The sequence below is a fragment of the Streptomyces sp. NPDC059861 genome, assembly GCF_042731435.1.
GTDB lineage: Bacteria > Actinomycetota > Actinomycetes > Streptomycetales > Streptomycetaceae > Streptomyces.
On sequence record NZ_JBHWJQ010000006.1, the window covers coordinates 168638 to 223614 of the forward strand.

General features: G+C 70.5%; 61 protein-coding genes, 2 pseudogenes and 1 riboswitch (2 of these 64 running past the window's edge). Of the genes and pseudogenes, 40 read left to right on the top strand and 23 right to left on the bottom strand.

The features are described 5' to 3' along the window. Positions 1-1930, top strand: partial view of an ATP-dependent zinc metalloprotease FtsH gene (gene ftsH, locus ACFV6X_RS07685; protein WP_385379106.1) — the 3' portion only. The gene continues 11 nt to the left of window position 1, outside the view; the window shows 1930 of its 1941 coding nt (coding positions 12-1941); its start codon lies beyond the left edge, outside the window; its stop codon occupies positions 1928-1930. 46 nt (positions 1931-1976) lie between these two features. On the opposite strand, the gene ACFV6X_RS07690 is transcribed toward ftsH, so the two are convergent. Next, positions 1977-2861: an SAM-dependent methyltransferase gene (locus ACFV6X_RS07690; RefSeq protein WP_385379109.1), complete on the bottom strand. Its 885-nt coding sequence runs from the start codon at positions 2859-2861 to the stop codon at positions 1977-1979. Positions 2862-3529: 668 nt separating this feature from the next. Here ACFV6X_RS07690 and ACFV6X_RS07695 point away from each other — a divergent pair. The 17 genes from ACFV6X_RS07695 (at position 3530) to ACFV6X_RS07775 (ending at position 16512) form a co-directional block, all read left to right on the top strand. After that, the gene (locus ACFV6X_RS07695; protein ID WP_385379112.1) at positions 3530-4126 is read left to right on the top strand and encodes a hypothetical protein; all 597 of its coding nucleotides are present in this window, start codon (positions 3530-3532) and stop codon (positions 4124-4126) included. A gap of 278 nt (positions 4127-4404) precedes the next feature. Beyond that, entirely contained in the window at positions 4405-4830 is a 426-nt protein-coding gene (gene rpsP / locus ACFV6X_RS07700; protein ID WP_385379115.1) for a 30S ribosomal protein S16, read from the top strand. Positions 4831-4832: 2 nt separating this feature from the next. Then, positions 4833-5072 carry an RNA-binding protein gene (locus ACFV6X_RS07705; protein ID WP_005479813.1) on the top strand — a complete coding sequence of 80 codons (240 nt, stop codon included), beginning with the start codon at positions 4833-4835 and terminating at the stop codon, positions 5070-5072. A gap of 86 nt (positions 5073-5158) precedes the next feature. Then, a complete protein-coding gene (gene rimM / locus ACFV6X_RS07710; RefSeq protein ID WP_385379118.1) occupies positions 5159-5701 on the top strand; it encodes a ribosome maturation factor RimM in 543 nt (180 codons plus the stop codon). Then, positions 5701-6534, top strand: coding sequence for a tRNA (guanosine(37)-N1)-methyltransferase TrmD (gene trmD, locus ACFV6X_RS07715; protein ID WP_365458052.1), 834 nt, complete (start codon positions 5701-5703; stop codon positions 6532-6534). The genes rimM and trmD overlap by 1 nt, the downstream gene beginning before the upstream one ends. A 135-nt stretch (positions 6535-6669) precedes the next feature. Further along, positions 6670-7020, top strand: coding sequence for a 50S ribosomal protein L19 (gene rplS, locus ACFV6X_RS07720; RefSeq protein ID WP_365458049.1), 351 nt, complete (start codon positions 6670-6672; stop codon positions 7018-7020). Between the two features lie 45 nt (positions 7021-7065). Next, the gene (gene lepB / locus ACFV6X_RS07725) at positions 7066-7782 is read left to right on the top strand and encodes a signal peptidase I (protein ID WP_385379122.1); all 717 of its coding nucleotides are present in this window, start codon (positions 7066-7068) and stop codon (positions 7780-7782) included. Beyond that, positions 7775-8869 carry a signal peptidase I gene (lepB, locus tag ACFV6X_RS07730; protein ID WP_385379125.1) on the top strand — a complete coding sequence of 365 codons (1095 nt, stop codon included), beginning with the start codon at positions 7775-7777 and terminating at the stop codon, positions 8867-8869. The genes lepB (ACFV6X_RS07725) and lepB (ACFV6X_RS07730) overlap by 8 nt, the downstream gene beginning before the upstream one ends. Further along, positions 8757-9728, top strand: a complete 972-nt coding sequence (gene lepB / locus ACFV6X_RS07735; RefSeq protein WP_385379128.1) for a signal peptidase I — start codon at positions 8757-8759, stop codon at positions 9726-9728. Before lepB (ACFV6X_RS07730) ends, lepB (ACFV6X_RS07735) begins: the two co-directional genes overlap by 113 nt. A 104-nt stretch (positions 9729-9832) precedes the next feature. Then, positions 9833-10597: a signal peptidase I gene (gene lepB, locus ACFV6X_RS07740; RefSeq protein WP_385379131.1), complete on the top strand. Its 765-nt coding sequence runs from the start codon at positions 9833-9835 to the stop codon at positions 10595-10597. Beyond that, positions 10587-11108, top strand: a complete 522-nt coding sequence (locus ACFV6X_RS07745) for an NUDIX hydrolase (RefSeq protein ID WP_385379133.1) — start codon at positions 10587-10589, stop codon at positions 11106-11108. The genes lepB (ACFV6X_RS07740) and ACFV6X_RS07745 overlap by 11 nt, the downstream gene beginning before the upstream one ends. Before the next feature lie 56 nt (positions 11109-11164). Beyond that, positions 11165-11473, top strand: a complete 309-nt coding sequence (locus ACFV6X_RS07750; RefSeq protein ID WP_003965949.1) for a DUF2469 domain-containing protein — start codon at positions 11165-11167, stop codon at positions 11471-11473. Between the two features lie 130 nt (positions 11474-11603). Beyond that, on the top strand, positions 11604-11966 hold the full coding sequence (locus ACFV6X_RS07755; protein ID WP_385379136.1) for a YraN family protein: 363 nt from the start codon (positions 11604-11606) through the stop codon (positions 11964-11966). Position 11967: 1 nt separating this feature from the next. Continuing rightward, positions 11968-13593, top strand: a complete 1626-nt coding sequence (locus ACFV6X_RS07760; protein ID WP_385379139.1) for a YifB family Mg chelatase-like AAA ATPase — start codon at positions 11968-11970, stop codon at positions 13591-13593. Beyond that, on the top strand, positions 13590-14750 hold the full coding sequence (gene dprA / locus ACFV6X_RS07765; RefSeq protein ID WP_385379142.1) for a DNA-processing protein DprA: 1161 nt from the start codon (positions 13590-13592) through the stop codon (positions 14748-14750). Before ACFV6X_RS07760 ends, dprA begins: the two co-directional genes overlap by 4 nt. Positions 14751-15021: 271 nt before the next feature. Then, entirely contained in the window at positions 15022-15864 is an 843-nt protein-coding gene (gene whiG, locus ACFV6X_RS07770; RefSeq protein ID WP_385379145.1) for an RNA polymerase sigma factor WhiG, read from the top strand. Between the two features lie 93 nt (positions 15865-15957). After that, the gene (locus tag ACFV6X_RS07775; RefSeq protein WP_385379305.1) at positions 15958-16512 is read left to right on the top strand and encodes a TetR/AcrR family transcriptional regulator; all 555 of its coding nucleotides are present in this window, start codon (positions 15958-15960) and stop codon (positions 16510-16512) included. 93 nt (positions 16513-16605) lie between these two features. On the opposite strand, the gene ACFV6X_RS07780 is transcribed toward ACFV6X_RS07775, so the two are convergent. Continuing rightward, positions 16606-17292, bottom strand: coding sequence for a M23 family metallopeptidase (locus tag ACFV6X_RS07780; RefSeq protein WP_385379148.1), 687 nt, complete (start codon positions 17290-17292; stop codon positions 16606-16608). Positions 17293-17564: 272 nt separating this feature from the next. Between ACFV6X_RS07780 and rpsB the strand changes: the two genes are divergently transcribed. The 11 genes from rpsB (at position 17565) to ACFV6X_RS07835 (ending at position 26500) form a co-directional block, all read left to right on the top strand. Next, positions 17565-18485, top strand: coding sequence for a 30S ribosomal protein S2 (gene rpsB, locus ACFV6X_RS07785; protein WP_385379150.1), 921 nt, complete (start codon positions 17565-17567; stop codon positions 18483-18485). A 166-nt stretch (positions 18486-18651) separates the two neighbouring features. Next, on the top strand, positions 18652-19488 hold the full coding sequence (tsf, locus tag ACFV6X_RS07790; RefSeq protein ID WP_385379153.1) for a translation elongation factor Ts: 837 nt from the start codon (positions 18652-18654) through the stop codon (positions 19486-19488). Positions 19489-19696: 208 nt separating this feature from the next. Continuing rightward, entirely contained in the window at positions 19697-20455 is a 759-nt protein-coding gene (gene pyrH, locus ACFV6X_RS07795) for a UMP kinase (protein WP_365446904.1), read from the top strand. A gap of 184 nt (positions 20456-20639) precedes the next feature. Then, positions 20640-21197, top strand: coding sequence for a ribosome recycling factor (gene frr, locus ACFV6X_RS07800; RefSeq protein WP_365446906.1), 558 nt, complete (start codon positions 20640-20642; stop codon positions 21195-21197). After that, the gene (locus tag ACFV6X_RS07805; protein WP_385379157.1) at positions 21197-22321 is read left to right on the top strand and encodes a phosphatidate cytidylyltransferase; all 1125 of its coding nucleotides are present in this window, start codon (positions 21197-21199) and stop codon (positions 22319-22321) included. The genes frr and ACFV6X_RS07805 overlap by 1 nt, the downstream gene beginning before the upstream one ends. Positions 22322-22543: 222 nt before the next feature. Then, the gene (locus tag ACFV6X_RS07810) at positions 22544-22882 is read left to right on the top strand and encodes a hypothetical protein (protein WP_385379160.1); all 339 of its coding nucleotides are present in this window, start codon (positions 22544-22546) and stop codon (positions 22880-22882) included. 163 nt (positions 22883-23045) lie between these two features. Further along, entirely contained in the window at positions 23046-24428 is a 1383-nt protein-coding gene (locus ACFV6X_RS07815) for a condensation domain-containing protein (RefSeq protein ID WP_385379163.1), read from the top strand. Between the two features lie 255 nt (positions 24429-24683). Next, positions 24684-24929, top strand: a complete 246-nt coding sequence (locus tag ACFV6X_RS07820) for a hypothetical protein (protein WP_385379166.1) — start codon at positions 24684-24686, stop codon at positions 24927-24929. A gap of 76 nt (positions 24930-25005) precedes the next feature. Then, positions 25006-25347, top strand: coding sequence for a hypothetical protein (locus tag ACFV6X_RS07825; RefSeq protein WP_385379169.1), 342 nt, complete (start codon positions 25006-25008; stop codon positions 25345-25347). Between the two features lie 168 nt (positions 25348-25515). Then, positions 25516-25830: a hypothetical protein gene (locus ACFV6X_RS07830; protein WP_385379172.1), complete on the top strand. Its 315-nt coding sequence runs from the start codon at positions 25516-25518 to the stop codon at positions 25828-25830. 313 nt (positions 25831-26143) lie between these two features. Further along, positions 26144-26500 carry a hypothetical protein gene (locus tag ACFV6X_RS07835; RefSeq protein ID WP_385379175.1) on the top strand — a complete coding sequence of 119 codons (357 nt, stop codon included), beginning with the start codon at positions 26144-26146 and terminating at the stop codon, positions 26498-26500. A 127-nt stretch (positions 26501-26627) separates the two neighbouring features. Here ACFV6X_RS07835 and ACFV6X_RS07840 read toward each other — a convergent pair whose 3' ends face one another. The 3 genes from ACFV6X_RS07840 to ACFV6X_RS07850 all read right to left on the bottom strand — a co-directional run bounded on the left by ACFV6X_RS07840 (position 26628) and on the right by ACFV6X_RS07850 (position 28104). Next, positions 26628-26924: a hypothetical protein gene (locus ACFV6X_RS07840; RefSeq protein WP_365446919.1), complete on the bottom strand. Its 297-nt coding sequence runs from the start codon at positions 26922-26924 to the stop codon at positions 26628-26630. Between the two features lie 205 nt (positions 26925-27129). Further along, positions 27130-27411 (bottom strand): hypothetical protein, encoded by a 282-nt coding sequence (locus ACFV6X_RS07845; protein WP_385379178.1) that lies wholly within the window; start codon positions 27409-27411, stop codon positions 27130-27132. 207 nt (positions 27412-27618) lie between these two features. Continuing rightward, the gene (locus tag ACFV6X_RS07850) at positions 27619-28104 is read right to left on the bottom strand and encodes a hypothetical protein (protein ID WP_385379180.1); all 486 of its coding nucleotides are present in this window, start codon (positions 28102-28104) and stop codon (positions 27619-27621) included. Positions 28105-28574: 470 nt separating this feature from the next. On the opposite strand from ACFV6X_RS07850, the gene ACFV6X_RS07855 reads away from it, so the two are divergent. Further along, a complete protein-coding gene (locus tag ACFV6X_RS07855; RefSeq protein WP_385379183.1) occupies positions 28575-29324 on the top strand; it encodes a hypothetical protein in 750 nt (249 codons plus the stop codon). Between the two features lie 73 nt (positions 29325-29397). After that, on the top strand, positions 29398-29670 hold the full coding sequence (locus tag ACFV6X_RS07860; RefSeq protein WP_385379185.1) for a hypothetical protein: 273 nt from the start codon (positions 29398-29400) through the stop codon (positions 29668-29670). 437 nt (positions 29671-30107) lie between these two features. Here the strand turns inward: ACFV6X_RS07860 and ACFV6X_RS07865 are convergent, their stop codons facing one another. The 4 genes from ACFV6X_RS07865 to ACFV6X_RS07880 all read right to left on the bottom strand — a co-directional run bounded on the left by ACFV6X_RS07865 (position 30108) and on the right by ACFV6X_RS07880 (position 32770). Then, positions 30108-30851, bottom strand: a complete 744-nt coding sequence (locus ACFV6X_RS07865) for a chaplin (RefSeq protein ID WP_385379188.1) — start codon at positions 30849-30851, stop codon at positions 30108-30110. A gap of 261 nt (positions 30852-31112) precedes the next feature. After that, positions 31113-31526 (bottom strand): arsenate reductase ArsC, encoded by a 414-nt coding sequence (locus ACFV6X_RS07870; protein WP_385379190.1) that lies wholly within the window; start codon positions 31524-31526, stop codon positions 31113-31115. Positions 31527-31553: 27 nt separating this feature from the next. Next, positions 31554-32393, bottom strand: coding sequence for an aquaporin (locus tag ACFV6X_RS07875; RefSeq protein ID WP_385379193.1), 840 nt, complete (start codon positions 32391-32393; stop codon positions 31554-31556). Continuing rightward, positions 32390-32770 (bottom strand): ArsR/SmtB family transcription factor, encoded by a 381-nt coding sequence (locus tag ACFV6X_RS07880; RefSeq protein ID WP_385379196.1) that lies wholly within the window; start codon positions 32768-32770, stop codon positions 32390-32392. The genes ACFV6X_RS07875 and ACFV6X_RS07880 overlap by 4 nt, the downstream gene beginning before the upstream one ends. 79 nt (positions 32771-32849) lie before the next feature. On the opposite strand from ACFV6X_RS07880, the gene ACFV6X_RS07885 reads away from it, so the two are divergent. Next, entirely contained in the window at positions 32850-33308 is a 459-nt protein-coding gene (locus ACFV6X_RS07885) for an ArsI/CadI family heavy metal resistance metalloenzyme (protein ID WP_385379199.1), read from the top strand. 37 nt (positions 33309-33345) lie between these two features. On the opposite strand, the gene ACFV6X_RS07890 is transcribed toward ACFV6X_RS07885, so the two are convergent. The 4 genes from ACFV6X_RS07890 to ACFV6X_RS07905 all read right to left on the bottom strand — a co-directional run bounded on the left by ACFV6X_RS07890 (position 33346) and on the right by ACFV6X_RS07905 (position 34983). Beyond that, complete coding sequence (locus ACFV6X_RS07890) at positions 33346-33570, bottom strand: hypothetical protein (RefSeq protein ID WP_385379201.1); 225 nt, start codon at positions 33568-33570, stop codon at positions 33346-33348. A 44-nt stretch (positions 33571-33614) separates the two neighbouring features. After that, entirely contained in the window at positions 33615-33848 is a 234-nt protein-coding gene (locus ACFV6X_RS07895) for a hypothetical protein (RefSeq protein WP_385379203.1), read from the bottom strand. A gap of 117 nt (positions 33849-33965) precedes the next feature. Next, on the bottom strand, positions 33966-34334 hold the full coding sequence (locus tag ACFV6X_RS07900; protein WP_385379206.1) for an amphi-Trp domain-containing protein: 369 nt from the start codon (positions 34332-34334) through the stop codon (positions 33966-33968). A gap of 208 nt (positions 34335-34542) precedes the next feature. Further along, the gene (locus tag ACFV6X_RS07905) at positions 34543-34983 is read right to left on the bottom strand and encodes a VOC family protein (RefSeq protein WP_385379209.1); all 441 of its coding nucleotides are present in this window, start codon (positions 34981-34983) and stop codon (positions 34543-34545) included. A 315-nt stretch (positions 34984-35298) separates the two neighbouring features. Between ACFV6X_RS07905 and rlmN the strand changes: the two genes are divergently transcribed. The 5 genes and pseudogenes from rlmN to ACFV6X_RS07930 form a co-directional block, all read left to right on the top strand. Beyond that, a complete protein-coding gene (gene rlmN / locus ACFV6X_RS07910) occupies positions 35299-36405 on the top strand; it encodes a 23S rRNA (adenine(2503)-C(2))-methyltransferase RlmN (protein ID WP_385379212.1) in 1107 nt (368 codons plus the stop codon). 21 nt (positions 36406-36426) lie between these two features. After that, positions 36427-36532, top strand: a riboswitch (TPP riboswitch). Positions 36533-36610: 78 nt separating this feature from the next. Next, complete coding sequence (locus ACFV6X_RS07915) at positions 36611-37690, top strand: thiamine ABC transporter substrate binding subunit (protein ID WP_385379215.1); 1080 nt, start codon at positions 36611-36613, stop codon at positions 37688-37690. Beyond that, positions 37666-39354, top strand: a complete 1689-nt coding sequence (locus ACFV6X_RS07920; protein ID WP_385379218.1) for an ABC transporter permease — start codon at positions 37666-37668, stop codon at positions 39352-39354. Before ACFV6X_RS07915 ends, ACFV6X_RS07920 begins: the two co-directional genes overlap by 25 nt. Further along, on the top strand, positions 39354-40391 hold the full coding sequence (locus ACFV6X_RS07925; RefSeq protein ID WP_385379221.1) for an ABC transporter ATP-binding protein: 1038 nt from the start codon (positions 39354-39356) through the stop codon (positions 40389-40391). The genes ACFV6X_RS07920 and ACFV6X_RS07925 overlap by 1 nt, the downstream gene beginning before the upstream one ends. Before the next feature lie 34 nt (positions 40392-40425). Then, positions 40426-41152 (top strand): annotated as a pseudogene (locus tag ACFV6X_RS07930) (maleylpyruvate isomerase N-terminal domain-containing protein); the annotation flags it as partial. A gap of 127 nt (positions 41153-41279) precedes the next feature. On the opposite strand, the gene ACFV6X_RS07935 reads toward ACFV6X_RS07930, so the two are convergent. The 7 genes from ACFV6X_RS07935 to ACFV6X_RS07965 form a co-directional block, all read right to left on the bottom strand. Beyond that, a complete protein-coding gene (locus ACFV6X_RS07935; protein WP_385379223.1) occupies positions 41280-41975 on the bottom strand; it encodes an LAETG motif-containing sortase-dependent surface protein in 696 nt (231 codons plus the stop codon). 161 nt (positions 41976-42136) lie between these two features. Continuing rightward, positions 42137-43267, bottom strand: coding sequence for an LOG family protein (locus ACFV6X_RS07940; RefSeq protein ID WP_385379226.1), 1131 nt, complete (start codon positions 43265-43267; stop codon positions 42137-42139). 26 nt (positions 43268-43293) lie between these two features. Next, positions 43294-43701 carry a VOC family protein gene (locus tag ACFV6X_RS07945; RefSeq protein ID WP_385379229.1) on the bottom strand — a complete coding sequence of 136 codons (408 nt, stop codon included), beginning with the start codon at positions 43699-43701 and terminating at the stop codon, positions 43294-43296. 98 nt (positions 43702-43799) lie between these two features. After that, complete coding sequence (locus ACFV6X_RS07950) at positions 43800-45236, bottom strand: hypothetical protein (RefSeq protein WP_385379232.1); 1437 nt, start codon at positions 45234-45236, stop codon at positions 43800-43802. Beyond that, positions 45218-45958: an ABC transporter ATP-binding protein gene (locus ACFV6X_RS07955; protein ID WP_385379235.1), complete on the bottom strand. Its 741-nt coding sequence runs from the start codon at positions 45956-45958 to the stop codon at positions 45218-45220. Before ACFV6X_RS07955 ends, ACFV6X_RS07950 begins: the two co-directional genes overlap by 19 nt. A gap of 208 nt (positions 45959-46166) precedes the next feature. Further along, entirely contained in the window at positions 46167-47549 is a 1383-nt protein-coding gene (locus ACFV6X_RS07960; protein WP_385379238.1) for an aspartate aminotransferase family protein, read from the bottom strand. Beyond that, on the bottom strand, positions 47534-48082 hold the full coding sequence (locus ACFV6X_RS07965; RefSeq protein WP_385379241.1) for an Lrp/AsnC family transcriptional regulator: 549 nt from the start codon (positions 48080-48082) through the stop codon (positions 47534-47536). Before ACFV6X_RS07965 ends, ACFV6X_RS07960 begins: the two co-directional genes overlap by 16 nt. A 166-nt stretch (positions 48083-48248) precedes the next feature. Between ACFV6X_RS07965 and ACFV6X_RS07970 the strand changes: the two genes are divergently transcribed. After that, positions 48249-49688 carry a gamma-aminobutyraldehyde dehydrogenase gene (locus ACFV6X_RS07970; RefSeq protein ID WP_385379244.1) on the top strand — a complete coding sequence of 480 codons (1440 nt, stop codon included), beginning with the start codon at positions 48249-48251 and terminating at the stop codon, positions 49686-49688. A gap of 218 nt (positions 49689-49906) precedes the next feature. Then, complete coding sequence (locus tag ACFV6X_RS07975) at positions 49907-51097, top strand: spermidine/putrescine ABC transporter substrate-binding protein (RefSeq protein WP_385379247.1); 1191 nt, start codon at positions 49907-49909, stop codon at positions 51095-51097. A gap of 308 nt (positions 51098-51405) precedes the next feature. Here the strand turns inward: ACFV6X_RS07975 and ACFV6X_RS07980 are convergent, their stop codons facing one another. Further along, positions 51406-52116 carry a glycerophosphodiester phosphodiesterase gene (locus ACFV6X_RS07980; protein WP_385379250.1) on the bottom strand — a complete coding sequence of 237 codons (711 nt, stop codon included), beginning with the start codon at positions 52114-52116 and terminating at the stop codon, positions 51406-51408. 20 nt (positions 52117-52136) lie between these two features. Continuing rightward, positions 52137-53309 (bottom strand): annotated as a pseudogene (locus tag ACFV6X_RS07985) (adenosine deaminase); the annotation flags it as partial. A gap of 111 nt (positions 53310-53420) precedes the next feature. Here ACFV6X_RS07985 and ACFV6X_RS07990 point away from each other — a divergent pair. Next, positions 53421-54416, top strand: coding sequence for a DUF4190 domain-containing protein (locus ACFV6X_RS07990; RefSeq protein WP_385379252.1), 996 nt, complete (start codon positions 53421-53423; stop codon positions 54414-54416). A gap of 202 nt (positions 54417-54618) precedes the next feature. On the opposite strand, the gene ACFV6X_RS07995 is transcribed toward ACFV6X_RS07990, so the two are convergent. Continuing rightward, positions 54619-54977, bottom strand: partial view of an NADAR family protein gene (locus tag ACFV6X_RS07995; RefSeq protein ID WP_385379255.1) — the 3' portion only. 214 nt of this gene lie beyond the right edge of the window; the window shows 359 of its 573 coding nt (coding positions 215-573); its start codon lies beyond the right edge, outside the window — the gene reads right to left on this strand; it ends in the stop codon at positions 54619-54621.

The following is a 54977-nucleotide window of genomic DNA, read 5'->3' on the forward strand; positions in this document are numbered from 1 at the left end:
CGCGCCGTCGCGAAAGTCGCCGGACCAGCCTTGGCGCACCGAGGGCACGCCCGAGGACTCGTCGAGGCCGCCGTCCGGCTGGCGGAAGATGCCCGGCGGCTGGTGGGGACTCGCCGTCACCGCGCTCGTCGTGTTCCTGATCGCCAACCTCGTGCTGTCGTTCCTCGACGAGGAGGAACCCACGATCTCCTACACGGCGTTCAGCGAGCAGGTCGACGCCGGCAACGTCAGCAAGATCTACTCCAAGGGTGACGCGATCCAGGGCGAGCTGAAGAAGGCCCAGGACGACCCCGGGGGCGACGGCACCTACACCCGGTTCAAGACGCAGCGGCCGGCCTTCGCGGACGATCAGCTCTGGGAGGACCTGACCAGGCACGACGTCACGGTCACCGCGGAGCCGGTCGTCCAGCAGCGCGGCGTCGTGGCCAATCTGCTGCTCTCGCTGGCGCCGATCCTGCTGCTCGTCCTGCTGTGGGTCTTCATCGCGCGGCGGGCGAGAGCGGGGCTCGGCGGGGCGGGCGGCATGTTCGGGCGCAAGCCGCCGCCCAGGCCGGTCGAGCTGGAGCCGGGGGAGAGGCGCACGACGTTCGCGGACGTGGCGGGCATCGACGAGGTGGAGGGCGAGCTCAACGACGTCGTCGACTTCCTGAAGCACCCGGGCGCCTATCGGCGGATGGGCGCCAAGCTGCCCCGCGGTGTGCTGCTCGCGGGCCCGCCCGGCACCGGCAAGACGCTGCTCGCGCGGGCGGTGGCGGGGGAGGCGGGGGTGCCGTTCTTCTCGGCCTCCGCGTCCGAGTTCATCGAGATGATCGTCGGCGTGGGCGCGTCCCGGGTGCGGGAGCTGTTCGCGGAGGCGCGCAAGGTGGCGCCGTCGATCATCTTCATCGACGAGATCGACACCATCGGCCGGGCGCGTGGCGGCGGAGCGGCCGTGGGCGGGCACGACGAGCGTGAGCAGACCCTGAACCAGATCCTGACCGAGATGGACGGCTTCTCCGGGTCGGAGGGCGTGATCGTGATCGCTGCGACCAACCGGGCCGACGTCCTGGACCCCGCCCTGACCCGCCCCGGCCGCTTCGACCGGATCGTCAACGTCGCGCCGCCGGACCGGGGCGGCCGCGAGGCCATCCTGAGGATCCACACCCGGGAGATCCCGCTCGCCCCGGACGTCGACCTCGCCCGGGTCGCCCGTACGACCCCGGGCATGACCGGCGCCGAACTGTCCAACCTGGCCAACGAGGCCGCGCTGCTCGCCGTCAAGCGGGGCCAGGACCAGGTGACGCACTCCGACCTCTCGGAAGCCCTTGAGAAGGTCCAGCTGGGCGCCGAACGCGCGCTGGTGATGCCCGAGGACGAACGCCGGCGCACCGCCTACCACGAGAGCGGGCACGCCCTGCTGGGCATGCTCCAGCCGGGCGCCGACCCGGTCCGCAAGATCACCATCGTGCCGCGCGGGAGGGCGCTCGGGGTGACGCTGTCGACGCCGGAATCGGACAAATACGCGTACACCGAGGACTATCTGCGAGGCCGGATCATCGGTGCGCTCGGCGGGATGGCGGCGGAGCACGTCGTCTACGGGGTCATCACGACCGGCTCGGAGAGCGACCTGGAGCAGGTCACCAACATCGCGCGCGGGATGGTCGCCCGCTGGGGCATGAGCCGGCAGGTGGGCCGGTTGTCGGCGCTGCCCAACGACGCCCAGCAGGCGTACGGGCTGTCGGCGGCGCCGCAGACGCTGGACGTGATCGACGGCGAGATGCGGCGGGTCGTCGACGAGTGCTACGAAGAGGCCTGCCGCAAGCTGCGCGACCACCGCGACCAGCTGGACGCGCTGGCGGCGGCGCTGCTGGAGCGGGAGACGCTGGAGGAGGCGGACGCGTACCGGATCGCCGGGATCTCCCGCCTGGCCAAGACGAACGGGGAGGGGTAGCCCGGGGCCCGGCCCCGGAACTGCCGCCCCTCCTCGCCCCCGCCGCTCAGGGCGTCCGGGCGATCAGGTAGCGGAACACGTTCGGCATCCACACAGTGCCGTCCGGCCGGCGGTGCTGGTGCAGCGCCTCGGCCAGTTCCTTGTCGACCTGCTCCTGGTCGGTCGCCGCGATCGCCGCGTCGAACAGCCCCGTCGACAGCAGACCGCGCGCCGCGCTGTCCACGTCGGCGTACCCGAACGGGCAGGCGACCCGGCCCGAACCGTCCGGCCTGAGCCCGGCCCCCTGTGCCACCTCCTCCAGGTCGTCGCGGAGCGCCGGCCGCCAGCTGCCGCCGCCGCGCAGCGGATCCGCCAGCTTGGTCGCCACCCGCAGCACCGAGGAGGTGGCGCAACGCTCCGGCGGCCCCCAGCCGGCCAGCACCACCGGCGCGCCCCGGCCGGCGAGCGGGGTCGCCGCGGCGAGCAGCTCACCGAGGCCCTCCGCGTCCCCCGCGAGACACCCGATGGGCTCGAATGCGGTGACGACGTCGTACGCCGGTGTCTGCGCGTCGGCCGCCTCCTCGGGCCCGGCGTCCTCGGGCGAGCCCTCGACGAGCCGCGCTCCCGCGGCACGCGCACGCGTGCGGGGTGCCTCCCCGGCCCCCGGCAGCAGGCGCTCGCGCGCGAGGGCCAGTCTCTCGGGCGAGGCGGACTCGACACCGGTGACGGCTGCGCCCCGGGAAGCCGCCATCAGCAGGGCGAGCCCCGAACCGCAGCCGAGCCCCAGCAGCCGCGTGCCGGGTCCCACGGCCAGTCGCTCGTAGACGGCCTCGTAGAGCGGTACGAGCATCCGCTCCTGGATCTCCGACCAGTCACGCGCGCGTGCACACAGGTCCACGCGGGGTGCGGGTCCCGCGTGAGGCAGGTGCTGCCGCACGAGCGTAGGTGTCATCGAATGCGCCCCAATCCGCAGCGAGTTGCCGCTGTACCCGTTTTCGTCGCCCCCCGTCGCGTACGCCCATCCTTCCCCCGTATGCCAGGTAACTCCGAGCCCGCGACCGCGTCCAGGGGTCTCGGCGACCCGCTTGTGAGGTGCCCCCGTGAGTGGCGAGAATTCACATTCCGGCAATGCCGCTGTCCCTCCTCACGACGGAACTGCTCCGTCCGGGGGACCGAGGAGTGGCGCGATCGTGCCGTAGGCGATGACGCTCGGTCGCGGTGCGGGGCGGTGGCCTGGTTCCGGCCAAGGTCGAGAGGGCCGGTCGCCGCCAGGTCGCGGCCCGGTCGCGGTGCCTTCGCGGAAGGACGGGGCGGTGGCGGACCCCGGTGGCGGACCCGATAGGGTCACGCTCGTACCGCGCGCATGCCGGGCGAGGGCGCGAGGTGGCCGAAACGCCTCTTGCGCACCCGTGGACCCGTCCTCCCCGCCGCGCGGACGCGCTCTACGCGCCGGGTCGTACGTCAGGCTACGTACCACCTTGTTGTGAGCTGTGCGGCTTCTCCGCAGATCAGCGCACCCGCCCTCCTGCGGACGCATCAGCGGCAACTGACTGGTACGTGCAAATTATTTGGGATGCCCCGGAATAGGAACACAGCGGGATCCAGGCTCGTTGTCATTACGTGAGCACGACACCACCTGTTCTCGCCGCAGAGCTGGCACAGGCGTGGGCCGACATTCAGCGGTACCACCCCGAGCTGCCGGACCTTGCCGCGCCCGAGTCCCTGATCGGGGAGTCGTCGTCCGCCTGCGGACACGAACTCTCCTTCGAGCGGCTGCTTCACGAGGCAGTCCACGGCATCGCTGCCGCGCGCGGAATCCGCGACACCTCCCGCGCCGGCCGGTACCACAACCGCAGATTCCTCGCGATCGCCGAGGAGCTGGGCCTGGACCACCCGGAGGAGCCGCATCCAAGCAGCGGCTTCTCGCTGGTCACGCTCAACCCCGAGGCGAAGCGGCGATACCGCCCGACGATCGAGCGCCTGCAGCGCGCCCTCAAGGCCCATACCGCCGCCACCAGCACCGACACCAGCCGCAGCTTCCGCGGCCCGGCCGCCCGCCACGGTTCCTCCGGCGGCGGCGTCCGGGTCAAGGCGGTGTGCGACTGCGGCCGCAACGTACGGGTCGTCCCGTCCGTTCTGGCCCAGGCGCCGATCATGTGCGGCGGCTGCGGCAAGCCGTTCCGCATCCCCGAGGTGGTGGGCGCGGGAGCGAGGTGAGCGCACGGCTGCTCGTGGCAGCCGTGCGGCACCCGTAGTGCCGCGGGTCAGGCAGCCGGCGTCCGTCGCGGGGACGCCGGGTGCCGCTGCGGTGTGCCTGGGCGCACCCGTGGTCCGAAGCGGCTCGTGGGCTGTGGCACAATGGACAGCTGTACTCGACAGCCGCACAGGACCCCTCTCTCCTCCGGCTGACGCGTCCATCGGGCACTCGGGTACCGCAACCCCACGCGGCCTTCTCGCCGTGCCCAACCACGTCAAATCCAGGAGAACCCACTCCCGTGGCAGTCAAGATCAAGCTGAAGCGTCTGGGCAAGATCCGTTCGCCTCACTACCGCATCGTCGTCGCCGACTCCCGCACCCGCCGTGACGGCCGTGCGATCGAGGAGATCGGCAAGTACCACCCGACGTACCACCCGTCGGTGATCGAGGTCGACGCCGAGCGTGTGGCGTACTGGCTCGGTGTCGGCGCCCAGCCGACCGAGCCCGTGCTCGCCATTCTGAAGAAGACCGGCGACTGGCAGAAGTTCAAGGGCGAGCCCGCCCCGGCGCCGCTGCTCGTCGCGGAGCCGAAGGCCGCGCGTCCGTCCTTCGAGGCTCTCGGCGGTGACGACGAGGGCAAGGGTGAGGCCATCACCCAGAAGAAGAAGGCCGACAAGAAGGACGAGGCCCCGGCCGAGTCCGCGGCTGAGTCCACCGAGGCCTGAGCATGCTCGAGGAGGCTCTCGAGCACCTCGTGAAGGGCATCGTCGACAACCCTGACGATGTGCAGGTCGCCTCGCGCGACCTGCGTCGCGGGCGTGTGCTGGAGGTCCGGGTACACCCCGACGACCTCGGTAAGGTGATCGGCCGCAACGGCCGCACCGCGCGCGCCCTGCGCACCGTCGTGGGCGCCATCGGCGGCCGCGGTGTCCGTGTCGACCTCGTCGACGTGGACCACGTCCGCTGACACAAGGCAGCGCAGCACCGGCTCGGGCCGGGGAGGGCCAGTGGGCCGTCCCCGGCCCGTAGTCGTACGACAGGAGAACAACCACAGTGCAGCTGGTAGTCGCACGGATCGGCCGTGCCCACGGCATCAAGGGCGAGGTCAACGTCGAGGTACGTACCGACGAGCCGGAACTCAGGCTCGCGCCCGGCGCCGTACTCGCCACCGACCCGGCCTCCACCGGGCCGCTGACGATCGAGACGGGCCGTGTGCACAGTGGCCGTCTGCTGCTGCGCTTCGAGGGCGTGCGCGACCGCACCGGCGCCGAGGCCCTGCGCAACACCCTCCTGATCGCCGAGATCGACCCGGAGGAACTGCCCGAGGGCGAGGACGAGTACTACGACCACCAGTTGATGGACCTCGACGTCGTCACCACGGACGGGGTGGAGGTCGGCCGGATCACCGAGGTCTCGCACCTGCCCTCGCAGGACCTGTTCATCGTGGAGCGCCCGGACGGCAGCGAGGTCATGATCCCGTTCGTCTCGGAGATCGTCACCGAGATCGACCTGGAGGAGCAGCGGGCCGTCGTCGACCCGCCGCCCGGCCTGATCGACGACCGCGCGGACATCGCCTCGTCCAGGGACGAGTCCTGATGCGGCTCGACGTCGTCACGATCTTCCCCGAGTACCTCGACCCGCTGAACGTCTCCCTGGTCGGCAAGGCACGCGCGCGTGGCCAGTTGCAGGTGCACGTGCATGACCTGCGCTCCTGGACCTACGACCGCCACAACACGGTCGACGACACGCCCTACGGCGGCGGCCCCGGCATGGTCATGAAGACCGACCCCTGGGGCGACGCCCTCGACTCCGTCCTCGCCGACGGCTACGAGACGGGCTCGCACGGTCCGGCCCTGATCGTCCCCACGCCCAGTGGCCGTCCCTTCACCCAGGAACTCGCCGTCGAGCTCTCCGAGCGCCCCTGGCTGATCTTCACCCCGGCCCGCTACGAGGGCATCGACCGGCGGGTCGTCGACGAGTACGCCACCCGGATGCCGGTGTACGAGGTGTCCATCGGCGACTACGTCCTCGCCGGCGGTGAGGCGGCCGTTCTGGTCGTCACCGAGGCCGTGGCGCGGCTGCTGCCCGGCGTCCTCGGCAACGCCGAGTCGCACCGGGACGACTCGTTCGCGCCCGGCGCCATGGCGAGCCTCCTGGAGGGGCCCGTCTACACCAAGCCGCCCGAGTGGCGGGACCGCGGGATCCCGGAGGTACTGCTCAGCGGGCACCACGGCAAGATCGCCCGCTGGCGGCGCGACGAGGCGCTGCGGCGTACGACGGCCAACCGGCCTGACCTGATCGAGCGTTGTGACCCCAAGGCCTTCGACAAGAAGGACCGCGAGATGCTCTCCATCCTGGGCTGGGCGCCGGACCCCGAGGGTGAGCCGTTCGGCCGATTTTGGCGCAGGACCGAGGGCGTGGAAGAATAGGCCGCTGTTGTGCGCCTGTCCGGCGTGCGCCCCTGCCACAGGGGGACACGACGCCCGCCCCGACCCGCACGGCTCTCTCACCAGAAACCTAGTTTCCGTTGATGACCTGTGGCATCAGCGAGGAAAGCAGAAGAAATGGCTCACCTGCTCGACACCGTCGACGCCTCGTCGCTGCGCAGCGACGTCCCGGCCTTCCGCCCGGGTGACACCGTCAACGTGCACGTCCGCGTCATCGAGGGCAACCGCTCCCGTGTGCAGCAGTTCAAGGGCGTGGTGATCCGCCGCCAGGGTTCCGGCGTGCGCGAGACCTTCACGGTCCGCAAGGTCTCCTTCTCCGTCGGCGTCGAGCGCACCTTCCCGGTGCACACCCCGATCGTGGAGAAGATCGAGCTCGTCACCAGGGGCGACGTCCGCCGCGCCAAGCTGTACTACCTGCGCGACCTGCGCGGCAAGGCGGCGAAGATCAAGGAGAAGCGCGAGAACTGAGCGCCTCCCGGGGTTCCGTCCGGGGCCGGATAGCATCTGGCCCCGATGGACACCGAAGCACAGCCAACGGAGCGCGACCGCTCCTCCCGCCCTTCCCGACCCGAGGAGACCTCGGACACAGGAGGGCCGGAGGACCGGTCGCGTTCCGCGTTGGTGGCGCGGGTCGCCGAGTGGGTCCCGGGCGGGCGGATCACCCTGTCCGTGCTGGCCTGCCTCGTGTTCGCGTTGCTGCTCAACACCTTCGTGGTGCAACCGTTCCGGATCCCCAGTGGATCGATGGAGCGGGAATTGAGGATCGGCGACCGCGTACTCGTAAATAAGTTGGCGTACCGTTTCGGTGCTCAGCCGCGACGTGGCGAGGTGGTCGTCTTCGACGGCACCGGGTACTTCGGGAACGCCGACTACGTCAAACGCGTCGTCGGTGTGGGTGGAGATCACGTGGTCTGTTGCGACAAGGAGGGGAGGCTCCAGGTGAACGGCCGGTCCGTCGACGAGTCGACGTTCCTGTACCCCGGCGACGGCGCGTCCACGGTGGCCTTCGACGTCGTCGTGCCCGGCGGCACCCTCTTCGTCCTCGGCGACCACCGCAGCGCCTCCAGCGACTCCCGTGACCACCTCGGCTCACCCGGCGGCGGCATGATCCCCGTCGACGGCGTGATCGGCCGGGCGGACTGGATCGTCTGGCCCGTCGGCCATGCCACCCACCTGGACCGGACCGGCGCCTACGCGCGCGTGCCCGCGGCGGACGGTGGACATGGGTAACCGTGGCAGGCCCCGCGGTGCGCCCGTCAGTGCCGCCGAGAACCTGCTGCCCACCGGCACCCGGAGGGCAGCCGCCGGGGCCGGAAGCGGGCGCACCCGCGCCGAGCGGCGCAAGCTCCAGCGGAAGGTCAAGCGGCGCCGGCGCCGGTCCGCCATAAAGGAGATACCGCTCCTGGTCGGCGTGGCCGTGCTGATAGCGCTCGTGCTGAAGACCTTCCTGGTCCAGGCGTTCGTGATCCCGTCCGGCTCCATGGAGCAGACGATCCAGATCGGCGACCGGGTACTGGTCGACAAGCTCACCCCGTGGTTCGGCACCAAGCCGGAGCGCGGGGACGTCGTGGTGTTCAAGGACCCCGGTGGCTGGCTCCAGGACGAGCAGCCCACGCAGAAGAAGGACGACCCCGTCGTCGTCAAGCAGGTCAAGGAGGGGCTCACCTTCATCGGCCTGCTGCCGTCCGAGGACGAGAAGGACCTGATCAAGCGGGTTGTCGGCGTCGGTGGTGACCGCGTGCAGTGCTGTGACACGCAGGGTCGGGTCACGGTCAACGGCGTTCCCCTGATCGAGGACTACCTGAACCCGGGCGACGAGCCGTCCGCGACCCCGTTCGACATCACCGTGCCGCAGGGCCGGCTGTGGGTGATGGGCGACCACCGCTCCAACTCCGCGGACTCCCGCTCGCACCAGGACACCGACTACGGCGGCACCGTCTCGGAGGACGAGGTCGTCGGCCGGGCCGTCGTGATCGCCTGGCCTCTGGGCCACTGGACCACGCTGAACGAACCGAATACCTACGCTTCCGTGTCCGACTCGGCATCCGGGTCGACCGCGGCCCCCCAGCCGTCGCATAGGGTTGCCCCCGACGATCCGAACGGAACGATCCACCTCCCGATCCCTGCGGAACTCCCGCTCGTTATGGGAGTGGTGGGCCTGCGTCTTGTGTGGCGCAGACGGCGGCACAGAGTGAGGAGTTGGCGTGGGGGATGTGGCGGTTGGCGCACGGTCCGGACACGACGGCGAGGAGCACCGCGGACGCCCCGTGGAAGCGGGCCCCCAGGCCGCGGCCCGCGCTGTGAACTCCGGGAATGATGGCCGAAGGGCCGAGGACGGCACGGTGACGGACGAACAGAGCCAGACCGGGGAGCACGGGCCGGAGGGGCCCGACCCCAGGCAGCCGAAGAAGCAGCGCTCCTTCTGGAAGGAGTTGCCGATCCTGATCGGCATCGCGCTGGTGCTGGCGCTGCTGATCAAGACGTTCCTGGTGCAGGCGTTCTCCATCCCCTCCGACTCGATGCAGAACACCCTGCAGGAGGGCGACCGCGTCCTCGTCGACAAGCTCACCCCGTGGTTCGGCTCCGAGCCCGACCGCGGCGAGGTCGTCGTCTTCCACGACCCCGACAACTGGCTCGCGGGTGAGCCCACGGCGGACCCGAACGCGCTGCAGACGTTCCTCAGCTGGATCGGCCTGATGCCGTCCGCCGAGGAGAAGGACCTCATCAAGCGCGTGATTGGCGTCGGCGGAGACACCGTCGAGTGCAACGGCACGGGCCCGTTGAAGGTCAACGGCAAGGCGCTGGACGAGCCGTACGTCTACCCCGGCAACACGCCGTGCAGCCAGGACGACCAGGGCGGCCAGTTCGAGGTGAAGGTCCCCGAGGGCTTCATCTGGGTCATGGGCGACCACCGGCAGAACTCCCGGGACTCGCGCTACAACCAGGGCGACGCCAACAAGGGCATGGTCCCGGTCGACAAGGTCGTCGGACGCGCCATCGTGAAGGCCTGGCCGATCAACCGCTGGGGCACCCTCCCCGTGCCGGACACCTTCGACCAGCCCGGCCTGAACGACCAGCCGTCGGCTGCCGCGGCCCTCACCGGCGCCCCGAACGCGCTGGCCCTCGCCGGGGTCGTGCCGGTGGCGCTGTGGCGCCGCCGTCGGACGGCCGTCTGATCCCGCTTCCGGCCTCCGGAGGGCGTGAAGTCCTCGTGGAGCTGCCGGGCCGGGCTGGATGAAGGGCTGACCGGGTCTGGTACCGCCGGGTAGGGTGCGGATCCATGGGTGGCGAGAACGCGACACGTACGGCACCGCACAGCGGTGGAACGAGCAGGGGCCCGGCGGGCGGCCGGACCGGACAGCGGTTGTCCGGGCTGGCGGTCGCGCTGGGCCTTGTGCTGTTCCTGGGCGGCTTCGGCTGGGCGGCGGTGACCTATCTGCCCTACACCGTGCCCACCCGCTCCATGACGCCGACCATCGACGCGGGTGACCGGGTGCTGGCGCAGCGCGTCGACGGCGGTGAGGTGCGCCGCGGTGACGTCGTCGTGTTCAAGGACGCGACCTGGGGTGACGCGCCGTTGATCAAGCGGGTGGTGGCCGTCGGCGGGGACCGGGTGTCCTGTTGCCAGAACGGCAGGCTGACCGTGAACGGCAAGGCGATCGAGGAACCGTACCTGGCCGAGGGACAGCCGGCCGGGGACATGAACTTCACGGTGAACGTGCCCGAGGGACGCCTGTTCCTGCTCGGTGACGAGCGGCAGGGCTCCCTGGACTCCACCGCCCACCTCACGGACGCCGCGAGCGGCACGGTGGCGCGCGACGACGTCTCCGCCCGGGTGGACGCCGTCGTCTTCCCCCTGGACGGCATGCTGGCCCGCCCCACCGGTTTTGAGGCCCTCGGCAGCCTCTCCTCGCCGGGCCCGCTGCGGACGATCGGCTTCGTGATCGTCGCAGGCGCGGTGCTGGTGCTCGGAGGCGGCGCGTACGGACCGGTCGCGAAGCTGCTGGGACCGCGGAAGCGGACGGAGCCCACCGGTGCCCGCTGAGGCGACGGCGGGGTACGAGATCGACGGCGGCCGCGCCCGCAAGGTGGCCAGGGTCGTGCTGCTCGATCCCGACGACCGGATCCTGCTGCTGCACGGCCACGAGCCGGACGATCCGGCGGACGACTGGTGGTTCACGCCGGGCGGCGGACTGGAGGGCACGGAGACCCGTGAGGAGGCCGCACTGCGGGAACTCGCGGAGGAGACCGGAATCACGGAGGTCCAGCTCGGTCCGGTGCTGTGGCGACGGCTGTGCTCCTTCCCGTTCGCCGGGCGGCGCTGGGACCAGGACGAGTGGTACTACCTGGCCCGCACCACCCAGACGGCGACGGAGGCGGTCGCGCTCACCGAGCTGGAGCGACGCAGTGTCGTGGGGGCCCGGTGGTGGACCTGTGAGGATCTGACCCGGGCTCATGAGACGGTGTATCCGACCAGACTCGCCGAGCTGCTGCGCAGGCTGCTCGACGAAGGTCCCCCCGCCAGGCCGGAGATCCTGGACACGGAAATCGTCTAGGGGCTCCCGGGACTGGCGCACAATGGTGGGATCGCACGGCTGAAGGGGAACATGCCATGAGCGCCGAGGACCTCGAAAAGTACGAGACCGAGATGGAGCTCAAGCTCTACCGGGAGTACCGCGATGTCGTCGGTCTGTTCAAATACGTGATCGAGACCGAGCGGCGTTTCTACCTGACCAACGACTACGAGATGCAGGTGCACTCGGTCCAGGGTGAGGTGTTCTTCGAGGTGTCCATGGCGGACGCCTGGGTCTGGGACATGTACCGGCCGGCTCGGTTCGTGAAGCAGGTGCGTGTCCTCACGTTCAAGGACGTGAACATCGAGGAGCTGAACAAGAGCGACCTCGAACTGCCGGGCGGGTGATGAATCCCCAGGACGGCCCGTCTGTGCCGCTCGTGTGGGCGACGAAGTTGTCCACAACCGCTGAGTAGCCCACCAAGATCCACTTCGTGGTGGTGGATGCGTGACCGTTGGCGCCCAAGGAGGTGCCGACATGAACGCACGAGACGCAATCGGCAGGTACGGCGAGGAACTGGCCGCCCGGCGGCTGGTGGCGGCCGGTATGACGGTCCTGGGGCGCAACTGGCGCTGTGGCAGGACCGGCGAGATCGACATCGTGGCGCGGGACGGGGACGTCCTGGTCGTCTGCGAGGTGAAGACACGCAGGGTCGGCCGCTTCCAGCATCCGATGGCCGCCGTCCCGCCGGACAAGGCCGAGCGACTGCGCGCCCTCGCCGAGCAGTGGATCCACACCCATGGCGGCGCCCCACCCGGAGGCGTCCGCATCGATCTGATCGGCGTCGTCCTGCCCGACCGCGGCGCGCCCGTCGTCGAACACGCGCGGGGGGTGTCCTGAAATGGGCTTCGCGCGTACGTGCTCCGTAGCCCTCGTCGGCGTCGAGGGCGTGGTGGTGGAGGTCCAGGCCGACCTGGAACCGGGCGTCGCCGCGTTCACGCTGGTGGGGCTGCCTGACAAGAGCCTGACCGAGAGCCGCGACCGGGTGCGGGCGGCCGTCGTGAATTCCGGCGCCCAGTGGCCGCAGAAGAAGCTCACGGTCGGGCTCAGCCCGGCGTCGGTGCCGAAGGCCGGCAGCGGGTTCGACCTGGCCGTCGCCTGTGCGGTGCTGGGGGCCGGTGAGCGCATCGACCCTCGGGTGCTCGCCGACATCGTGATGATCGGGGAGCTCGGCCTGGACGGACGGGTGCGGCCGGTGCGCGGCATCCTGCCGGCCGTGCTGGCCGCGGCGGACGCGGGCTACGAGCAGGTGGTCGTACCCGAGTGCGCGGCCGCCGAGGCGGTACTCGTCCCCGGGGTGTCCGTGCTGGGAGTCCGCAGTCTGCGTCAGCTGATCGCCGTCCTGGCGGACGAGCCCGTGCCGGAGGAGGAGCTCGCCGTACACGGCCGCCCCGATCAGCTGCTGGCCGGGCTGCGCGTGCCCGGCGCGCGTTCGGCCACGGGCATGCACAGCGTCGGAGCCGCCCAGCACGACCACGGGCACGACCTGGCCGACGTCGTGGGTCAGATCTCGGCGCGTACGGCGGTGGAGGTCGCCGCCGCCGGCGGGCACCACCTGTTCCTGGAGGGCCCGCCCGGCGCCGGCAAGACGATGCTCGCCGAGCGGCTGCCGGGGATTCTGCCCCGGCTCACCCGGGAGGAGTCCCTCGAGGTCACGGCGGTGCACTCGGTCGCCGGACTGCTGCCGCACGGCAAGCCGCTGATCGACATCGCCCCCTACTGCGCCCCGCACCACTCGGCCACCATGCAGGCGCTCGTCGGCGGCGGCGCCGGCGTCGCCCGGCCCGGCGCCGTGTCGCTGTCCCACCGGGGTGTGCTGTTCCTCGACGAGACACCGGAGTTCAGCAGCCAGGTCCTCGACGCCCTGCGACAGCCCCTGGAGGCGGGGCATGTCGTGATCGCCCGCAGTGCGGGGGTGGTCCGGTTCCCCGCCAGGTTCCTCATGGTGCTCGCCGCCAACCCGTGCCCGTGCGGGCGCTTCTCCCAGCGGGAGGACCTGTGCGAGTGCCCGCCCTCCGCGATCCGCCGCTACCAGGCCCGGCTCTCGGGGCCGCTGCTGGACCGGGTCGACCTCCGCGTCGAGGTCGACCGCGTCACGCGGGCCGAGCTCACCGATCGCGGGGCCCGCGGCGAGTCCTCCCTGGCCGTCGCGGAACGGGTGCGTGCCGCCCGGGAGCGGGCGGCCGCCCGCCTCGCGGGCACTCCGTGGCGGACGAACAGCGAGGTGCCCGGCAGAGAGCTGCGCAGCCGCTGGTACGCCGAGATCGGCGCGATGGACGAGGCCGAGCGCAATCTGGAGCGTGGCGTGCTCACGGCCCGCGGACTCGACCGGGTCCTGCGCGTCGCCTGGACCGTGGCGGACCTCGTGGGGCACGACCGGCCCGGCGCGACGGACGTGGCCCTGGCGCTGCAACTGCGCACCGGCGTGCCGCGCGGCGCCCCGATGGCCATCGGGGCGCTGACGTGACCGGCGCCGGCGATCCGGACGACGAGCTGCTCGGACGGATCTTCCTCACCCGGGTGCTGGAGCCCGGTGACGAGGTGGCCGGGCGGTGGGTGCGCGAGCTGGGGGTCGGTGAGTTGGTGCGGCGACTACGCGGTGAGGGGGCGCCCTTGGCGGGCGTGAGCGAGAAGCGGTGGGCCGGGCTGCGGGCGCGGGCCCGGCGGGCCGAACCGGAGCGCGACCTTGAGGCGGCCGGGGCGGCGGGGGTGCGGTTCGTGCGTCCGGGGACGGCGGAGTGGCCCGGGCAGCTCGACGACCTCGGGGACGGCCGACCACTGGGGCTCTGGGTGCGAGGACCGGCCGGCCTGCGGATGTGGGCGCTTCGGTCCGTCGCCGTCGTGGGTGCCCGCGCCTGCACCGAGTACGGCGCCCACATGGCCGTCACCCTCGCCGCCGGCCTTGCCGAGCGCGGCTGGGTGGTCGTCTCCGGCGGCGCCTACGGTGTCGACGGCGCCGCCCACCGGGGCGCCCTCGGCGCCGGCGGAGCCACGGTCGCCGTGCTGGCCTGCGGCGTCGACCGGCCCTACCCCCGCGGGCACACGCGGCTGATCGGCAGAATCGCCGAGCAGGGGCTGGTGGTGGGCGAGCTGCCGCCGGGGGACCATCCGACGCCCAGCCGGTTCATCGTGCGCAACCGCGTGATCGCCGCGCTGACCCGGGGGACCGTGGTCGTAGAGGCCGCGCTCCGCAGCGGTTCGCTGGTCACGGCGCGGGCGGCGCAGCGGCTGGGGCGGCACACCATGGGCGTGCCCGGGCCGGCCACCAGCGCGCAGTCGGCGGGGGTGCACGAGCTGCTGCGCGGAGAGGCGACGCTGGTCACCGACGCCGCCGAGGTGGTCGAGCTGGTCGGCGACATGGGTGAGCTGGCGCCCGCCCGGCGTGGGCCGGTGCTGCCGCGCGACCTGCTGCCGCCCGGTGTTCGGCCTGTCCTGGCCGCAGTGCCCGGGCACGGGGAGGCCACCGCCGCGGAGATCGCCAGGGGAGTGCCGACGACCGAGGACGACGCGATCGCGAGGCTGTACGAACTCCGGGCACTTGGTTACGTCGAACGACACGGCGATGGCTGGAAGTTGACACGCCAGGCGATGATCTCCGTTCGCGGTGGACGGGACGTATGTTGACGGAGCGTGTTCGGCCGTCCGGGGGAATGTCGATGTCCTTGCGAAATCCGGCAGTTGGGCTGGTCATGGCGGTCACGGAGAGCGACCGCCATGCCCCGGTGGAGCGCCCCGTGGAACGTTTCTGCGCACGGTGCCGCCCCCGTCCTTCGCACACCGCGACTCTTCAGTCACGCTACGCTCACATGGATCCAGACACAGTCCGGCAACTCGACACCAGAGCGACAGCTCACCCACGTACCACCCTTCACGGCAGAACGGCACAAGGCGACGAATGCCCCAGCACACCTCCGGGTCCGACCGGGCGGCGATCCCCCCAGCCGCCCGCGATGGTGGCAGCGATCGGCCGCCCGCTCCCTCGACGCTCGACGAGCTCTGGCGGTCGTACAAGGAGACGGGGGACGAGCGGCTGCGGGAGCAGCTGATTCTGCACTACTCGCCGCTGGTGAAATACGTGGCGGGACGGGTGAGCGTGGGGCTGCCGCCCAATGTCGAGCAGGCGGACTTCGTCTCGTCCGGAGTGTTCGGTCTGATCGACGCGATCGAGAAGTTCGACATCGACCGCGAGATCAAGTTCGAGACGTACGCGATCACGCGGATCCGGGGCGCGATGATCGACGAGCTGCGGGCGCTGGACTGGATCCCGCGCTCGGTGCGGCAGAAGGCGCGGAACGTGGAGCGGGCGTACGCGACGCTGGAGGCGCGGCTGAGACGGACGCCGAACGAGGGGGAGGTGGCCGCCGAGCTGGGCATCCCGGTGGATGAACTGCACGCGGTTTTCAGCCAGTTGTCACTCGCCAACGTCGTCGCGCTGGAGGAGCTGCTGCATGTCGGCGGCGAGGGCGGCGACCGGCTGAGCCTCATGGACACGCTGGAGGACACCGCCGCGGACAATCCGGTGGAGGTGGCCGAGGACAGAGAGCTGCGGCGGTTTCTGGCGCGGGCGATCAACACGCTGCCCGACCGGGAGAAGACCGTGGTCACGCTGTACTACTACGAGGGGCTCACGCTCGCCGAGATCGGCAACGTGCTCGGGGTGACCGAGAGCCGGGTGAGCCAGATCCACACCAAGTCCGTCCTCCAGCTGCGCGCGAAACTGGCGGGCTTCGGCCGCTGACCTGGTCTGATATCGGCGGGGTGGTGTGCTGCCTCCCGCCCGGGGTGGTGCGTCCGTAAAGTGGACGACGTGCCAAGGATTCGAGCGGCCTCCGTGGCCGAGCACCGGTCGATGCAGCGAGCCGCCTTGCTGGACGCGGCTCGTTCCCTGCTGTCCGAGGGCGGGACGGAGGCGCTGACCTTCCCGGCCCTCGCCGAGCGGACGGGCCTCGCGCGGTCCTCCGTGTACGAGTACTTCCGCTCCCGGGCCGCCGTGGTCGAGGAGCTGTGCGAGGTCGACTTCCCGGTCTGGGCGGCGGAGGTCGAGGCGGCGATGGCCGCGGTGGACGGCGCCGAGGCCAAGACCGAGGCGTATGTGCGGGCGCAGCTCGCGCTGGTGGGGGACCGGCGGCACCGGGCCGTCGTGGCGATCTCCGCGAGCGAGCTGGACGCCGGGGCCCGGGAGAAGATCCGTGCGGCGCACGGCGGGCTCGTGGCGATGATCGTGGACGCGTTGCGGGACATGGGGCACGTGGAGCCCCGCCTGGCGGCGATGCTGGTGCAAGGGGTCGTGGACTCGGCCGTGCGGCGGATCGAGCTGGATGTGGAGGAGCCGCCGGTGGTGGCCGAGGCCACGGTGTCGATGGTGCTTCGGGGCGTGCGCGGCTGAGGGTCGGCTGCGCTGCCGGCTGTGGGGGGCTGCAGGGGCTGTGGGGCTGCGGAGGCCGACTGGGCTGCGCCCGGTGCCGGTCAGCTGGTCCGGCTATGCCGGGAGTGGCAACCCCAGTACCGGCAACAGGCGTGACGGCTCTCTCCGCAGCAGCCACGGTGGCAGCAGCGACAGCGGGTCCAAGTAGGTCTCGCCTCTTCGCAGGCCCCAGTGGAGGCACGGCGTGGCGCAGTGGGCACCGGAGGCCTCCGCCGTGCCGATCACCTCTCCGGCGGCGACCTCCTCGCCCTTGCGTACCGAGGCGTGGACCGGCTGGTAGGTCGTTCGCAGGGGTGGGTCGCCGGTTCCTGCGAGTTCCAGTGAGACCACGCCCTTTCCGGCCACCCTGCCCGCGTAGGAGACCCGGCCCGGCGCGACGGCTCGAACCGGTGTTCCCGGCGGGGCCGGGAGATCCACCCCGCGGTGGCCGCTGCTGTAGCGGGTCGCCGGGGGTTCCCAGCCGCGGAGGATAGGCGGGCGGGCCCCCACCGGCCACGCGCGGCCGATCACCGGAACCGAGGCGTCCCGGCCCGGAACCGAGGTGTCCGGGCCAGAAGCCGGGGCGTCCGGGCCAGGAACCGAGGCGTCCTGGCCCGGAACCGAGGTGTCCGCTGTCGGGACCGGGGCCTGCGGACTGGCCGGGGCCGCCGCCGGCTGTGGGTCGGCCGCGTCGGCCGGGGCCGCTGCCGTCAGGGCCAGCAACAGGACGCACGTCGCTCGTGCGCTTCGCTTCGCTCGCATGGAACGAACCGTGCCGTATCGGCCACCGTCCGGGCCCCGGCCTGTGGAGTACCGCCGGGTTGTGGACAGCCGCGTCACCCGGGGGGTCGGCGGTCCCGTACACTTCTGGTGGCGATCCGGGTCACCGGGTCGACTTCGCACGCCCCGATATCAGGGCCGGAAACGGTCCGTATCAGCGCCCCTCGGTCCCTTGTGGCACGGCGCATGTGGGCGTCAGGCGCGGGAGCCGTCCGGCCCCCGCGGCACAACCGAGAAACACGAGGAGAACGGCCATGGCCGTCGTCACGATGCGGGAGCTGCTGGAAAGCGGCGTCCACTTCGGTCACCAGACCCGTCGTTGGAACCCGAAGATGAAGCGCTTCATCTTCACGGAGCGCAACGGCATCTACATCATCGACCTGCTCCAGTCGCTGTCGTACATCGACCGCGCCTACGAGTTCGTCAAGGAGACCGTCGCCCACGGCGGCACGGTCATGTTCGTCGGCACGAAGAAGCAGGCGCAGGAGGCCATCGCCGAGCAGGCCACCCGCGTCGGCATGCCCTACGTCAACCAGCGCTGGCTGGGCGGCATGCTCACCAACTTCTCGACCGTCTACAAGCGTCTGCAGCGCCTCAAGGAGCTCGAGCAGATCGACTTCGAGGACGTCGCCGCTTCCGGTCTGACCAAGAAGGAGCTTCTCGTGCTCTCGCGCGAGAAGGCCAAGCTGGAGAAGACCCTCGGTGGTATCCGCGAGATGCAGAAGGTGCCCAGCGCCGTCTGGATCGTGGACACCAAGAAGGAGCACATCGCGGTCGGCGAGGCCCGGAAGCTGAACATCCCGGTCGTCGCCATCCTCGACACCAACTGTGACCCGGACGAGGTCGACTACAAGATCCCGGGCAACGACGACGCGATCCGCTCCGTCACCCTGCTCACCCGCGTGATCGCCGACGCCGTCGCCGAGGGCCTGATCGCCCGCTCCGGTGGTGCCGGTGAGGGCAAGGGCGAGAAGGCCGCGGGCGAGCCGCTCGCCGAGTGGGAGCGCGACCTGCTCGAGGGTGAGAAGAAGGCCGACTCCGAGGAAGAGGCCCCGGCTGCCGAGGCCGCCCCCGAGGCGCCGGCCGCTGAGGCCGCCCCCGAGGCCGCGGCCCCCGAGGCTCCGGCCGCCGAGGCTGCCCCCGAGGCGCCGGCCGCGGACGCCGAGCAGGCCTGACCCGTCGGTGTGCGGCGGGAGCGGTGACACGCAGTCCGCTCCCGCCGTTCACCCGTAGGTCACGGGTACGTCCAGGGTCTGGATCTACATGTAGACCGTAGAACCCGCAGACGTTCGAACCCGTAGATCTTCGATCTTCCAGACTTCGAGAAAGATTCACAGACTCATGGCGAACTACACCGCCGCCGACGTCAAGAAGCTCCGCGAGCTCACCGGCGCCGGCATGATGGACTGCAAGAAGGCGCTGGACGAGGCCGACGGCAGCGTCGAGAAGGCTGTCGAGGCGCTGCGCATCAAGGGCCAGAAGGGCGTCGCCAAGCGTGAGGGCCGCTCCGCCGAGAACGGCGCCGTGGTCTCCATCATCGCCGACGACAACTCCTCCGGCGTCCTGGTCGAGCTGAAGTGCGAGACGGACTTCGTCGCCAAGGGCGACAAGTTCCAGGCCGCCGCCCGCGCCATCGCCGAGCACGTCGCCAAGACCTCCCCGGCCGACCTGGAGGCCCTGCTCGCCTCCGAGATCGAGGCCGGCAAGACCGTCCAGGCGTACGTGGACGAGGCCAACGCCAACCTCGGCGAGAAGATCGTTCTGGACCGCTTCGCGCAGTTCTCCGACGGCTTCGTGACCGCGTACATGCACCGCACGATGCCCGACCTGCCGCCGCAGATCGGTGTCCTCGTCGAGCTCGACAAGCCGAACGCAGAGGTCGCCAAGGGCGTCGCGCAGCACATCGCCGCCTTCGCGCCGAAGTACCTTTCCAAGGAGGACGTCCCGGCCGAGGTCGTCGAGACCGAGCGCCGGATCGCCGAGGAGACCACCCGCGCCGAGGGCAAGCCCGAGGCCGCGATCGCCAAGATCGTCGAGGGTCGTGTGAACGGCTTCTTCAAGGACGCCACGCTGCTCGGTCAGCCGTACGCGCTCGACAACAAGAAGTCGGTCCAGAAGATCCTGGACGAGGCCGGTGTCACCCTGAAGCGCTTCACGCGCATCAAGGTCGGCATCTGAGTCCGTACCGCGATCGACGCGCGGCCCGGGGCGGAATGCCGCTAGGGTCGACCGCAGTCGTCCACGTCGCTCGCGTGGGCCGGCGCGCCAGCGCCCGCGACGGACGACAGCAGATCTGACGAGGAGGCCATTGCGGTGTAGGGGAGAGAAACCCACCACCGGCAATGGCCTTCTTCGTATGTGCAACCGTAAAAGAGGCGAGAACCCCATGACCACCAAGGCCCAGAAGAGCGACGACGGCAAAGTACGCGGCCGGTTTCTGCTGAAGCTGTCCGGAGAGGCCTTCTCCGGCGGCGGGGGCCTGGGCGTCGACCCGGACGTGGTGCACGCCATGGCGCGCGAGATCGCGGCCGTGGTCCGTGACGGCGCGCAGATCGCGATCGTGATCGGCGGCGGCAACTTCTTCCGCGGCGCCGAACTCCAGCAGCGCGGCATGGACCGCGCCCGCTCGGACTACATGGGCATGCTCGGCACCGTGATGAACTGCCTCGCCCTCCAGGACTTCCTGGAGAAGGAGGGCATCCAGTGTCGGGTGCAGACCGCCATCACCATGGGGCAGGTCGCCGAGCCGTACATCCCGCTGCGGGCCGTACGGCACCTGGAGAAGGGCCGCGTGGTCATCTTCGGCGCCGGTATGGGCATGCCGTACTTCTCCACCGACACCACCGCCGCCCAGCGCGCCCTGGAGATCGACGCCGAGGCACTGCTGATGGGCAAGAACGGTGTGGACGGGGTCTACGACTCCGACCCGAAGACCAACCCGGACGCGGTCAAGTTCGACTCGCTCGGCTACGGCGAGGTCATCACCCGCGACCTCAAGGTGGCCGACGCCACCGCCATCACGCTGTGCCGCGACAACAAGCTGCCGATCGTGGTCTTCGAGCTGCTGACGGAGGGCAATATCGCCCGCGCCGTCAAGGGTGAGAAGATCGGCACGCTGGTGGGTGACCAGGGCAGCCGGGGCTGACCCGGTTTCAGCCACGCCGTCCGCCGGAACGCCACCTGTCCGGGGGACGGACGGGACGGACCCAGGCCGGGGGATGGACAATGTTCTACGGGTCGGGAACCGTGCAGGAAGAAGACGCGACGCAGCCGGCCGCCGCCGCCAAGGAACCGCAGCCGGGCCTACTCAAGACACGCAGGAGCAAGTGGTGATCGAAGAGAGCCTCCTCGAAGCCGAGGAGAAGATGGAGAAGGCCGTCGTGGTCGCCAAGGAGGACTTCGCCGCGATCCGCACCGGCCGTGCGCACCCGGCGATGTTCAACAAGATCGTGGCCGACTACTACGGCGCGCCGACGCCGATCAACCAGCTGGCTTCGTTCTCCGTGCCGGAGCCGAGGATGGCGGTCGTCACCCCGTTCGACAAGAGCGCGCTGCGCAACATCGAGCAGGCGATCCGGGACTCCGACCTGGGCGTCAACCCGAGCAACGACGGCAACATCATCCGGGTGGTGTTCCCCGAGCTGACCGAGGAGCGCCGGCGCGAGTACATCAAGGTCGCCAAGGGCAAGGGCGAGGACGCCAAGGTGTCCATCCGCTCCGTCCGCCGCAAGACCAAGGACGCCATCGACAAGCTCGTCAAGGACGGCGAGGTCGGCGAGGACGAGGGCCGTCGCGCCGAGAAGGAGCTCGACGACACCACGGCGAAGTACGTCGCCCAGGTGGACGAGCTGCTCAAGCACAAGGAAGCCGAGCTGCTCGAGGTCTGATGAACGACTCTCCCTGGGGGGCACCGCCCCACGCCGGGTACTGGGGGCCGTCCGACCGGGGGCCTGTCCAGGGGGCCGCCCCGGCGGGTCCCACATACGATGCGCTTGACGCGCAGCAGACTCGCCCCATGCCCATCGTGCCCGACGTATCCGCACATGGCGGAGACCAGGATGACGACCGGGGGGCCGCTCGGCTGGGCGGCCCCTTGTTCCGCGACGAGAGCCCGTCGGCGCCGCCCTACGGCACGGTGCCGCAGAATCCGGAGCCCATGCACGACGCCCCTCAGCCGGCACCCGCACCGCGGAAGAAGAGTGCGGGCCGTGACCTGGGTGCGGCGATAGGTGTCGGGGTCGGACTCGGTGCGGTGATCGTCGCCTCCCTGTTCATCGTCAAGGCGGTGTTCGTCGGGGTCGTCGCGGTGGCCGTGGTGGTGGGCCTGTGGGAGCTGACCAAGCGGCTGGACGAGCGCAAGGGCATCCACGCGCCGCTGGTGCCGCTCGCGGTCGGCGGTGCCGCAATGGTCGTCGCCGGGTACGTGCGGGGCGCCGAGGGCGCATGGGTGGCGATGGCGCTCACCGCACTCGCGGTACTGGTCTGGCGGATGACGGAACCGCCGGAGGGCTATCTCAAGGACGTCACGGCCGGGGTCTTCGCCGCCTTCTACGTGCCGTTCCTCGCGACATTCGTCGCGATGATGCTGACCGCGCACGACGGGCCGCAACGGGTCTTCATGTTCCTGCTGCTCACCGTGGTCAGCGACACCGGCGCCTACGCGGTGGGCTGGCGCTTCGGGCGGCACAAGCTCGCCCCGCGCATCAGCCCCGGCAAGACCCGTGAGGGCCTGATCGGCGCGGTCAGCTTCGCGATGGCCGCCGGTGCGCTGTGCATGCAGTTCCTGATCGACGACGGCACATGGTGGCAGGGCCTGCTCCTGGGCCTCGCGGTCGCCGCGAGCGCCACGCTGGGCGACCTCGGCGAGTCGATGATCAAGCGCGACCTCGGCATCAAGGACATGGGCACGCTGCTGCCGGGGCATGGCGGGATCATGGACCGGCTGGACTCGTTGCTGCCCACGGCACCGGTGGTGTGGCTGCTGCTGGTGCTGTTCGTGGGTTCCGGCTGAGCCGTCGTCCGCGTCGGAGAGCCCCTGCCCTGTGACGGGCGGGGGCTCTGGTCGTTCCCGCGGGCCCGCATCTCCCACACCGAGCCCTGAACTCTCCGACCTGCGGTGCGTGTTCAGTCCTTCGAGGCCGAAGTGACGGGAGGTGAGCGATGGACACCGACGTACTGACCGGTCCGGCATGCCAGGGAGGGCATCCAGGCCGATCCTGACGACCCCTATCCGATGCGCCTGTACGACGCACTCCGCGACCGGGGTCATGTCCTGCTGCTCTACGCGGACGCGGACGGACACGCGGGCACCTTCGCGGACCTGGCCGCCGAGGCGCGCACGGCGAGTCACGATCACGTGGAGGTGTACGCGGTGCTCGCCGCCGGGACGGATGCCGACGGGGCCGGGCTGCCCGTCCTGTGGGACAGCCGGGGCGAGTTCCGCCACGGCTACGAGGTGGGTGAGGGTCCAACGGCCCTGCTCATCCGCCCCGACGGCTACATCGGCGCTCGCGTCACCCCGCCGTCCGTGACGGCCCTGACCCATCACCTCACGCAGGTCTTCGCTCCCTGATCGACGACTGGAGCGCGAAGACCGGGCGACGACCAACGTCGAGGGCCCGCTTCAGCGTTCGAGACATCACACGTGCTGCTGAAAAGTCGACGACACAGCGATCACCGCGTACGGACAGCCCCCCCTTGATCAAGCTGGTGTCTTCTGCGAAGGAGACGCCACCGTGCGAATTTCTGACATTCAGCGCTGTGAGGTCCGGCCCGGACAGCTCGTCGAGTGGACGTTCAGCAAGGCGACCGTATCGGCCGCGGCAGCGCTGCCGTCGGATCCGCGGCCGCCGGCATACATCCAGGAGTCGCACATCAGGACCGCGCGATCGGTGCGCGAGGACGGACTGTTCGTACCGACATGGCTCGGCACGGCCTTCGACCTGCCGGGCCGCGCCGACCTCGACGCGCTGGAACGGGCGTTGCACGGCTGGACGCTGCGTCACGAGACGCTGCGCAGCGGCTTCCGATGGGCCGGCGACGACATGCAGCGGTTCACGCTCCCCGAGAACGAGGTGTCGCTGCGGCGCGAGGTCGTCGGCGACTTCGCCGACGCGGAGGCGCTGATCCACTACCTGCAGAACCGATTCGATGTGGCGGCGGACGCCCTCGGCTGGCCGAACTTCATCTACGCGGCGGTCGTCCGTGACGAATCCACCAGCGTGTACATGGCTTTCGACCACACCAACGTCGACGCCTACTCCCTCCAGCGCATCCCCGACGAGATCCACGAGTTGTACATTGCGGACGTCATGGGACGACCCGACATCGGCATCACCGCGGGAAGTTACGTCGACTTCTGCCGGCAGGAGCGGGCGAACGCCGACGGGATCGACGACACACACACGATCGTGGCTCGCTGGCGGGAGTTCATCGGCCGATGCGACGGAAGGCTGCCGGAGTTCCCCGTCGACCTCGGTCTGCGGCCCGGTGACGTACTGCCCACCCAGAAGCTCATGTGCGAGCCGCTGGTCGACGCGGACGCCGCAGCCGCGTTCGAGACGTACTGCCGACCCTACGGCGGCAGCCTGGTGGGCATTCTGGCCGCCACCAGCCTGATCGTCCACGAACTCGGTGGGCAGCCGGTCTACCGCACGGTCGTGCCGTTCCACACCCGGCTGAAGTCCGCGTGGTCGGACTCCGTGGGCTGGTACGTCGGTGGCGCCCCTATCGAGGTGCCCGCGGCGCGGGACTTCGACGGGGCGCTGGAAACGGTCCGCGCCGAGCTGCGGGCCAACCGGTCGCTGGCGCGCATTCCCCTGGCCCGCGTACTGCGGCTGCTCGGCACGGACTTCCGGCCGACGTCGCCAGATATGTATTCGATCGTCTCGTATGTCGACGCCCGCCTCATTCCCGGCTCGGCCCGTTGGACCGAGAGAAAAGCCTATGGACTGATCCGGGTTTCCTACGGAGACCAGGTGTGCGCCTGGGTCAACAGGCTGCACGAGGGCCTGTGGTTCGCCTGCCGCTACCCGGACACCGACGTCGCCTACAAGAACGTGCGGCGGTACGTCGAGAGCCTGCGGGACCTGATCGTCTCCGTGCCGGCCCCCTGTTGACGCAACTGCGCTCCGCTTTCCCCGCGTTGATGCGGGCGCCGAGTCGTACCTGACGCCCGTACGCCCCACGTGACGGCACCCACCGAACTTCAATTCAGCTTCTTATAAGGCCAATTCGCCCATGCGGTGTTGTTGTGAGGTAATGCCCCACGGAAGGGATGTCCGGTGTGGAAAGCCGCGTGTGGTTACTGATAGCGTTTGTGCAGTCACGTTAGGCAATCAGCCTCGATGTACGAGCGAAAAGCCGAGGGTTCCATGCGCAAGCTTCAGCAGGTCGTGATCGCAGCAGTGGCGGCGGCGGGCGGCCTGTCCGCCGTCGGCGCCGGCACCGCTGTCGCCGACACCACCGACAGTGGGCAGAAGGTGTACGACCTCTACCGCCCCTACCAGGAGTGCAGCCCGCAGACGGTGTCCGAAAACGACGTTCCGATCGGTGTGCTCGGCATCGCCGGCACCATGGACACGACCTGCGGCCAGTTCAACAACGACTTCACCGGCTGACGTCCGCGGCGTCATCGCGCCCGGCGCGCCCGTTGTCCGAGCGGATCGGGCATCCCAACGAAGGAAAGCGCATCACATGTCCAGCAGCAAGAAGATCGCGGCTGTCCTGGTGCTCGCCGGCGGCCTCGTGGTGACCTGCACCGGTGTCACCAGTGCGTCTGAAGTGAGGGGCCCCGGTTCCTGCAACCGTGACCTCCTGGGCAACATCAGTTGCAGTCAGCACATCGAGGGCGTGATCCCCGAAGACGGTGTCATCCCGCACCACGAGACCTGCACCCCGGTGCAGCCCTTGACGTTGCCCGCGGCCTGGGGCAACGGGACGACGCAGATCGGGCCGAAGGTGACCTGCTCGCCCGCGACAACGGGAGCGCCCGACGAGGCCGACGCCACGCTGGAGACGGTCGGCCTGCTGAGTTGAGTCCGGGCGACCCCGATCCTTCCCCCCGGCGCGACGCCCCCCGCGTGACGCAGCGAACATGCGACACGACACCCGAGGTGTAGATCCTGAGATGTGACGAAACGTGTGTATATCCTCACACTGAGTAGTCAAGCCAGGCGCCGTGCCTGGACAAGAAAGGGTCATACCATGCGCAAGTTTCAGCGTGCTGCGGTCGTAGCTGTGGCGGTCGCGGGGCTGTCCGCCTTCGGTGCCGGGGTCAGCTTCGCCGGCGATGGCGAGAACGCGGTTCCCGTCTCCGCCGTTGCCAACTCGTCGGCCACCGCCCTGGCTGTCGGGGGCGGTTACTACGCTCAGCCGCAGGCCGAGAAGAAGGCCGGGCCGGAGGAGCACCAGGCCGCGCCCGAGCAGCACCAGGCCGCGCCGGAGCAGCACCAGGCCGGGCCGGAGGAGCACCAGGCCGCGCCCGAGCAGGACTACGGCCAGCACGGCGAAGGCGAGTAAAGGGCGTACCGAGGGCTCTTCTTCTCAGTACTGCCACATACGCATCGATCTTCTGCGGAAGCCGATGCACATCGCACCACCGCAACGGCCTCGTCCGGTGACAACTCGGCCCGCTCCACCGTGCGCCGAGTGACATCCCTGGCGAAGGCAGCCCGGACGCACGGCTGTTCATCAGGATATGCGTCCGGGCTGCGGCAATTCCGCCGTCTGGTACGTCTGACAGCGCGGCCAGACGCAAAATGATCATTTTCCCTTCTCGGCCCGGGCGCAACCGGTCAATTGGCCCCAGCGCCCGGGCCTGCGTCGTAAAGGAATGCAGCACATGTTCACTCCGCGGAAGCTCGCCGCCATCTCGGCGATCGTCGGAAGCCTCGCCGCGATCTCTGTCGGCGCCGGACACGCACACGCAGAAGGACGCTCAGGTGACTGCGGCAGCGCCGCACAGGGTGACGCCGTCTGCATTCGCAAGAGCGAGACCCACGTCAAGAAGGACGGGGAGCACATCGTCAGGCAGGAGCAGCAGTGCACGACGGTCGACCGGCCGAACGTAGTGTTCCGGGAGTACCAACTGCTGGGCGAAAAGCCCGAGACGGCCGGAGCCGGCGCGGTTGTGGACTGCTCCAACACGGCGAAGATCCCCGAGGGGTCGAGGCCGCATTTCGATTTCTGAGAGACGTCGGCCAATGCCGGACTGGGATTCATCCCGGCCCGGCATTTTCTTGTGCACCGAGCCTGTCGGCGGACAGAGAAAAGCCCGTTGCCCCGACCGCCGGCCGGGGCAACGGACAGGATTCGCCCTACTGGCCGACCTCGTTGTTGCAGCCCATCGTCGAACCCAGGGAATTCTGCTGCGCGCCCGAGTTGCCTTCGCCGTTGAGGAGGTTGCCGCCCACGCCGTTGCCGACGCCGACCTGGCCGAGGATGTCGACGTTGGCGTCGTGCGACCCGCAGGTGGTGCTCTGAACGATGCTGTAGCCGCCGTTGCCGTTGCTGCTGCCGTAGCCGCCCTGGTCGGCGTGGGCAGTTCCGGCGGCGAGGAGTCCCGCGCTCCCGAATGCGGCGACGAGGAAAGCTGCGGTGCTGAGCTTGTGCATGGCATCTCCAAGGGAGTGAGAGAGCGAACGATCAGCGTTCCAGGCGAAGGCTGACGAGAAATACCCGAAGACCTGCGGTGGCGCTTTGGCCGCGGGAGATGCCGTCTTTCCCGCAGGCCTGCCGACGCACATGGTCCCGGCGCCCTGCCCTGTGGCCGGGTGCCGGGACCATCAACTGACTGACGACCTGGCGTCGGTCAAAACCTCAGAAGGCGCTGTTGTTGCAGCCCATCGTGGAACCGATGTGGGTGGACTGGGCGCCCGGGTTGCCCTCGCCGTTGAGCCCGTTGCCCAGCAGGCCGTTGAGCAGGCCGACCTGGCCGAGGACGTCAAGGTTCAGGTCGTGCGACTTGCACTGCGAGCTCTGCGTGATGTGGAACTTGTCGCCGTCGCTGCCCTTGCCCTGGTCGGCGTGGGCGGTGCCGCCCACGAGTCCGATGCTGCCGATTGCAGCGACCAGCACGGCAACGTTGCGAAGCTTGCGCATGTCATCTCCGGTGAAGTGAGTGGGTGCGATCTGTGGAAGATCGACTTTCTACAGTTACGGGAGATTAATGCGAAATACGGCAAAGCGGGGCGACGACGCGCCGATCTCGTGATCCTGCGGTAATAGCACCCGAAAGCCGTATCGCATACCAAAGCTCAGGCGTCGCAATCACGGTGTCCGCGGTCGACGCCTGGCCGTTCAATGGCGTTAGTTCGCCCGCGCATTGGCGAACGAGTTCGCCTGGCTGTTGGCCTGGGTGCAGTCGACGCCCCGGGTCTGGGACGCGGCGAGCAGGGCGACCGGGACATTCGCGGAGAGCAGGTTCTGCGGGCTGCACTCCTGGGAGGGGCGGAACAGGTTGGCCTGGCTCGCCGGGGCGGCCTGCCCGGTCTGCTGGGCCGGCGGGGCCTGCGGAGAGAGCTGGGGGCTGATCTGCGGGTTCAGCTGAGGGTTGACCTGCGGGCTGACCTGGGTGCCCCGCGGCGGAGCCGCGTGCTGCGGAGTCGGCGAGCCATAGGTCTGCGCGGATGCCTGCGCGGAGGTGGCCGAGGCGGCCTGGGCGTCCGGCTGCGAGACGGGAGGCGGCGCCCCGTCGTAGGTGACGGGAGTGGCGGCGGAGCTTGGGCCGGCACCGACGGCGGACAGACCGCCGGCTGCTGCGACGATGAGCGCGACTTGCTGAAGCTTGCGCATGGAATCCTCGGCCCTTCATTGACCTGTGCACGGAACCTGGTGAAATGCTGATGAGGCAGCGCGGTCGTCGCAGTTCTGCCGCCCTCTGCGGCGTGCGACGGACCATCGTTCTTGCCCCGTGGGGAACGAAGTTGGCGCGGACCCAGATACGGGCGCCGGATCGTGGTCACCCGTTTGACGCAAGGGTGTCGGCGCGCGCCTCAACTGCTCTGTCGATAGCGGCAAATGGGTGACGGACCTTCCTGTGCCGTGACCGTGGCGAAGAAGACCTCGTTCCACGGGGGAGGGCAGCAACCGTGAACCTGAAGACGCGTGAGGGAATTCGCTGCTGGCTCCGATGCGAAGTCCGCGTGCTCCTCAAGATTGACCGCTGCTGAAGTCGTAGTGCGCGTCGCGTGCCCACCTGCACGCGTGACCGCGCGCTGAATGCAATGGATTACCGTTACAGGTATCGAAGGGCCGAGGGTTTAATGCGCAAGCTTCACAAGGCCGCGCTCGTGGTAGCAGCGGCCAGCGGTCTGACCGGCATCGGCGCCGACGCCAGCCATGCCGATAGTCCCGGGGGATACGGCAGTGGCGCTCCGATGTCGGCTCCCGATCACCCTGCGGCCGCCCCGCAGTCCCCGCAGCAGGCAGGTCCTGCCGCCGCGGCCGCGTCGCAAGGAACGGCACAGGCCGCCGCCTCGCCCTACCAACAGCAGTCCGCTCCGGCGCCGTACCCGCAGCAGGCCGCTCCGGCGCCGTACCCGCAGCAGCCGGTCCAGGCTGCCCCGCCGGCGCCACAGCAGAGCGGCTACGCCTACTCCGCTGCCTCGTCGCAGGGAACGGCGCAGGCCGCCACGTCGCCGCCGCCCCAGCAGGCCGCTCCGGCGCCGTACCCGCAGCAGGCCGCTCCGGCGCCGTACCCCCAGCAGGCTGCTCCGGCGCCGTACCCGCAGCAGCCGGTCCAGGCTGCCCCGCCGCAGCAGCCGCAGGTCATGCCCCAGGTCGTACCGCAGGTCATGCCCCAGGTCGCCCCGCAGGTCGCCGTCCCGCAGGCCTTCGCTCCGGAGCCCCCGATGCAGGTCGCCCCGCAGCTGAACCCGCAGATCAACCCGCAGGTGAACCCGATCGTCAACCCGCTCGTCGCGCCGCCGACCGCACCGGAGTTGTCGCCGGTCGGCCTCGGGCAGCTCGCGGCACCGCCCATCGGCCAACTGGGACTTCCGCGACTCGGCTGACGGCCGCTCGCAACCGCCCGCCATACCAACTCCTCCTGTTGCACCCCCCATCCGCTCGAACAACGGAGTAGCAATGCGCAAGTTTCAGAAGGTCGTTCTCGTAGGCGCCATCCTCGGAAGCGTCGGCTCCCTCGGTGGCACCAACGCCGTCGCCGATGACCTGGGCAACGACCTCGAGCTCACGCAGGGCATCGAGTGCCGCTCGCACGACATGAACATCGAGGTGATCGGCAGCGTCGGCGCCCTCACCGGCCTGGCGGGCAACCTGCTGAACGGCGAAGGGAACCCGGGGGCGCAGCAGAACCACCTCGGTTCGGACATGGGCTGCAACAGCCAGGCCCTCTGACCGACACGCACATATCAATTCGACGCCAGCGGCTGCCGGAAGGCGGCCGCTGACGCGTACCACCGCCGATGCCTTCGACTGGTCCATCGGCGTGGATCACCGGCTTGCTTCGCACGCGCCTCGGGCCCCGGGAGAAGGTGTCACTGACCTCTCCCGGGGCCCTGTCTCTTCCAAGGAACGCATCCGTCTAACGAGCCTGCGCCCAGCGGGGTCACGCCTGACGGTCCGCAGCGGCAGGCATCGGCGGCAAAGCGGAAGCCGCCGTCCTGACGCCTTGTGCGGCGACAGTGACGGCGGCTTGACCCGGCAGAACTGATCGGGGTCCGAGATCAGCCTGCATTCCTGCTTCGGCGACCGGGATCGGTCTCGCCATGTCGGCCATCAGGACGTCCCCTTCTCAGGGCACACCCCGTGCGGCCGTGTGGCGGCCGGGTCAGTCAGCGGGCCTGGCCCGGACGGAAGCGACGGAACAGGATCGTGCCCGTGACGAGGAGCGCGGCGGTGCCGGCGACAGCCGGGGCCGCGAGGTCCGCTCCGGTGTGGGCCAGCTGGGGCACCTCGACGTGCGGGCCCGGCTGAGCCGGGACGAGAGCCGGGGACCTCGGGGTCACCGGCTTCGCCGGGGTGCTCGGGGCCGGGGTGCTCGGGGCCGGGATGTTCGGGGTCGAGGTCTTCGGGGGCTGGCTGGGCTCGCCAGGGCCGTTGACCGACGAGTTGCCGAAGACCGGATTGCCCACGCCGACCACGTTGACACTGTTCCCGGAGACGTTCACCGGCAGATCGATCGGGAGCTGGATGCCGTTGCCCGAGAGGAGCCCGGGCGAATCCGTGGCGAGCCCCTGCGCCGACGCCCCGCCGGACACGCTGGAAGCGGCGGAGTCGGTGCTCTCCTCCGAAGCGGTGCTGTCCTCCGAGGCGGTGCTGTCCTGCGAACCGGCGGCCTTCGCCGCGCCCTTGTTCGCGCAGGAGTTACCCGCTGCCGGGTTGAGCAGGCCCACGACGTTCACCGTGTTGCCGCAGATGCTCACCGGCACGTTCACCGGGATCTGGATGGCGTTGCCCGAGGCCACCCCGGGCGAGCCGGCCGCCACTCCCTCGGCGCTGCTTCCGTCGGCCGCGAAGGCGGCGGACATGGGAAGCGCCATGGCCATCGCGCCGGACGCGGCGGCGACGGCGAACACACTGTTTCGGGTAACCCGTTTCATAGGTTAATTACCTTCCTGACACCATCGCGGGTACTCACCCGCACTCATAAAACGCCCGTTCGCGATCAGAGTTATGGGTGTGGTCTTCGAGGCCACCCTCGGGCACTAGCCCTCGGACTGCGTCACCGATCCGGAGTGGGCCGACCAGGGTCTCGGAAGGCGAAATGCGGTCCCCGTTCAATCGGATAAGCGCACTTGGCGTGGACTGCTTATGTGAGCCCGTAGCGGAATGGAAGGTCAGTCGCCCATGATCTCGTCGATCAGGCCGCGGATGCGCTTTTCTATCTCGTCGCGGATCGGGCGAACAGCTCCTACTCCCTGCCCGGCCGGGTCCGGGAGCTCCCAGTCGAGGTAACGCTTTCCGGGGAAGAACGGGCAGGTGTCGCCACAGCCCATCGTGATGACGACGTCGGACGCCTGGACCGCTTCCACGGTGAGCACCTTGGGGACCTCGGCCGAGATGTCGATACCCACCTCGGCCAAGGCTTCGACGACAGCGGGGTTCACGGTGTCGGCGGGGGCGGAACCGGCGGAACGCACCTGGACGCGCTCGCCTGCGAGGTGAGTCAGGAAGGCGGCGGCCATCTGGGAGCGCCCGGCGTTGTGGACGCAGACGAACAGGACGGACGGTCGCTCGGCGGAAGTGGTCATGGCGGGTGTCTTTCTGGCTGTGGCGCGTCAGGAGTTGGGGGGAGCGGCGCGTTCGGGTTCGCCTTGGACGGGGACGGTTCCCGTCTGTGCGGGTGCGGGTGCGGGTGCGGGGGTGGGTGTGGGTCCGGCTGCCGGTGGTGGGGGTGCGGGTGCGGCTGTGAGTGGTGCCGGTGTGGCTGTGGCTGAGGCTGCGGGCTTGGTGAATACGGCGGCCACGAGGGCCAGGCCGAGCGCGGCGCCGGTGAACTGCGCCGCGATGAACGGCAGGACAGAGGCCGGCGCGATGCCCGCGAACGTGTCGGTGAAGGCACGGCCGATGGTGACGGCCGGGTTGGCGAACGACGTGGAGGACGTGAACCAGTACGCCGCTCCGATGTAGGACGCCACGGCCACTGGCGCGTAACGGGCCCGCCCGGTCCGGACGAGCCCGAGGATCAGGAAGACAAGGCCGGCCGTCGCGACGATCTCGCCGAGCAACAGGTGACCGGCGGAGCGGTCATGGGTTGACCACTGCATCAAGGGTTCGGCGAACATCGCGTCGGCGAGGACGGCGCCGCCGATCGCCCCGGCCGTCTGCGCGGGGAGGTACGCGGCCACATCGCGGCGGGTGAGCCCGTCGGGGGTGCGGCGGCCGGCGAACCAGGCCGCAAGCGTGACAACGGGGTTGAACTGCGCGCCGGAGACCGGCCCGAGCAGCGCCACGAGTACGCCCAGGCCGAACACGGTCGCCAGGGAGTTGGCCAGCAACCGCACTCCGACGTCCTCGGTCAGTTCGGTGGCCTGGATGCCGGAGCCGACCACCACCACGACCAGGGCGGCCGACCCGACGGCCTCGGCGAGGGTCCGGCGCCCGAGCGATGCGCTCACGCTGTCGCCTCGGTCTCGTGCGTGGTGGTGAGGAACGTCGAGAGCCGGTCCAGGGTGTCGGGCAGCGCCCAGTAGTAGACCCACGTGCCCCGGCGCTCGCAGTCGATCAGCCCCGCCTGTCGGAGCAACTTGAGGTGATGCGAGATCGTCGGCTGGGACAGGTCGAAGGCCGGGGTCAGTTCACACACGCAGACTTCGCCGCCGGCCCGTGAAGCGATCAGCGAGAGCAGGCGCAGCCGCACCGGGTCGCCCAGCGCCTTGAAGACCTTCGCCAGATCGGTCGCCTGTTCCTCGTCCAACGGCGTGGCCAGCAGCACTGGGCAGCAGCCGGTGGATCGATCGTCCTGCCCGACCACCACGAGTTCTTGCTTCGACATTCTTCTATATTGACGAACGTCTATCCTGAGCGCAAGCTCTGTATCGACAGGTATCGATACAAGCGGATGGGGGCAAGTCATGTCTCGTGCTCAGCTCGCCCTGCGCGTCGGCGACCTCGAAGCGTCGATCGCCTTCTACTCGAAGCTCTTCGGCGTCGAACCGGCCAAGCGCCGCGAGCGCTACGCCAACTTCGCCATCGCTGAGCCCCCGCTCAAGCTCGTGTTGATCGAGGGCGAGGCCGGCGAGGAGACCCGCCTGGATCACCTCGGCGTCGAGGTCGAGTCCACCGAGCAGGTCGGCGCCGCCACCACCCGGCTGAGGGACGCCGGCCTGGCCACCTTCGAGGAGGGCGACACCACCTGCTGCTACGCCCTCCAGGACAAGGTGTGGGTCCACGGCCCCGGTCGCGAGCCGTGGGAGGTGTACGTCGTCAAGGCCGACGCCGGCGCCCTCGGCAAGGGCGCCGAGACCGAAGGGGAAGTGGCCGCCGCGACGGGATGCAGGTGCGGCCGACCGGACGACCCGACGCCCTTGTGAGACACGGGCGCCGATGAGGCGTGCGGCCGCTGGTGTCTCAGGTCGTCGGCTCCGGGCCCCAGGTGTCAGGCCCCACTCCTCGCCAGTCGATCCACGGCGCCTCCGCAAGCTCCGCCGGGTCGACCTCCAGCCCGGCTCGGCGGAGGAATTCCGCGACGTCGGCCAGGTTGTGGGCCAACCCGAGAATCTCGCCGTCCACGCGCACGCGCCGGCCGCCCGTGGGTGACGGCGGATGCACGGTCACGCGAATCGATCCGGACACGCCTTCAGGATCATCCGGGCCATGCGGCCCCGCATGCCGGCGGGTCACCGGCTCGGCCGCTCGCTCAGGCCCCTGCCCGGCTGTCCCAGGTCACGCAGCTCCCACCATGCTGCGGGCCTTGGTCGCCGCTGCTGCCAGTAGGGATGGAAGAACACCTGGGTCGACAGCCGGTACAGGCGCCGACGCAGCTCGGCACGGCCGGGCCGTTCGGCGAGCTGCCGGTAGGTGGCGCTCCATTCCTGCTGCGCCTGGGCGAGGTCGGCGGGGAAGGTTCGCATGGCTGAATTCAAGCATGTGTTCGATTTTCGAGTCCACCGAGGGGTCCGCGTCGACGGCATGGAGGACAGGCCCGAGCGCCTCAAAGGGGCGCATGGGAGGCTTTCGGCAGCACTCGCTCAGGGTGTCTTCGTTGCGGACTGCCTCGCGCTCTTGTTCCTGTTGGTCTCCGTGGCGCTCCGAGCCGCGCCGGAGGGGGCGCTCTTCCGTCTCGGTGCCCTCTCTGTGCCCGAGTCCGTGCGGGATGGCGCTGTCCGCGTCTTCGCGGTCGGCCACTTGAGCTCGATCTCGAGCTCGATCTCCCCGCTGCCGATCTCCACCTCGATCTCGCTGCGCAAGTCGTCGGGGATCCGCAGGCTCAGCGTCCCGGGGCTGAGTTCCAGTTCGGCGTCCCCGCCTTCCCTCAGCGCCTCTGCGAGCGCCGTGAGCTGGTCAGCGGCCTCATGGCGTGACAGCGAGCGCTTCTGCTCAAACTTGAGATCCTTCATGGGTGACCTCCGATTTGGAGCAATAAGCCAGACAGAACCCATTCTGTCGCGATACGCAGGAGCGGCCCACCCGGGTGCGGATGTCCTCTCCTCCTCGTAGCGATCGGCCTTGATGCTTGCCGTCCTCCCCGGCTTCCGCGATCAAGTCACCTCTCTCCGAGGTCCGTCTCATGGCTTCCGTTCGGCTGCCTGGTTCGGTTCCTCCTTCTCAGCGCAGTTCCTCGGCCAGTCCGACGATGATGCCCTCCGGGCCGCGGAGGTAGCAGAGCAGATAGCTGTCCTCGAACCGGGCGATCTCGCCGACGAGTTCGGCGCCGTGAGGGCGCAGGCGGGCAAGGGTGTCCTCGATGTCGTCGACGGCGAACATGACGCGGTGCGTGCCCAGGATGTTGTGCGGCCGGTTGCGCGGCCCGGCGCTGATCACCGCGGGGCTGCGGTACTTCGCCAGCTCGAGCCGGCTGTGACCGTCCGGGGTCCGGACCATCGCGATGTCACAGCGGACGCCGTCCAGTCCGGTGCACTGGTCGGCGACGAGGCCCTCGGCCTCCGCCCTGCCCTCCAGCTCCATACCGAGTTCCACGAAGAAGGCGATGGCGGCCTCCATGTCCTCGACGACGATGCCGACGTTGTCCATCCGCTGAATCGCCATGCTGGTCTCTCCTTCTTCCTGGTGCGGCCGGTGGCGGCCGCTGATGTCCCTGGGACGGAGCCGGTGGCACGTTCTCGACATCCGCAGACCGCCGAACTCCGATGAGAATGACTCTCAGGAAGGCCTGCACCGTGGTTGCTGCGCTGTACGAGGTATAGATCAGAGCACGACGTTGGTGCCTCCCGTCGCATACGCGGCGAGCGCTGAAACGCCGGGCGCGGGCGCTCAGTGAACGACCGGTGACGGCTACTAACGACAGTCGTAGGCAGCGGCAGCCGCAGGTCACCCAAGTCGATCTGCGACACTGGTACAGCCATGCCTAAGCCCGGAGAACTCACATTCGTCGCCCCGCGCGGAGCCAAGAAGCCGCCGCGGCATCTTGCCGATCTCACGCCTGCCGAGCGCAAGGAAGCCGTTGCCGAGATCGGTGAGAAGCCGTTTCGTGCCAAGCAGCTCTCGCAGCACTACTTCGCGCGGTACGCGCACGATCCGGAGCAGTGGACCGACATCCCCGCCGGGTCGCGCGGCAAGCTGCGGGAGGCCTTGCTTCCGGAGCTCATGACCGTCGTGCGGCATCTGTCGACGGACGAGGGCACCACCCGTAAGACGCTGTGGCGGCTGTTCGACGGGACGCTCGTCGAGTCGGTGCTGATGCGGTACCCGGACCGGGTGACCATGTGTATCAGCTCGCAGGCCGGGTGCGGGATGAACTGCCCGTTCTGCGCCACGGGGCAGGCGGGACTCGACCGGAACCTGTCCACCGCCGAGATCGTCCACCAGATCGTGGACGGCATGCGGGCGCTGCGCGACGGTGAGGTGCCCGGCGGGCCCTCTCGGCTGTCGAACATCGTTTTCATGGGCATGGGCGAGCCCCTGGCCAACTACAAGCGCGTCGTCGGGGCCGTCCGCGCGCTGACCGACCCCGAGCCGGACGGGCTCGGGCTGTCGCAGCGTGGGATCACCGTCTCGACGGTCGGACTGGTGCCGGCGATCCACCGCTTCGCCGACGAGGGCTTCAAGTGCCGGCTGGCGATCTCGCTGCACGCCCCGGACGACGAGCTGCGCGACACCCTCGTCCCCGTGAACACCCGCTGGAAGGTGCGCGAGGTGCTCGACGCCGGGTTCGACTACGTCCAGAAGTCCGGGCGGCGGCTGTCCATCGAGTACGCGCTGATCCGAGACATCAACGACCAGGCCTGGCGCGGTGACCGGCTCGGCCGGCTGCTCAAGGGCAAGCCCGTGCACGTCAACCTCATCCCGCTGAACCCGACTCCGGGCTCCAAGTGGACCGCGTCCCGGCCCGAGGACGAGAAGGCGTTCGTCGAGGCCATCGCCGCCCATGGTGTACCGGTGACGATCCGGGACACCCGTGGTCAGGAGATCGACGGGGCGTGTGGTCAGCTGGCCGCCACCGAGCGGTAGTCTGACGCCGTACACATCTTCATATTCCGGCAGGGGAGCGCCACAGCGCTGAGAGTGCGGGACAGTCCGCAGACCCTCTGAACCTCGCCCAGGTCATTCTGGGTAGGGAGATCGGTCGTCACTCAAGCTGTTGCGCCCTGCCCGGGAACCCGTTCCAGGTCCCGGGCAGGGCCGCGTCTCTTCCTGGTCAGCCAGGAGGAAATCAGTGAGCAACACCAAGAAGTTCGCAGCCGTCGTCGTCGGGCTGGGCCTGGTCACGCTGTCCGCGTGCGGGTCCTCCGGGTCCGGCGGCGACGGCTCGGACTCCAGGACGGTCACCCTCGTCAGCCACGACTCATGGGTCGTGTCCAAGAGCGTGATCGCCGCCTTCGAGAGGCAGTCCGGCTACGAGATCAGGGTCCTCAAGGACGGGGACGCCGGCCAGGCCGTCAACAAGGCCGTCCTGACCAAGGACAATCCGCAGGGGGACGTCCTCTTCGGCGTCGACAACACCCTGCTGTCCCGCGCGCTCGACAACGGCCTCTTCCAGCCGTACCAGGCGAAGGGCGCCGACCTGGTCCTGCCCGAGTACCGGGCCGACCAGGAGCAGCACCGCGTCACGCCCGTCGACACCGGCGACATCTGCGTCAACTACGACAAGGCCTACTTCAGCGAGCGGAAGCTGGCCCCGCCGAAGACCCTCGACGACCTGGCCGAGCCCGCGTACAAGAACCTCCTCGTCACCGAGAACGCCTCCACCTCCTCACCCGGCCTCGGCTTCCTGCTCGGCACCGCCGCCGAGTACGGCGACGACGGCTGGGCGGACTACTGGAAGAAGCTCAAGGCGAACGGCGTGAAGGTCGTCGACGGCTGGGAGCAGGCGTACAACGAGGAGTTCTCGGGCTCCGCGAGCGGCAGGAAGGCCGGCGGCGACCGGCCGTTGGTCGTGTCCTACGCCTCCTCGCCGCCCGCCGAGGTCCTCTTCGCCGACCCGAAGCCGAAGACCGCCCCGACCGGCGTGGCCATGGGCACCTGCTTCCGCCAGGTCGAGTACGCCGGGCTGCTCAGCAACGCGAAGAACCCCGAGGGCGGCAAGGCGCTCCTCGACTTCATGCTCACCAAGCAGTTCCAGGACGACATGCCGCTGAACATGTTCGTCTACCCGGTGCGGGAGGCCGCCCAGGTGCCCCAGGAGTTCGTGAAGTTCGGCCCGCAGGCCGAGGATCCCCAGACCATGGACCCGGCGAAGATCGCCGAAAACCGTGACGAGTGGGTCAAGGCGTGGACGTCGCTGGTACTGAAGTAGGCCGCGAGGCACGGGCCGGCACGGCTTCCAAGGCGCGCGGGAACGCGGCGCGGCTCGGGCTTCTCGCTCTGCCCGTCGCGTTCTTCGCGGTCTTCTTCGCCTACCCCGTCGCCGCGATCGTCGGCCGTGGGCTGAAGGCCGATGGGACCTGGCGGTTCGGGCGGCTGGCCGACGTGCTCACCCAGTCCGACATCCGGCACGTCCTGTGGTTCACCACCTGGCAGGCGCTCGCCTCGACCGCGCTGACGCTGCTGATCGCGCTGCCGGGCGCCTATGTGTTCGCCCGCCTCGACTTCCCCGGCAAGCAGGTGCTGCGGGCGGTCGTGACGGTGCCGTTCGTGTTGCCGACGGTCGTGGTCGGAACGGCGTTCCTGGCGCTGGTCGGGCGCGGCGGGCTGCTGGACGACCTGTGGGGCGTACGGCTGGACACAACGGTGTGGGCGATCCTGCTCGCGCACGTCTTCTTCAACTACGCGGTCGTCGTCCGGACGGTGGGCGGGCTCTGGGCGCAGCTCGACCCCCGCCAGGAGGAGGCCGCGCGGATGCTCGGCGCCTCACGCCTGGGCGCCTGGCTGAGGGTCACCCTGCCCGCGCTGGGGCCGGCCGTGGCCGCCGCCGCGCTGATGGTCTTCCTGTTCACCTTCACCTCCTTCGGTGTGGTGCAGATCCTCGGCGGTCCCACCTTCTCCACTCTCGAAGTGGAGATCTACCGGCAGACCACGGAGGTCTTCGACCTCGCCACCGCCGCCGTACTGACGATGGTCCAGTTCGCGGCGGTGGGCGCGGTGCTCGCCGTGCACGCCTGGACCGTACGGCGACGGGAGACCGCCCTGCGGCTGGTGGACGCGTCCGTGACCGCGCGCCGGCCGCGCGGGGCCGGGCAGTGGGCACTGCTCGCCGGTGTCCTGGCCGTCGTCGCCCTGCTGATCCTGCTGCCGCTGGCCGTGCTGGTGCAGCGCTCGCTCGATGCCCCCGGCTTCGGCTACTACCGGGCGCTGACCAGCGAGGACGGCGGCACCTTCCTCGTCCCGCCGATCGACGCGATCGGCAACTCGCTGTCGTACGCGGTCGTCGCCACCGCGATCGCCGTGCTGGTCGGCGGGCTCGCCGCGGTGGCGCTGACCCGGCGCGACGCGGGCCGGTTCGTGCGCGGGTTCGACGCGCTGCTGATGCTGCCGCTGGGCGTCTCCGCGGTGACGGTCGGGTTCGGGTTCCTGATCGCGCTCGACGAGCCGCCGCTGAACCTGCGTGCCTCCTGGATCCTGGTGCCGCTGGCGCAGGCGCTGGTCGGGGTGCCGTTCGTCGTGCGGACCATGCTGCCGGTGCTGCGGGCGGTGGACGTACGGCTGCGTGAGGCGGCGGCGGTGCTCGGGGCGTCGCCGTGGCGGGCCTGGCGTGAGGTGGATCTGCCGATGGTGCGGCGGGCGCTGCTGGTCGCAGCCGGGTTCGCTTTCGCGGTCTCGCTGGGGGAGTTCGGGGCGACGGTGTTCATCGCGCGTCCGGACAACCCGACGCTGCCGGTCGCCGTGGCGCGGCTGCTGGGACGGCCCGGCGACCTCAACTACGGCCAGGCGATGGCCCTTTCGACGATTCTGATGGTGGTGTGCGCGGTGGCGCTGCTGGTGCTGGAGCGGCTGCGGACCGACCGGACGGGGGAGTTCTGATGCTGCTCGGCCTGGAGAACGCGACCGTGCGGTTCGGTGGGCGGCCGGTACTCGACGACGTCGACCTGGAGGTCGCCGAGCACGAGGTGGTGTGCGTGCTCGGGCCCAGCGGCAGCGGCAAGTCGACGCTGTTGCGTGCCGTCGCCGGGCTGCAACCGCTGGACGCCGGGCGGGTACTGCTCGACGGCCGCGACCAGTCCGGTGTGCCCGCGCATCAGCGGGGCGTCGGGTTGATGTTCCAGGACCATCAGCTGTTCCCCCAGCGGGACGTGGGCGGCAACGTGGCCTTCGGGCTGCGGATGCGCGGGGCGCCTAAGGCACACCAGCAGGCGCGGGTGACGGAGTTGCTGGAGCTCGTCGGGCTGCCGGGTGCCGCGCGCCGGGCGGTCGCCGCGCTGTCCGGCGGTGAGCAGCAGCGCGTGGCGCTGGCCCGGGCGCTGGCGCCCCGGCCCCGGCTGCTGATGCTGGACGAGCCGCTCGGCCAGCTGGACCGGTCGCTGCGGGAACGGCTCGTCGTGGAACTGCGGGAGCTGTTCGGCCGGTTGGGGACGACCGTGCTCGCGGTGACCCATGACCAGGGGGAGGCCTTCGCGCTGGCCGACCGGGTGGTGGTGATGCGGGACGGGCGCATCGCCCAGTCAGGTACGCCGCTTCAGGTGTGGCAGCGGCCCGCGGACGAGTTCGTGGCGCGCTTCCTGGGCTTCGAGAACGTCACCGAAGCGACGGTGAGCGCGCAGGCCGCGGACACGGTGTGGGGGAAGCTGCCGGTGCCGGAGGGCGCGGAGCAAGGGGCGCGGCCGGTGCTCGTACGGCCCGCCGGTGTGCGTCTGGTCGCCCCGGACGCCGGGCTGCGGTGCACGGTGGCCGCGCGGACGTTCAAGGGCACCCATGTCGCCGTACATCTGCAACCGGTGGACGGTGCGCCGCGGTTGGAGGCGGCGTGTGCGCTGCGGGACGCGCCCGAGGTGGGGGTGACCGTGGGCGTCGAGTTCGACGCGGCGGAGATCGTCGTGCTGGGCCGATCCGGGTGTTCGTAGGGTGCGGGCATGACGCGACTCGCACATGACCGGTGTGACTTCGAGGACCGAACTGGCGGCCACCGTACCGACCTGCCCCGACTGGAGCCTGGAACAGCTCGACCGGCCCGGGGGCCAGGCCCTGCGGTAGGTGGAACTGCTCGTGCGCACCCGGTCCGAGATGAAGATTCCGGAGGAGCAGGTGCGGCGGTGCGGGGCCCGAAGCTCGCGGGGACGCGGCCGCGCTGGACGCCTGGCTGGCAGCGACCGGCGAGATGGTCGTGGGCACGCTGCGGGAGGCGGGCCGGGACGCCGCGGTATGGGGGTGGGCTGGAGTGCCCGATGCCGGGTTCTGGGCCCGGCGGACGACCCACGAGATCACCGTCCACCGGGCCGACGCCGCACTGGCCGCCGGGCGGCCCTACGAGGTGGCGCCCGAGGTGGCCGCGGCCGCGATCGACGAGTGGCTGCAGATCGTGGAGTTCGCGCAGCGGACTGTGCCGCAGGACGCGGCGCGGGAGCTGCGCGGCGCCGGGAGGAGCATCCATCTGCACGCCACGGACGCCGGCCCGAAGCTGAACGCCGAGTGGCTGGTCGAGCTGGCCGAGAAGGGGATGGTCTGGCGGCGCGGGCACGAGAAGGCGACGGTGGCGCTACGCGGACCGCTCACCTCGGTGCTGCCGGCGTTCCACCGGCGGTTGCCGCTGGACAGTACGGAGGTGGAGGTGCTGGGGGAGCGGGAGTTGCTGGAGTTCTGGCTGGAGCGGGCGACATTCGGCTGAGGGACCTGAGGGTTTGAGATACCTGAGGGAGCTGAGGAACCTGAGGGAGACGAGGGAGCTCGTACGGCGGATGGCCCGCCCCCTGCGAAGGGGACGGGCCATCGTCGTTCACACCGTGCGCGAGGGATCAGCGGTCGCTGTTCGCCCCACGGCGGCGCATGCCGAGGAAGACCGCGCCGCCACCCACGACGACCAGGGCCGCCGCGATGCCGGCGATCATGCCGGTGCTGGAGTTGGCGCCGGTCTCGGCGAGGTTGGAGTCACCGACCGCGGGGGAGGGGGCGTTGCTCGGGGCGTCCGCGGGCGGGGTGCTGTCGTCCTCGGAGGGCGTCGGGGCAGGGCTGTCGGACTCGGCCGGGGCCGAGGGGGTGTCCGAGGGCTCCGGTGCCGTCTCCGACGGCGTCGGCTCCGGGGTGTCCTCGGTGGTGCAGGCCGTGGCCGGGGTGACCAGGTTGGGCTTGATGTCCTCGTCGACCTGGTTGCCGGCCTTGACGTGGACGCGGTACGTCGCGTTCGGCTTCCAGTCCTCGGCGAAGGTGATCGTGACGCCCTCGCGCGAGCCCTTGACCTCCTGGGAGCCGACGAGCCGCTCGTCGGCTCCCTTGTTCTCCAGGTAGACCGACACGGTCGCCGGGGTCCCCGACGGGTCCTTGTCGGTGACCGTGATGACGCCCTTGGTGCCCTCGCACTCCGCCGCGGCGGAGAACTCACTGATGTTGCAGGCGAGCGCGTTGCCCGCGACACCGAGCGCGAGCGCGGCCGAGGCGGCGGTGACACCGAGGATGCGCACGGAACGGCGTGCGTTACGGCGATTTATGGACACGTTTGTCCTTCATGGGATGCGCAAATTGCGGGGGGCTGAGGGGGAGATGAGGCGCCGGCACCGGCCGGGCCCACCACCCCCACGAGGCTCACAGGTTTATAAGCGCTCCATAAGCAGTGTCAATCCGTCGGGGCCTCCCGGCGGTTGCCTTTGCCCTCTTATTAACTGCCCAGACGTTTCAACGCGGCCGGAGCCTCCTCGATCCGGTCGACCAGCGCGATGCGTGCCTCCATCGACCGCTCCCGGGCCAGCGACCGCAGCAGCGGCCAGGTGGGGAGCCGCTCCGTCCAGTGCTCACGGTCGACCAGCACCATAGGGGTGGGTTCGCCGCGGGACTCGTAGTAGTTCGGCGTCGCGTTGTCGAATATCTCCTGAACGGTGCCGGCGGCGCCCGGCAGGAACACCACGCCCGCGGTGCAGCGGGCCAGCAGTCCGTCCTCGCGGGTGGCGTTGGCGAAGTACTTGGCGATGTGCGCGGCGAAGGCGTTCGGCGGCTCGTGGCCGTAGAACCAGGTCGGGATGCCGACCGAGGGCCCGCCGTCCGGCCAGCGCTCCCGCACCTCGAACGCGGCACGGGCCCAGTCGGTGATCGAAGGGACGAACCTCGGCGTCTTCGCGAGGAGTCGCAGCGCCTGGTCCAGCATCCCGTCGGCGTGCGGGGCGGCGTAGGCGCCGAGGTTCGCCGCCTCCATCGCGCCGGGGCCGCCGCCGGTGGCGACGGTGAACCCGGCGCGCGCCAGCTCACGACCCAGGCGCGCGGCACCGGCGTACGCCTCCGAGCCGCGCGCCATCGCGTGCCCACCCATGACCCCCACCACCCGGTCCCCGAAGAGGAGTTCGTCCAGCGCGTCGGAGACGGCGTCGTCGTGCACGGCGCGGAGCATCGACGCGAAGACGTCGCCGTCGGCCTTCGTCCGCTGGAACCAGGCGTAGGACAGCGCGTCCGGGGTGCCCTCGTAACCCTCCGCCAGGCCCTCGAACAGTTCGTCGGGCGTGTAGACGAAGCCGCGGTACGGGTCGAAGGGCAGGTCGGGTATGGGCGGGAAGACCAGGGCGCCGGCGCCGGCGACCCGGGTGGCCGCGGCGTCGGTCATGGCGCAGCCGAGGAAGACGGCGCCGGTGACGTCGACGGAGAGCAGCGCGTCCGTACGGGCTGTCAGGTCGACGGCCTGGACGCGGAATCGGGCCAGCGTGCCCTGGGCGGCGAGGACCTCGTCGAACTCGGCGAGGGACTCGATCTCGCGGTCGTGGGAGGCGGTGTGGGTGGCGTGGGCGGGTGGTGTCGAGTGCACCCGCCCATGCTAGGCGCGCTGGTCGCTCAGCCCTCGACGGCCGCCGGGTCCATCCACACGACCTCCCAGGTGTGCCCGTCCAGGTCGTCGAAGGCACGGCCGTACATGAAGCCGTGGTCCTGGGTCTCGCCGGTGGCCGAGCCGCCGGCCGCGATCGCGTTGTCCACCAGCTCGTCGACCTTCTCGCGGCTCTCCGCGCTCAGGCACAGCAGCACCTGACTGGACTTCGTCGCGTCCACGATCTCCTTCTTCGTGAACCCGCCGTACTTCTGCTTCGTGAGCAGCATGGCCACGATCGTGTCGCTGATCACGACCGAGGCGGCGGTCTCGTCGCTGAACTGCTCGTTGAGCGAGTAGCCGAGCCGGGTGAAGAACTTCTTCGAGGCGTCGAGGTCGTTCACGGGCAGGTTCACGAAGATCATCTGCTGGTACATCTGTGGTCTCTCCCGTCGGTGTTGTGCCGTTCGGTGGGACAGACCGGGGGCCGGTGCGGAACTCATCGCCGGCCGGAGATTTTTTTCGTACGGACTTCTCAGCGGGTCAGCGGCTGCGCCGCGAGCGTGGCGACGACCAGGGTCAGCGGGGCGAACAGGGCGACCAGGGCGGCGGCGCGCAGCGTGGCGGCGGCCCGCAGCATGGTCGTGGGGGCGCCGAGGCGGAGCAGGGCGGCCGTGGTGTCGGCGCGGGCGTGCTTGGCCTCCACGGCGGCGGTGAGCAGGGTGGCCAGGGTGCATCCGGCGACGAGGAGCGCGCCGAGGGTGGTGAGGGGGCCGAAGGTGGGTCCGTCCGGGTTCTGCAGGGCGGCCATGGCGTAGGCGGCCGACGCGACCGCGCAGACGATGCCCAGGGGGCGGCCGATGCGGGAGGACTCCTCCATCAGGACGCGGCCCGCGAGCAGGCGCAGCGCGCCGGGGCGGACGGTCTGGAGGAGGTGGCCGCAGACATGGGTGAGGCCGGGGCCGGCCAGGGCGAGGCCGACGGCGGTGAGGAGCCAGCCGAGGAGGACGCCCACGGGCCCGCTGGTGAGGCCGCCGGGCATGTCGGTGGTGGCGGTGGTGTGGCCGGCGTAGGCCTCCACGGCGAGGCCGGCGGCGAGGGTCGAGATGCCCCACGGGAGGGCCGCGGTGGGATTGGGCCGCCTGACCTGGGCTTCGGGGGCGACGGGCATCCGGCCCAGGGGGTCCGCCTGGGTGTCCGGTGCCTGCGGGGCGTCGCCGTTGCGCGGCACGGGTGCCACCCCGGCCGTGCGGAGGGCCGGCTGCTCGGCGGCCACCGCGGCGGGGGCCCCGGCGGTGGCCGCCGGGACACCGTCCGCCCGCTGCTCGTCGTTGCCCGCGCCGCGCCGCAGACGCGCGCCGAAACGGCCGTACGCCCCGAACGTCTCCCGCATCGCCCCGGTCCCGTACGCCCCGAAGCGGCCGAACGCCGTGCGCGCGCCGCCCGACTGAGCCGGGCGGGCCTCGCGCGGGCGCAGGACCAGGGCCACCGACAGGGACGCGGCGGCCGGGACCAGGCAGAGCAGGGTCAGGGCGCCGGCCACCGGGAGGGACCGGTCCGCCGCCAGGAACTGGGCTCCCGCTCCGTCGAAGGGCATGCCCGTGATGGTGCCGCGCAGGTGCAGGAAGAAGAGCAGGGCCAGCATCGAGCCCAGGGCCGTGGACAGGGCCGTCGTCGTGGCCGAGATGGTCATCAGGCGGGCCGGGCCGAGGCCGATCGCCGACAGACCCGGGCGCGGGCGGGTGCCCGGGTCCGTGCGGGCGACGGCGACGGCGAACTGGACCGTGGCGGCCAGCGGGACCGTGCACCAGGCCAGGCGGAGCACTGCTGCGGGGGGATCGTCCGGGTGGCCGAGCGCGTAGCCGAGGGTGCACAGCAGGAGGAAGCCCGTGCCGGCCGATGCCGCCGCGACGAGGAGCCGGCGCAGCTGGACCGCCGGATGGGCGCTGCGGGTCAGACGGAGAGCGAGCACGCGGCCCGGCCTTCCGTCTCGGCGACCGGCGGCAGCTGCAGGGTGGTGACGCACCGCCCGTCCAGCAGGGAGACCGTACGGTCGGCGAGGGCCGCGGTCGTCGGGTCATGGGTGGCCAGGACCACGGTGATGCCGTGCGAGCGGGCCGCCGTGGTGAGGGTGCGCAGCACGTGCCCGCGGTCGGCGTGGTGCAGCGGCGCGGTGGGCTCGTCGGCGAACAGGACCGTCGGCGCGGGAGCCAGCGCACGGGCGATGCACACCCGCTGCCGCTCCGCCTGACGCAGTGCGTGCGGGCGCTTGCCGGCGCAGTCACCGACGTCGAGGCGGTCCAGCCACTCCCGCGCCACCGTCTTGGCGCGCCGCCGGCTGGTGCCGCGCAGCATCAGCGGGAGCGCGGCGTTCTCCCAGACGTTCAGCTCCGGTACGAGGACGGGGGCGGGGTCGATCCAGCCGAACCGGTCGCGGCGCAGCCGTTCGCGGGCGACGGGGCCCATGGTGTGCACGGGCACGCTGTTGAACCAGACCTCGCCGCCCTTGGGGCGCAGCAGGCCCGACAGGCAGGCCAGGAGCGTGCTCTTGCCGCTGCCGCGCGGGCCGGTGACGGCGAGGATCTCCGCTTCCTGGATGCCGAGCGAGACGCCGCTGAGCGCAGGAGTGCCGTCGGGGTGCTGGAAGTGCAGGGCGCGTGCCCAGAGGACGTCGTTGTCCGGCGGAGCCACCATGGGCGTACACCTCAGTTCTGATCCGTATGTGCCGTGCCGGGTCCCTCGTGCGGGGGAACGAAGGCTGGGCCGATCGGTCACTGGGCACGCTAGGCAGCGGCCACCGGGCTCCCGGACAGCACACGGCCCCGGGCCGCCGTTCTCACTCGAACGGACGGCGCCGGGGCCGTCGACGATCATCCCGAAGGAAGATCACCGCGTCAGCTGATCACAGCTTCGTCCACGCCTCCGTCAAGGTGGCCCGCAGGATCTGCTCGATCTCGTCGAAGGTCTCCTGGTTGGAGATCAGCGGCGGCGCGAGCTGGATGACCGGGTCGCCGCGGTCGTCGGCACGGCAGTACAGGCCGTTGTCGAACAGGGCCTTGGACAGGAAGCCGTACAGGACGCGCTCGGTCTCCTCGTCGTTGAAGGACTCCTTCGTCGCCTTGTCCTTCACCAGCTCGATGCCGTAGAAGAAGCCATTGCCGCGGACGTCGCCGACGATCGGCAGGTCGTGCAGCTTCTGCAGGGTCTGCAGGAAGGCGCCCTCGTTGTCGAGCACGTGCTGGGTGAGGTTCTCGCGCTCGAAGAGGTCGAGGTTGGCGATGCCCACGGCTGCGGAGACCGGGTGGCCGCCGAACGTGTAGCCGTGCAGGAAGGTGTTGTCGCCCTTGTAGAACGGCTCGGCGAGCCGGTCGGAGACGATGCACGCGCCGATCGGGGAGTAGCCCGAGGTCATGCCCTTGGCGCAGGTGATCATGTCCGGTACGTAGCCGAACTTGTCGCAGGCGAACATCGTGCCGAGCCGGCCGAAGGCGCAGATGACCTCGTCCGACACGAGCAGTACGTCGTACTGGTCGCAGATCTCGCGCACGCGCTGGAAGTAGCCGGGCGGCGGCGGGAAGCAGCCACCGGCGTTCTGCACCGGCTCCAGGAAGACGGCGGCGACCGTCTCCGGGCCCTCGAAGAGGATCTGCTGCTCGATCTGGTCGGCGGCCCAGCGGCCGAAGGCCTCGGGGTCGTCGCCGTGGATCGGGGCGCGGTAGATGTTGGTGTTCGGCACCTTGTGCGCGCCCGGGACGAGCGGCTCGAAGGGGGCCTTCAGGGCGGGCAGGCCGGTGATGGACAGGGCGCCCTGCGGGGTGCCGTGGTAGGCGACCGCGCGGGAGATGACCTTGTACTTGGTCGGCTTGCCCTGCAGCTTGAAGTACTGCTTGGCGAGCTTCCAGGCGGTCTCGACGGCCTCGCCGCCGCCGGTGGTGAAGAAGACCTTGTTGAGATCGCCCGGGGCGTGGTCGGCGAGGCGCTCGGCCAGCTCGACGGCCTTGGGGTGGGCGTAGGACCAGACGGGGAAGAACGCCAGCTCCTGGGCCTGCTTGAACGCGGTCTCGGCGAGCTCGACGCGGCCGTGACCGGCCTGGACCACGAACAGACCCGCCAGACCGTCGAGGTAGCGCTTGCCCTTGTCGTCGTAGATGTAGGTGCCCTCACCGCGCACGATCGTCGGCACGGGCGAGTTCTCGTACGAGGACATCCGGGTGAAGTGCATCCACAGGTGGTCGTACGCGGATTTGCTGAGGTCCTTGGTACTCACGGTTATCGGGTTCCCCACATGTAGGTCTGCTTCTTGAGCTTGAGGTAGACGAAGCTCTCGGTGGAGCGCACGCCGGGCAGCGCCCGGATGCGTTTGTTGATGACGTCCAGCAGGTGGTCGTCGTCCTCGCAGACGATCTCGGCGAGGATGTCGAACGAGCCCGCGGTCATCACCACGTACTCGACTTCCGACATGCCGGTCAGAGCGTCGGCCACGTTCTCCGTGTCGCCCTCGACGTTGACCCCGACCATCGCCTGCCGGCGGAAGCCCACGGTGAGCGGGTCCGTGACGGCGACGATCTGCATCACGCCCTGGTCGAGCAGCTTCTGGACGCGCTGGCGCACGGCTGCCTCGGACAGGCCGACGGCCTTGCCGATGGCGGCGTACGGCCGGCGGCCGTCCTCCTGGAGCTGTTCGATGATCGCGAGGGAGACGGCGTCCAGCTGGGGGGTGCCGTTCCGGGACTCGCGGGAGGACTCACGAAAGGACTCGCGGAGATCCCGCGAGTTCCTCTGGTCTGCGCTTCGACTGGCCACGGCCACACTGTGCACGACGTCTCGACAGTTTCGCAAGGCGGCATCGATGAAATTCGTTGTGTGCGCGTTCGAATCTTGCGGATATCGCAGATCTGGCGCCTCGGGGGGTGTTGAAACCGTGGGACTACCGATTAGGGTGGGTGTCTCAGTGATTGGACACCCGAAACCTGGAGGGCCGGCAGTGAGCACCGAGCTGCGTCGTCTGCGCAACTACATCGACGGAGAGTTCCGGGACGCCGCCGACGGACGGACCACCGAGGTGGTGAACCCGGCGACCGGCGACGCGTACGCCACCGCGCCGCTGTCCGGGCAGGCCGACGTCGACGCCGCGATGGCGGCCGCCGAGGCCGCGTTCCCGGCCTGGCGTGACACGACCCCGGCCGAGCGGCAGAAGGCCCTCCTGAAGATCGCGGACGCGTTCGAGACGCGCGCCGAGGAGCTGATCGCGGCCGAGGTCGAGAACACGGGCAAGCCGACCGGGCTGACCCGCTCCGAGGAGATCCCGCCGATGGTCGACCAGATCCGCTTCTTCGCGGGTGCGGCCCGGATGCTGGAGGGCCGCTCCGCCGGTGAGTACATGGAGGGGCTGACCTCGATCGTCCGCCGTGAGCCGGTCGGCGTCTGCGCGCAGGTCGCGCCGTGGAACTACCCGATGATGATGGCCGTGTGGAAGTTCGCCCCGGCGATCGCGGCGGGCAACACCGTCGTGCTGAAGCCGTCCGACACCACGCCCGCCTCCACCGTGCTCATCGCGGAGATCCTCGGGGAGATCCTCCCCAAGGGCGTCTTCAACGTGATCTGCGGTGACCGTGACACCGGCCGCATGATGGTCGAGCACCCGACTCCGGCGATGGCCTCCATCACCGGCTCGGTGCGCGCCGGCATGTCGGTGGCCGAGTCCGCCGCCAAGGACGTCAAGCGGGTCCACCTGGAGCTGGGCGGCAAGGCGCCGGTCGTCGTCTTCGAGGACACCGACATCGCGAAGGCCGTCGAGGACATCTCCGTGGCGGGCTTCTTCAACGCCGGGCAGGACTGCACGGCGGCCACCCGCGTGCTGGTGCACGAGGCGATCCACGACGAGTTCGTGCAGGCGCTCGCCAAGGCCGCGGCCGAGACCAAGACCGGTGAGCCGGACGACGAGGACGTGCTGTACGGCCCGCTGAACAACCCGAACCAGCTCAAGCAGGTCACCGGCTTCATCGAGCGGCTGCCCGCGCACGCCAAGGTCGAGGCCGGCGGTCACCAGGTCGGCGACAAGGGCTACTTCTACGCCCCGACCGTCGTCTCCGGCCTGAAGCAGGACGACGAGATCGTCCAGAACGAGGTCTTCGGCCCGGTCATCACCGTCCAGTCCTTCCGCGACGAGGACCAGGCCGTCGAGTACGCCAACGGCGTCGAGTACGCCCTCGCCTCGTCCGTCTGGACCAAGGACCACGGCCGTGCGATGCGGATGTCGAAGAAGCTCGACTTCGGCTGTGTGTGGATCAACGCCCACATCCCGCTGGTCGCCGAGATGCCGCACGGCGGCTTCAAGAAGTCCGGCTACGGCAAGGACCTTTCGGCGTACGGCTTCGACGACTACACGCGGATCAAGCACGTGATGACGTCGCTGGACGCGTAGCGCGGCGCGGTTCCCCGAAGAGCTCGGCCCCGGACGGAGGACGGACCGTCCGGGGCCGAGGTGCGTCATGCGGGTGTCCCGCGCCGGGTGTCCGGGGTCCTGGGCGCCTGGGGAGTCCTGGGTGCCCCGGGGTGATCGACAAGGTGTCTGCGCCGTGCGAAGGGGCTCGACGCAGCGTCCATTGTCCGCGCCGTGGCGCGCGCGGCATGCTGGAAGTCATGGCCCTCCCACCTGCGAACCCACCGATGCCGTCCCGCCGCTCCCTGTTGCTCGCCCTCGGCGGTGGCGCCGCGGCAGGCGCGCTCGCGGGCTGCGGGGTACCGGCCGCGTACGTGACGGCCGGCGACCGGGCCGCAGACGACCGCTCGGCCCGCGACAGACGGCTGACGTGGGCCAACTGGCCGCTGTACATCGACACCGACGACTCCGGCAGGAAGCGGCCCACGCTGGACGCCTTCGAGCGGCGCACCGGCATCGCCGTGGACTACGTCGAGGAGATCAACGACAACGACGAGTTCTTCGGGAAGATCAGCCCCTCCCTGATGAACCACCAGTCCACCGACCGCGATCTGATCGTCATCAGCGACTGGATGTGCGCGCGGTTCGTGCGCCTGGGCTGGGTGCAGGAGATGGACCGCGCACGCCAGGCGAACGTCACGCGGTACCTCGATCCGCTGCTGCGGTCACCGGCCTTCGACCCCGGCCGCAAGTTCACCGTGCCGTGGCAGTCCGGCATCACCGGCATCGCGTACAACCGCCGAGCGCTGGGCCGGGAGATCCGTCATGTCTCCGACCTGTGGGCGGACGACCTCAAGGGCCGGGTCACGCTGCTGTCCGGGCTTGACGAGGCGTTCGGGCTGCTGATGCAGGGTGACGGGGTCGACATCACGCGGTGGACGGCCGACGACTTCCACCGGATGTGCGACCACGTCCGGAAGCGGGTCAAGGGCGGTCACATCCGCCGCTTCACCGGCAACGACTACATCAAGGACCTGTCCAGCGGTGACGTCCTGGCCTGCCAGGCCTACTCCGGCGACGTGATCCAGCTCCAGGCGGACGATCCGGACATCGAGTTCGTCGTCCCCGAGGAGGGCGCCGAGCTGTGGTCCGAGTCCCTGATGATCCCCAACCTCGTCGCCCACAAGGCCAACGCCGAGCGGCTCGTCGACTACTACTACGAGCCCGGGGTCGCGGCGGAGTTGGCGGCGTGGGTGAACTACGTCTGCCCCGTGCCCGCCGCGCAGGACGTCCTGGCCTCCGCCAAGGACGAGGAGACCGCCGCCCTGGCCGAGAACCCCCTGATCTTCCCGGACACCTCGATGCGCCGACGCCTCGCGATCGCACGCGACATCGCCCCGCAGGAGCGGGTGGAGTTCGCGCGGCGGTGGAACGGGATCGTGGGGTTGTGAGGTCGGGGGTGCGGGGTGCGGGGTGCGGGGTGCGGGGGTGCGGGGGTGCGGGGCGCGGGGTCTGCGGCGCCAGGGGTGCGGGACGTGAGGTGGACGGCGCCTGGCGCGGTGGTTCAGGCCGCCGGGCGTACCAGGCCCGTCTCATGGGCGAAAGCCATCAGCGACTCCTGCGGGTGAGGGGCGAGGTCGTCGTGATCATCCTCAAGCGGTACGGCCACCCCCCCGGATCGTCGCCGAGGACGATCCCGCCCCTCGCAGGACCCCGGCACAACTGCCGTTACAGGCAAGGGGGTTGTGGGGGATCGGCCCTAGGGGAGCTCGTCGACGGGCGGTCGGGCAGCCGTGCGCAGGGTGCACAGCGCGTCGACGCGGTTGGTGGTGATCGAGTCGACGCCGAGGGCGAGGAGGCGGCGCATGGTGCGGCGGGTGTCGGGGGTCCAGACGGACAGCAGGTAGCCGTCCTTGCGGACGCGGTCCGACACGGCGCGGCTCACCAGGCCGAAGCGGTAGTTGAGCCAGCGCGGGCGCACCGCGTCCAGCAGGGCCGGGCGCGGTGGCGCCAGGGTTGTCCAGGTGAGGGCGATCTCGGCGGCCGGGTCGGCGGCCCGTACCGCGAGCATCGCCGTGGCGCCCGCGCAGTAGTACACGCGGTCCGCCGCCCCGCAGTCCCGTACGACGTGCACGACCCGGCGGGCCGCCCGGACGTCGGGCGTGCCCGGCAGGTCGAGCATGACCCGGTGCCCGTCGGTCGCCGTCAGCGCCTCCGCGAGCGTCGGCACCCGGCCCGCGGTGAGCCCCCGCACCTCGTCCGCCGACAGCGACAGCAGCGGCCGGTCGTGCTCCCACAGCCGCTTCAGCGTCTCGTCGTGCAGCAGCACGGGCACTCCGTCCCGGGTCAGCCGTACGTCGATCTCCACCGCGTCCGCGCCCAGTCGGAGCGCGGAACGCAGGGAGTCGATCGTGTTCTCGCGGAAGTGGTAGGGGGCACCGCGGTGGGCCACGGCGGTCACGTTCGGCATGGAGCCATTGTGGTGGTGGCTCAGCGCGCGAGCCACGCCGAGGTGTACTCGTCGATCTCGGCCTTGATACGGCCCTTGCCGGCCTCGTCCAGGAACGACGCCTCCACCGCGTTCGTCGCGAGGTCCGCCAGACCGCGCTCGTCGAGGTCGAGGAGGCGGGCGGCGACGGCGTACTCGCCGTTGAGGTCGGTGCCGAACATCGGCGGGTCGTCGGAGTTGATCGTGACCAGGACGCCGGCCCGCGTGAACTCCTTGACGGGGTGCTCGTCGAGGGTGCGGACCGCGCGGGTGGCGATGTTGGAGGTGGGGCACACCTCCAGCGCGATCCGGTGCTCGGCGAGGTGCGCCAGCAGCTTCGGGTCCCGCGCGGAACTGGTGCCGTGCCCGATGCGCTCGGCACGCAGATGGGTCAGCGCGTCCCACACCGTCTCCGGGCCGGTCGTCTCACCGGCGTGCGGCACGGAGCGCAGACCGGCGGCGATGGCACGGTCGAAGTACGGCTTGAACTGCGGCCGCGGCACGCCGATCTCGGGTCCGCCGAGCCCGAAGGAGACCAGTCCCTCGGGGCGCAGCCGGTCGTCGGTGGCCAGCCGCGTGGTCTCCTCGGCCGCTTCCAGACCCGCCTCGCCGGGGATGTCGAAGCACCAGCGCAGTACGGTCCCGAACTCCGCCTCGGCCGCCTTGCGGGCGTCCTCTATCGCCTCCATGAACGCCTTCTCGTCGATCCCGCGCCGGGTGGAGGAGAAGGGGGTGATGGTCAGCTCGGCGTACCGCACCTGCTGGCGGGCCATGTCCCGGGCCACCTCGTAGGTCAGCAGCCGGACGTCCTCCGGGGTGCGGATCAGGTCGACGACGGACAGGTACACCTCGATGAAGTGCGCGAAGTCCGTGAAGGTGAAGTAGTCGACCAGGGCCTCGGGGTCGGGGGGCACCTTCGAGTCGGGGTGGCGGGCGGCGAGCTCGGCGACGATCCGGGGGGAGGCGGAGCCGACGTGGTGCACATGCAGTTCGGCCTTGGGCAGTCCGGCGATGAAGGCGTGCTGGTCGCGGGCGCCGGCGATGGCGGACTCGGTGGGTCCGGCGGGCACGGGCGCGGTGGCGTGGTCGGTCAAGGTTCCTCCCCGGAACGGCGTCCGCGCGCGGCGGCGGGACGCGGGTGATCGGCTGATCGGTGGTCCGGGATCATCGTAGGCCGCGGTCCGAGGGGGAGCGGAAGGGGTTTCCGGGAACGGGGGAGGGCGGCACCCGAGCGGTCACTTCCGGGCCGTAGCATGACGGAACGTTCGACAGAGGGGGTCCCGCGCATGACCGACGACGCGCAGCCGCCGGCCGCGCCGGAGAACAACGCCGGGCACGGTGCCGACGGGACGGGGGCGGCGGCGAGTGGTGTGACGCCTGGTGCTGCCGCACCGGGTGGTGCCCCTGCCGCCGGTGCTGCGTGGACGCCGCCGCAGTGGCCCGAGGACGCGGCCCCCGAGGCGTCGGACGTCTCGCTGGACGCGGGCGCGATTCCCGAGGTCGGCCAGGACGCCCCGCCGCGGGTCCCGCTGGACAAGGGGGCCGCCGCGGATCCGCGCGGCCCCGAACCCGACCCCTGGGCGCCTCCGGCGCACCGCGCCCCGGCGGGTCCCGGCGAGACCATCGTCTCGTCGGCCGGCTCCGGTGCTCCGGTGCCTCCCTCCGTGCACGACCAGCAGACGGTCACGTCCTTCCCGGCCGCGGACGCCTCCCCGCCCTGGGCGGCGCCGACCGCGCAGCCAGGCCCCGGTACGCCCTCGGCCGGCACCCCCGCGTCGTTCCCGCCGCCGAATTCGGCGGTCGGCCACCCGGCGCCGTTCCCGCCGCCGAACCCTGCGGCCGGCAACCCCTTCGCCGCGCCGGCGCCGGGTCCCCAGGACCTCCCGCCCCCGCCGATCGCCCCCGACGGCCCCGGCCAGGTCCCGTACGGCTATCCGGCGGCCGGCTACGGCTATCCCGCGCCCCCGCAGCAGGTCTACGGCGGCGCCCACACGCACGGCGCCCCGGGTTACTACGGCTGGCCCGGTGGTCAGCCCGAACCCAGCAACGGCATGGGCACCGCCAGTCTGGTCGTCGGCATCGTCGGGGTCGTCGTCTTCTGCCTCTGGCCCGTGGCGATCGTCCTGGGCATCCTGGCCGTGATCTTCGGCGGCCTCGGCCGTGCCAAGGCGAGCCGCGGCGAGGCCACCAACCCCGGCATGGCCCTTGCGGGCATCATCTGCGGCGCCGCGGGCGTGGTCCTGGCGGTCGTGGTGGGCCTCTTGGTGATCCTGGCGCCGTAGCCGCCCCAGGCGGAACACCGGCGGGGGCGCAGTGCCGCGGCTCGGCAGCGCGGGGCCCTCCGTGTCGCCGGGAGCTCTTGGGCCGGCGCCCTCGGCCGGCGGGCGCGACGGCGCTCGGGGCGGGAAGTCTCCGTCGGGGTGTCCGTGGCGGGAGGTCTCCGTCGGGGTGTCCGTGGCGGGAGGCCTCTGCGGCCGCCCCCTCCTAGACCTGCGTCCGCAACCTCTCCCGCGCCGCCATCAGCGCGAACCCCAGGAGGTTCAGCCCCGGCCACCGCTCCGGATCGGTCGCGGCCTCGTCGTCCGCTGTGAGGCCGATTCCCCAGACCGGGTCGACCGGGCTCGCTTCCACCAGGACTCGCTGACCGGTGCCCAGCAGAAACTCCCGAAGGTCGGTGTGTGCGGCGAACTTGTGGAAGCTGCCCTCGGAGACGATTCCGAACCGCTCGCGCTCCCACACCTCGCCGTCGAAGCCGCGCACCAGCCGCCCCGCCTTCTTCGCGTCGGCGGGATGCCCGGCAGCCAGCACCCGACGCTCCCCCTCCGCGTCCTCGAAGAGCCGCG

Bases quoted from the DNA above. Each gene is read 5' to 3' on its own strand.
- ACFV6X_RS07690 (WP_385379109.1), bottom strand. From the start codon at position 2,861: ATGACACCTACGCTCGTGCGGCAGCACCTGCCTCACGCGGGACCCGCA.
- ACFV6X_RS07705 (WP_005479813.1), top strand. From the start codon at position 4,833: ATGCTCGAGGAGGCTCTCGAGCACCTCGTGAAGGGCATCGTCGACAAC.
- trmD (WP_365458052.1), top strand. From the start codon at position 5,701: ATGCGGCTCGACGTCGTCACGATCTTCCCCGAGTACCTCGACCCGCTG.
- rplS (WP_365458049.1), top strand. From the start codon at position 6,670: ATGGCTCACCTGCTCGACACCGTCGACGCCTCGTCGCTGCGCAGCGAC.
- lepB (WP_385379122.1), top strand. From the start codon at position 7,066: ATGGACACCGAAGCACAGCCAACGGAGCGCGACCGCTCCTCCCGCCCT.
- lepB (WP_385379125.1), top strand. From the start codon at position 7,775: ATGGGTAACCGTGGCAGGCCCCGCGGTGCGCCCGTCAGTGCCGCCGAG.
- lepB (WP_385379131.1), top strand. From the start codon at position 9,833: ATGGGTGGCGAGAACGCGACACGTACGGCACCGCACAGCGGTGGAACG.
- ACFV6X_RS07750 (WP_003965949.1), top strand. From the start codon at position 11,165: ATGAGCGCCGAGGACCTCGAAAAGTACGAGACCGAGATGGAGCTCAAG.
- ACFV6X_RS07755 (WP_385379136.1), top strand. From the start codon at position 11,604: ATGAACGCACGAGACGCAATCGGCAGGTACGGCGAGGAACTGGCCGCC.
- ACFV6X_RS07760 (WP_385379139.1), top strand. From the start codon at position 11,968: ATGGGCTTCGCGCGTACGTGCTCCGTAGCCCTCGTCGGCGTCGAGGGC.
- whiG (WP_385379145.1), top strand. From the start codon at position 15,022: ATGCCCCAGCACACCTCCGGGTCCGACCGGGCGGCGATCCCCCCAGCC.
- ACFV6X_RS07780 (WP_385379148.1), bottom strand. From the start codon at position 17,292: ATGCGAGCGAAGCGAAGCGCACGAGCGACGTGCGTCCTGTTGCTGGCC.
- rpsB (WP_385379150.1), top strand. From the start codon at position 17,565: ATGGCCGTCGTCACGATGCGGGAGCTGCTGGAAAGCGGCGTCCACTTC.
- tsf (WP_385379153.1), top strand. From the start codon at position 18,652: ATGGCGAACTACACCGCCGCCGACGTCAAGAAGCTCCGCGAGCTCACC.
- pyrH (WP_365446904.1), top strand. From the start codon at position 19,697: ATGACCACCAAGGCCCAGAAGAGCGACGACGGCAAAGTACGCGGCCGG.
- ACFV6X_RS07805 (WP_385379157.1), top strand. From the start codon at position 21,197: ATGAACGACTCTCCCTGGGGGGCACCGCCCCACGCCGGGTACTGGGGG.
- ACFV6X_RS07810 (WP_385379160.1), top strand. From the start codon at position 22,544: ATGCGCCTGTACGACGCACTCCGCGACCGGGGTCATGTCCTGCTGCTC.
- ACFV6X_RS07820 (WP_385379166.1), top strand. From the start codon at position 24,684: ATGCGCAAGCTTCAGCAGGTCGTGATCGCAGCAGTGGCGGCGGCGGGC.
- ACFV6X_RS07825 (WP_385379169.1), top strand. From the start codon at position 25,006: ATGTCCAGCAGCAAGAAGATCGCGGCTGTCCTGGTGCTCGCCGGCGGC.
- ACFV6X_RS07830 (WP_385379172.1), top strand. From the start codon at position 25,516: ATGCGCAAGTTTCAGCGTGCTGCGGTCGTAGCTGTGGCGGTCGCGGGG.
- ACFV6X_RS07835 (WP_385379175.1), top strand. From the start codon at position 26,144: ATGCAGCACATGTTCACTCCGCGGAAGCTCGCCGCCATCTCGGCGATC.
- ACFV6X_RS07840 (WP_365446919.1), bottom strand. From the start codon at position 26,924: ATGCACAAGCTCAGCACCGCAGCTTTCCTCGTCGCCGCATTCGGGAGC.
- ACFV6X_RS07845 (WP_385379178.1), bottom strand. From the start codon at position 27,411: ATGCGCAAGCTTCGCAACGTTGCCGTGCTGGTCGCTGCAATCGGCAGC.
- ACFV6X_RS07850 (WP_385379180.1), bottom strand. From the start codon at position 28,104: ATGCGCAAGCTTCAGCAAGTCGCGCTCATCGTCGCAGCAGCCGGCGGT.
- ACFV6X_RS07855 (WP_385379183.1), top strand. From the start codon at position 28,575: ATGCGCAAGCTTCACAAGGCCGCGCTCGTGGTAGCAGCGGCCAGCGGT.
- ACFV6X_RS07860 (WP_385379185.1), top strand. From the start codon at position 29,398: ATGCGCAAGTTTCAGAAGGTCGTTCTCGTAGGCGCCATCCTCGGAAGC.
- ACFV6X_RS07870 (WP_385379190.1), bottom strand. From the start codon at position 31,526: ATGACCACTTCCGCCGAGCGACCGTCCGTCCTGTTCGTCTGCGTCCAC.
- ACFV6X_RS07880 (WP_385379196.1), bottom strand. From the start codon at position 32,770: ATGTCGAAGCAAGAACTCGTGGTGGTCGGGCAGGACGATCGATCCACC.
- ACFV6X_RS07885 (WP_385379199.1), top strand. From the start codon at position 32,850: ATGTCTCGTGCTCAGCTCGCCCTGCGCGTCGGCGACCTCGAAGCGTCG.
- ACFV6X_RS07895 (WP_385379203.1), bottom strand. From the start codon at position 33,848: ATGCGAACCTTCCCCGCCGACCTCGCCCAGGCGCAGCAGGAATGGAGC.
- ACFV6X_RS07900 (WP_385379206.1), bottom strand. From the start codon at position 34,334: ATGAAGGATCTCAAGTTTGAGCAGAAGCGCTCGCTGTCACGCCATGAG.
- ACFV6X_RS07905 (WP_385379209.1), bottom strand. From the start codon at position 34,983: ATGGCGATTCAGCGGATGGACAACGTCGGCATCGTCGTCGAGGACATG.
- rlmN (WP_385379212.1), top strand. From the start codon at position 35,299: ATGCCTAAGCCCGGAGAACTCACATTCGTCGCCCCGCGCGGAGCCAAG.
- ACFV6X_RS07925 (WP_385379221.1), top strand. From the start codon at position 39,354: ATGCTGCTCGGCCTGGAGAACGCGACCGTGCGGTTCGGTGGGCGGCCG.
- ACFV6X_RS07945 (WP_385379229.1), bottom strand. From the start codon at position 43,701: ATGTACCAGCAGATGATCTTCGTGAACCTGCCCGTGAACGACCTCGAC.
- ACFV6X_RS07955 (WP_385379235.1), bottom strand. From the start codon at position 45,958: ATGGTGGCTCCGCCGGACAACGACGTCCTCTGGGCACGCGCCCTGCAC.
- ACFV6X_RS07975 (WP_385379247.1), top strand. From the start codon at position 49,907: ATGGCCCTCCCACCTGCGAACCCACCGATGCCGTCCCGCCGCTCCCTG.
- ACFV6X_RS07980 (WP_385379250.1), bottom strand. From the start codon at position 52,116: ATGCCGAACGTGACCGCCGTGGCCCACCGCGGTGCCCCCTACCACTTC.
- ACFV6X_RS07990 (WP_385379252.1), top strand. From the start codon at position 53,421: ATGACCGACGACGCGCAGCCGCCGGCCGCGCCGGAGAACAACGCCGGG.